We start from the raw sequence: 57671 nt of genomic DNA, 5'->3' as shown, positions 1-57671 counted from the left end.
CCATCAATGAAATTTCAGAGCAAAAAGTAAGTTCATGGAATGAATGGCGCGAATTTTTAAAAGAAATTGGCGATAAACCAAGAAAAACAATCGGAGCATTCCAGAAAAAGTCAACGGCTATTTCAAAAAAAGCAATGGCTTTAAACAATAATATTCCGGCAGAATTTAATGTACCTGCTATAAAAAGCCGAATTTCTATTTTGATTACCAAAATTAAAATGATGGATCTGTTCATTCATTTGAATCAGATTCCGGCTGATAAAGTGACTTTTTTGGTGGGAGATATCAACAAAGAATTAGTGTCTTTGCAAAGACAAATGGATAATATTTTTGTAAAAAGCAAAATTCCAAAAGAACAAGGAGAAGAGGATTTCCTCAAAATGTTAGATACAACACGTGCCATTCCGAACTCGAATCAGGTTCCGATCCAGGCACAAAATTTAGATCAAAAATTACCAAAAGTTGAGTAAAAACGCCTTATATACAATGTATGATAATCTGCCTAAAAACGAGCAGATTGCCACACAATTACTAGAACAAACTCAGATAAAAATGCATCTTAACGGATTGTTAGGATCAGCAGTTTCATTTGTTTTACGCGCTGTTTTCAAAAAAACCGAGCTGCCTTTTCTGGTTGTTTTAGACAATAAAGAAGAAGCCGCTTATTACCTGAACGATCTCGAGCAAATGATTGGCGAACAAGACGTATTGTTTTATCCTGCATCATTTCGACGCCCGTATCAGGTTGACGAAACCGACAATGCGAATGTTTTACTTCGCGCTGAGGTTCTAAACCGAATCAATTCACGCAAAAAACCAGCGATAATTGTTACCTATCCTGAGGCACTTTTCGAGAAAGTAGTTACACGTCAGCAATTAGATAAAAACACTTTAAAAGTCGCATTAAACGACAAAATTTCGATCGATTTTATCAACGAAGTTTTGTTCGAATACGAATTCAAAAGAGTCGATTTTATTACAGAACCCGGAGAATTTTCGGTTCGTGGAGGTATCGTCGATGTATTCTCTTTTTCAAACGATCATCCTTATAGAATTGAGTTTTTTGGTAATGAAGTAGACAGCATCAGAAGTTTTGATGTTGAGACACAATTATCTGTCGAAACACACAAAAAAATCACCATTATCCCGAATGTCGAAAATAAGATATTTCAGGAAAACCGCGAAAGTTTCTTAGATTATATTGCCGAAAAAACAGTTCTTGTTATTCAAAATACAGACGGACTTTTCAGTCAGTTAGACAAACAATTTGCAAGAGCCGAAGAAGCTTTTGAGAAACTTTCGAAAGAAATAAAACACGCCCAACCGGAACAATTATTCTTAAATCAAGCTTCGTTTATCAAGAGAGCTTTAGATTTTTCCGTGGTAGAATTGGCTTCAAAACCCATTTTCAAAACAACAAAAACATTCGAATTTCATATTCAGCCGCAGCCATCGTTCAACAAGCAATTTGATTTGTTACTGAATAATTTGAGCGACAATCATTTTAACGGATATAAGAATTATTTGTTCTGTTCGAATGAAACTCAGGCAAAACGTTTTCATGATATTTTTGAAACTTTAGACGAAGCTAATTCAGAGAATATTCGCAAGCAATATCATACCGTTGTGTTGCCTTTATATCAAGGTTTTATTGACGAAGAAAATCAAATTACGGCGTATACCGATCACCAGATTTTTGAACGTTATCACAAATTCAACATCAAAAATGGTTATTCTAAAAAGCAGAATATTACGCTTAAAGAACTAACCGCACTTTCAGTTGGTGATTATGTAACGCACATCGATCACGGAATTGGGAAGTTTGGCGGATTGCAGAAAATTCAGGTCGAAGGTAAAACGCAGGAAGCCATAAAATTGGTTTATGCCGATAATGATATTGTGTATGTAAGCATTCACTCGCTTCATAAAATTTCGAAATACAACGGAAAAGACGGAACGCCGCCTAAAATTTATAAGTTAGGATCGAACGCCTGGAAAATTTTAAAACAAAAAACCAAAGCGCGCGTCAAACATATTGCCTTCAACTTAATCCAGTTGTATGCAAAACGTCGTTTAGAAAAAGGTTTTCAGTTTGCGCCGGACAGTTATTTGCAAAACGAATTAGAAAGTTCGTTTATTTACGAAGACACGCCAGATCAAACTAAATCGACGCAAGAAGTAAAAGCTGACATGGAAAGCGATCGCCCAATGGATCGTTTGGTTTGTGGAGACGTAGGTTTCGGGAAAACGGAAGTTGCCATTCGTGCCGCTTTCAAAGCCGTAGACAATAGCAAACAAGTTGCTGTTTTAGTTCCTACAACTATTTTGGCGTACCAACATTACAGAACTTTTTCAGAACGATTAAAAGATATGCCGGTTTCAATTGGGTATCTAAACCGATTCAGAACCGCAAAACAAAAAGCACAAACCCTAAAAGATCTGGCCGAAGGAAAACTAGATATCGTAATTGGAACACACCAATTGGTAAACAAAAATGTAGTTTTTAAAGATTTAGGTTTGTTGATTGTCGATGAGGAACAAAAGTTTGGAGTTAACGTAAAAGATAAACTCAAAACGATTGCTGCAAATGTTGATACATTGACTTTAACCGCAACGCCAATCCCGAGAACGCTTCAGTTTTCGTTAATGGCGGCGAGAGATTTATCGGTTATCACAACGCCTCCGCCAAACCGTTATCCAATAGAAACAAATGTGGTTGGTTTTAATGAAGAAGTAATTCGTGACGCGATTTCGTATGAAATTCAGCGAAACGGACAGGTTTTCTTTATCAATAATAGAATCGAAAATATAAAAGAAGTGGCCGGAATGATTCAGCGTTTGGTTCCAAATGCAAGAGTCGGAATTGGTCACGGACAAATGGAAGGCGCCAAACTCGAGGAATTGATGTTAGGTTTCATGAACGGAGATTTCGACGTTTTGGTTGCAACCACAATTATCGAAAGCGGATTGGACGTTCCAAATGCCAACACAATTTTCATTAATAATGCCAATAATTTCGGATTATCAGATTTACATCAAATGCGTGGTCGCGTAGGTCGAAGCAACAAAAAAGCATTCTGTTATTTCATCTGTCCGCCGTATTCATCCATGACCGAAGACGCCAGAAAACGTATTCAGGCTTTGGAACAATTCAGCGAATTGGGAAGCGGTTTCAACATCGCCATGAAAGATCTTGAAATTCGTGGAGCAGGAGATTTATTAGGTGGCGAACAAAGCGGTTTCATCAATGAAATTGGTTTCGATACCTACCAAAAAATCATGAACGAAGCCATCGAAGAATTAAAAGAAAACGAATTCAAGGATTTATATCCGGCAGAGAACGATATTGAAACCAAAGAATATGTAAAAGATCTACAAATCGATACTGATTTTGAGCTTTTATTTTCTGATGAATACATCAATAATGTGACAGAACGTTTGAGTTTGTATAACGAATTAGGTTCTGTAAAAAATGAAGCCGAATTAGTCATTTTCCAAAACAAACTAATCGACCGTTTCGGTCCAATGCCGCCGCGTGCCAATGCTTTGATGAACAGTATTCGCATCAAATGGATTGCGACAGCCGTGGGTATTGAAAAACTGGTCATGAAAAAAGGCAAAATGATTGGTTATTTCGTCTCAGATCAGCAATCAGATTATTACCAATCTAAGCGTTTCCATAAAATGATAAAATTTGTACAAACTCACAGTAATCTTTGTACGATGAAAGAAAAACAAACGCCAAACGGTTTACGACTTTTACTGACTTTCGACAATGTAAAATCGACCAAACGAGCTTTGGAATTGATGGAAATGTTGGGAGAATAATTTTTTTTAGAAGCAGATAAAATCGGTTTCATAAGAAACATTGGTCCCGCTATCCCTTACAATCTTTTGTGCCGAACCCCGGCACAAAAGGATTTTCAGTACTATCGGGGCTAGGCAAGAAATTGAGTGATTTAATGAACTTTTCATCATGTTGCTAAAGTTTAAATCTTAAGTTTTATTTATCTTTTACTTAAGAAAAACCTTAGAACTAAAGAGTTTTCTTTGAAAGAAATTTTAAAGCAAACTTATATGCAATATCAATTTATTCTTCTGTTTTTACTTTTTGGCTTAACTACGATTTCAGCTCAGCAAACAAAGAAAATCGTTTTAAATGATACTCCAAAATCAGAAACAATTGACCCTTTGCGTCCCGCTAAAGCAGCATTTTACTCGGCTGTTTTTCCTGGTTTAGGACAAATTTATAATAAGAAATATTGGAAACTTCCTTTGGTTTACGGAGCAATAGGAACAAGTACTTATTTTTACATCGATAGTCAGAAAAACTATAATACTTATCGAAACGAATATAAAAATAGGCTTGCCGGAAATACCAGCGGTTCGGAATATTTAGCCAACTTAAGCGAAAGTCAGTTGGTTGCTGCTCAAAAACAATATCAACGAAATAGAGATTTGTCTGCTTTGTGTATAGTTGGTTTTTATGTTTTAAATATAATTGATGCTAATATAGATGCCGCTTTATCTCAGTTTAATGTGAGCGAAAATTTAGCCTTTAAACCCGCAATAAATAGAAATACGTTGACTTCAAAAGATGATTTTGGATTTGCTTGTACATATTCTTTTTAAGGGTTTCAGACTTATAAATTATAAATATAGAACTGCCTCAAAAAGTGAGACACTATTTGAGGCAGTTTTAAATTAAATGTTTTGAATTTCTTTATCTAAAAATTCATTAAACAATTTAGCAGAATCTTGCTGAATGAAGTGATTTGGACAAGGTATAATAACATGTTTACCTCCTGTTAATCTCGCAATCGCTTTACAACACGCATCTTGAGAAGCACTGTAACCACCAGAAATAACATATACAGGAATACCTTTGGCTTTTACAATATCGGCAGCTGCACGCATTTCTTGTGGAGTTCCTAATACGGCACTTAGAAGAGCACACCCTAAATCTGGTGCACTTTCCGGATGGGATTCCAGAGCCGCAGCCGAAGGATTTAGACCTCCATCAACAGCCTCTCCCATACATTCCGAAAAGATTTTAGCAAAATCGGCCGGACTTTCTGCGGCCATTAAAGGAGCTGAAACGACTTGTAAAGCTTCCTGAATTTCAGGTAATTTTAAACCTTCTTCATCAGTAGCCAATATTGGTTGTAAAGCAGGTTCTATTAATACTAAAGATTGAACGGCTTCAGGTCTGATCGCAGCGGCTAACAAAGCTTCGGCACCACCAAATGAATGTCCAACAAGATGAGAACCTTTTCCTAATTCTTCTGCAATCCAAACGGCATCAGCAGTTTGACTATCTACACCACGTGAAGGACTTTCTCCAAATCCGGGTCTGTTTGGCACTCTCAATTTATAACCTTTATCTGCAAGCTCACGCTGATTAATAAAATTAATCGGCCCTCCGCCTAAACCTCCTTGCACGCCTCCATGTATCATCAATACTGTAGGTCCAGAATTTCCCCATTCTGTTATATGAATTGGATGCGTTTCAGGTGTAATTTCTGTTAGGTTCTGTCTTTTATCGCACTGTTGCAGTAAAAATTCTTTTTTTTCGTCTAACGTCATAGCTGTATATTTAAATGATTGTCTGTTTTTATTTTGACCAAAATTAAGATGGATAAAATTCTTGTGCATTGACAAATGTCAAAAACTACATAAAGTTTTTCTTACTTTTAAGTTCTGTAACAATTAATTTTATCTTATATTTATAGGTCACAAAATGGCTTCAATTATTGCTCAATTATAGTTAAGCATTATTCCTCGTTATTCTTATGACTGATATATTTAAAGATTTTATAACGAAACTAGCAGAAGTTAACAAGCAGGATATGAATAGGATAATGTCTTGTATTACGAGTCATAAAGTAAAACGAAATACCATTATTTTATCTCAGGGAGAAATCTGTACTAATTTCTATTTTTTAGAAAAAGGATGTATGCGTACGTATTACATCACAAAAGAAGGCCAGGAAAAAACAAGATTAGTTTCTTTTGATAATACTCCCGTTACAGCCCTTACAAGTTTTATCAATCAAAAGCCTTCTGTTGAATATATTGATGCCTTAGAAGATTCAGAATTATTGTCTATCTCTCATGATGATTTTTTTATTCTTGTGAATGAAATCGCTAGTTGGGGATTATTTTATAGAAGAATGTTAGAATTAGCCTTTACTTTTCAAAATAATAGAATAGAAGATTTGGTTACCCTATCAGCCAAAGAGCGTTACGAAAAACTTTTGAAAGAACAGCCGCATTATATTCAACGCCTTTCCAATAGAGTTGTGGCAACTTATTTAGGAATTTCTCAGGAAACTTTAAGCCGACTCAAATCTAAATAATCCTTTTTGACATTTGTCAATGCACAGGGTTTTCTATCCGCCTAATTTTGTACTATAAATCATCAGAAAAACAATCTGATAAGATATAATAATAAAATTAAAAAGGTTTGATCATGAAAACACTATTAAGAAAACCATCCGGAAATACTTTAGAAAGTATAGCGGATAAATTCAGTATCAAAGAACTTATAGAATTTGAACGTTTTTGCAGAGACAATGCACAATGGGAGGAAATGAAAAAATGTTTTGTCGAGAATTCTACTGTTACTGTTTCCTGGTTTAATGCTACAGGTCAGGAATTTGTAGAGGCTTCGAGTAAAATGGAATCCTACGCGCCTCACAAATTATACGACACTTTAGTTTGGTTAAATAAAGATAAAGCAGTTGCAATTACCATGGCAACTATTCAGATAAGACAGGAAATTCAAGGACATTTATTAGAATTAAATTCTGATGTAAAGCTTTTATACAAAACTCAGAAAATAAATGGTTTGTGGGCTATTATCTCTATGGAAGGTATTTATGAGAAAGATTCCCTACTTCCCGTTTCTCCTACTGATGGCATTGTAATCCCAAAAGAGGAAATTGCCAAATTCAGACCTAGTTATGCTAATCTATCTTACACTTTAACTAAAACAGGCTATGCTGTAGATAGTAATCTGCCGGGAATTGACAGACCGGAAACTGTATTAAAATTGTATCAGGAATCAGAGGAGTGGTTACATTCTTAGTTTAGAAACACACCGCATTAAAATAAAAATATCATTAAAAACACAAAAGAAATGGAAAATACAAAACAACCAATAGAAGGTGTAACAACAGGAATATTAAATGTAGCTGGAGCTGAATTGTATTATGAAACAAAAGGAAATGGACCGGTTTTATTAATGATTCCGGGAGCAAACGGAGATCATTTTATCTTTACACCCATTCGCGAAATATTATCAAAAACATTTACGGTAGTAACTTATGATCGTAGAGGATTTTCAGGCTCTAAATTAGTAGGCGAACAAGATTATACACATCGTATTGATACGGATGCAAATGATGCGGCAGCTTTAATAAAACATTTGACTAAAGAACCAGCTTTTGTTTTCGCAAGTAGTTCAGGAGCTTTGGTTTCGCTTCAGTTGATGGTACTTCATTCAGATATTATTAAAGCACTTGTTCCTCATGAACCAACAGCTTTAAAATATCTTCCGGACTTTGAGAAATGGAAAGCGCAAAATCAGGCAGTTTATGATCTATATAAAAAAGAAGGCGAAGGTCCGGCCAAAGCTAAATTTGTAGATGAAATTATTCCCGGAGCTCAGGATGGTGAATTCATGAGAGGCGGAAAAGGACCCGAAACACCTAATACAACTTATTGGTTTGAACACGAAATAAGACAATATCCTCCGACTGATTTTGACACCAAAAAGTTAGAAGAAAACAAGGATAAAATTATTTTCTGCGTAGGAAGAGATTCTGTAAATACAATGCCGGCTTGGCCTGTGACCAATCTTGCCAAACAATTTGGAACCGAAGTTTTATATGTTCCCGGAGGACATTTAGGATATGCGCTTCATGCGGCTGATTTTGCCAAAGAGTTACTTGCAGGTTTGCAAAAACGAGGAAAGCTTTAAAGTTTTTGCCACAGATTAAAGGGTTAAAAAGATTTTATAATCTGTGAGAATCTTTTAATCTGTGGCTAACTTCTTTAAAATAAAAAAAGGCGTATGAGAATTTCATACGCCTTTGGTTTTTCAATTCAATAGAATTTACAGTTTTTTCAATCCCTTCAATTCTGTAGCATTTCCTTCTTTGATGCTGATTGCAACACCGCCGCCTGGCGCTAAATATTGTTTTAAAATTGTTTTTGAGGTTACAACAACTTTATTCACTGTATATTTTTGTGGATTTTCATTCCAATTTGCTTCTTTCGCATCGGCATAAATTGTGGCTATGAATTTTTTTCCGGCAGGCAAATAATCAAAAGTAATGTTTGCCGTTCTGGAATTTTCATCTGTAATTCCTCCAATATACCATTCGTTTTTTCCTTTTGCTTTACGGGCAATTGTGATGTAATCTCCCGGTTCAGCTTCAAGAATATAGCTGTTATCCCAATCTACTGCAACATCTTTAATGAACTGAAATGCATCTGGAAAACGTTCGTAATTCCCCGGAATATCTGCTGCCATTTGCAACGGACTGTACATTGTAACATAGTAAGCCAATTGTTTTACTAAAGTGGTATTGACACGTTGCGAACTTCCTGTTCCGTAGTATGAAAGATCAGTCTGGAAAATTCCCGGAGTATAATCCATTGGTCCTCCCATTAAACGGGTAAATGGTAAAATCGTGGTATGATCCGGAGCTAATCCTCCCATAGATTCAAACTCAGTTCCGCGCGCAGATTCTTGTGCAATCCAGTTTGGGAAAGTTCTGTTTAAACCCGTTGGTCGAACAGCTTCATGACTGTTGATCATGATTTTATAATCGGCTGCACGTTTGGCTACATTAATGTAATGATTTACCATCCATTGACCGTCATGATGTTCACCACGCGGAATAATTTTACCTACATAACCTGTTTTTACAGCATCATAACCGTTGTCATTCATAAACTGAAAAGCACGATCTAAACGACGCTCATAATTGGTTGCTGATCCTGAAGTTTCGTGGTGCATGATAATTTTTACACCTTTTGAAGCTGCATAAGCATGAACCGCTTTTACATCAAAATCCGGATAAGCTGTTACATAATCAAAAACATCTTCTTTCCAATTTCCAATCCAGTCTTCCCAACCAATGTTCCAACCTTCAATAAGAATCGCATCGAAACCATTTTTAGAAGCAAAATCAATGTATTCTTTTGCGCGTTCTGTAGTAGCTCCATGTTTTCCGTTTGGAGTAAGTTTGGTGAAATCATCCGTCATTTTTACATTGTTTTCTTTTCCGAAAGCCCATGTACTTTTTCCGGCTACAAAATATTCCCACCAAATTCCGATGTATTTTACAGGTTTGATCCACGAAACATCTTTATAACTTGTTGGTTCGTTGAGGTTCAGAATTAATTTTGAAGCTAAAATATCTGTTGCTTTATCGCTTACAACAATAGTTCTCCAAGGCGATTGCGCATCTGTTTGCATATAACCTTTTGCACCAACTGCATCTGGCGCTAAATGACTGAGCATTTTGTAATTTACAGCATCAACTTCAAGATACATTGCAGGATAATTAATTAAACCGGCTTCGTGAATGTTGATGTACAAACCATCATCGGATTTCATCATAGAAGGCGTTTGTACTGCCAATTCTTTGATAGGCCATTGCGAATTGATGTCGATAGTTGCTTTTTTCATCAACGAAGGAACTTCAGAAATTTTCGAAGTCGTATAAGCATATTCATTAGTATCATAATCTCCCGGAATCCAGAAAATTTTATGATTACCAGCTAGATTAAATTCAGTACGTTCTTCTTTTATTACAAAATAATTCAGATCATTTTGCTTTGGAAATTCATATCTAAAACCTAATCCGTCGTTGAATAAACGGAAACGAATGCGAATATATCGGTTGTTGTTTTTCGCTTGCGCTAAAGTGACAACCAATTCGTTGTAATTGTTGCGAATTGTTTTTTCTTCACCTAAAACCGGATTCCAATTTTCATCTACAGAAGATTGTGCCGTGTTTGTAATGGTAAATCCATCCATAAACGAAGGCAAATCCTTCAATTCTAAACCTAAAGAACTGGGTTTTATAATTGCTTTTTGTTTGTATGATAATTGATAAGATGGAATTCCGCCTTCTTTTAATTCAAATTTTAAAGAAAGATTTTTGTTTGGCGAAGTTAATTCCTGCGCCTGAATCCATAGTGAATTGGCACAAAGAAAAAGTAACAACGCGATTTTTTTGCTCAAACGAATCTGGAGCAGCATTTTTTGGAATTGAAAATTCATGTTATTTAATTTTTTGCAAATCTAATCTAATTTTAAAGTTGCGTAGGTATTAGTTTTTTAGCACTAAATATTGGTATGACGCAACTGTAATTTCAACGCCAAGAGTTACTGTATTTCCTGTAAAAGCATCTTTCCAGGTTCCTTTTAATGAACTTGCAACAAGATATTTTACATCATTATTAGTCAAGTTTGAAAGGACCAAAACTTTTTCAGCATCTTTTACCATTGTAAAAGCGCTTACAGCATCACTGCTATATCCTGTATATGTTCCTTTTTTTATAGCATTGCTTGAGTTTCTGAAAGCAATTATTTTTTTGTATTGCGCCAGCATTTCTGAATCTGCAGTTGACCAGTCGATTGGATTTTTTTCGAAATAATTGATTCTTTGTGCATAGCCAATTTCCTGTCCGTTATAAATCATCGGAACAGATTTCATGTAAGCGGCAACAACGAATGTAGCTACAGATCCTTTTTTACCTCCAAAAAGTTCAATTGGAGTTCCTTCTGCAAAGTTAACATCGTGATTGCTGGTATACCTTACGATTTTATTGTTCTCATCGTAATTTGTTGAATATTCTGCAGCATTTGCATTTTGTATTGTACTTGCAGATAAGTTTTCTTTAAATGCTTTTTGTAAAGCACTGAAAAAACCAAATCCAAAAGTATAATCAAAACCAGATCTAAACTGACTCACTTTTGTACCTTCTGCCAACATTAATATTTTCTGGTTTTTTTTAATGTTTCTTAGTTTTGAAATAGCTTCAGACCAAAAATCCTGTGGGACAAAATCAGCATAATCGCATCTGAAACCATCAATATTTGCAGTGTAAACCCAGTAAGCCATAGCATCAATCATGGCATCTTTCATTTCTCTATTGTTGAAATCTAATTGGGCAACATCAGTATAATTTGTCCCGGGAGGAATAATGATTTTCCCGTCAGCACCTTTTTGATACCAATTTGGATGTTCGGTAATCCAGGCATTGTCCCATGCGGTATGATTGGCAACCCAATCCAGAATCACAGCCATGTTTTTTTTGTGTGCTTCTTCAACCAACACCTGAAGATCTTTTAAAGTTCCAAAATCTGGATTTATTGCTTTATAGTCTTTTACAGCATAAGGTGAACCCAATCCTGACGCAGCTTTTTCTTTTCCAACCGGAAAAACGGGCATTAAATAAATCACATTTACACCCAATTCCTGAATTTGAGTCAGGCGGTCCTGAACACCTTTTAATGTTCCGTCCTGACTGAAAGAACGAATATTTACCTGATAAATGATGGCATCTTCTTTATTAGGCATTTTATCGAATGAGACACCATATTGTGGATAAACAGGAGGTGTATTTGAATCTGAATCGTTATCAGATGAACTACAGGAAACAAACGCTAACGTAAGCAGTAGTGCATAAACGATGTTTATATTTGATTTCATAATTTTAAATTTTTTAATACGTCCAGAGTTTGTTTTGAGAATGTAAACTTTTAAGATAGCCTGCCTTTCGCTCAAAAAAGGCAGGTATCAACTCAAACTAATCTAAACTGTAATTTTAAATACTGTTATAGATTATTTTTTAACTATCGTACATGTTGCAGTTGCCGGATAACCGTTTGACACAGGATCAACTTCATCTATTTTAAAAGTGATTTCATAAGTTCCTGCTTCGCTAATGCCATAAGCACCTCCATTATCAAGATTAACCGTGTTTGTTGATGAATCTGCAGGTCCGTAATTAACTGACCAATTATTATTTAATTTGAACTTTACAGCTCCAGGTAATAAATTGGCAGTAATTTTCCATGTTTTAGTTTGATGATCGTATGACATCGGAATAGCGTTATTCCATCCGTAATCTTTATCTTCAGGTGTTGGTGCATGTGTTGCATCTCCTGCAATTCCCCAGGCATACGGAGTAGAAGACCATTTCAGTGTATTTAAATTTACTTTAATCTGATATGAACCTGCGCCAGGCAGATGGAAATTAGGTTCGCTTGCATTTTTCAAATCATTGTTGGTATTTCCTGCACCATAATATTGATCCCAGTTTCTGCCAGTATTTAATTTAAAATCAGTACCATTACCAGCAGGAAGAGTTACATACCCCTGATAAATACCTTTTGAAATTGCCGTTAAGGCAGCAGCAGTTCCTACATTAAATTCTCCCTGATAAAATCCTGGCATATAAATTTCGCCAAAAACTACACTTTTTTCATAAGGAGTAACTATTAATGTGATATAATCGGAGTAAACTTTATGATCTACACTGGCTTCTATACGAACAACTAATTTTCCCGGAACATTAGGCAAAAGTCCTAAGTCTATAGCAATTTTGTTTAAATCTCTTCCTATTATAGCTTTGCTTAAAACATCTTCACCCGCTTCTATTCGTTTCGATTTTAGCCACGCCTTTGGCCCGGTGATATCCGGAATTACATCAATTTGCAATGCGTAAGTAACAGGAGTGCCAACCGGAAATTTGACAGCAGGCCATGAAATTAATTCTACAGATTCATCTTCTGTCTCTTCATTTAGCACTAATGTGGTAGATGAAGCTTCAATAGTACTCGAAAAAGGAACAGTTTTTAAGGTCGTTAATTCTGCATCATTTTCACAGGAGACACCTAACAAAAGCAAGCTGCCTAATACAAATAATTTACTTATATATTTTTTCATAGTAGTTTTCTTTTTTATTATCCTGGATAACCTGGATTTTGTTTTAAACTTCTGTTAGCATTTAAAGCAGATGTTGGAATCGGGAATAATTTTCTATAAGCAGGTGATTCCGCTCTGAATTGATTTGGCAGTAAAAATTTATTAAAGCGAATCATATCCTGTCTTCTGTGTCCTTCCCAATTTAGTTCAAGACTTCTTTCGTTGTAGACATCATCAAGAGTTGGGTTTGCAATTAATGCATCTAATCCCGCACGTACTCTAATTTGGTCTATAAAAGGTTTTGCAGCTCCTGCATTTCCTAAACGAACATTACATTCTGCCATCATTAAAATGACATCGGCATATCTGTAAATTGGAAAATCGTTAGAAGCCCCGCCTCCTGTATTCGATCCCGCTGGATAAAATTTAATATTACGAACACCAGCTTGTGGAGGTGCTCCCGGATTATCTAAAGAAGGAACATCTAATGTATAAGTAACACCACCTGCCTGTTCACCTACTAAAAATTGTTTTTTACGAATATCATTATCAGCATATCTCAGGTAAAAATCTTTAGGAACAATAGTACCATTCCAGCCGTCATATCCAAATAAAGCTTTTGCATTTAGTCCTGAAAGGCTTCTAACTGCATAAACATTACGTGATAATATATCGATAGTAGCAAAAATGGATAAAATGGTTTCGTCCTGAGGTGAAACATCCCCAAATAACTCATAGTATTTATTTCCAAGAGGGCTAGATGTATTGGCTTCACCAGAGTGTAGTGAAAATCCGCCATCACTTACCTTATTACAAGCGGCTAAACACTCGCTCCATTTTGCTTCACCAGTATAAACTTCTGCATTAAGATACACTTTCGCTAGTAATGTATATCCTGCCCATTTGTTGAAACGACCATAAAAATCGCCTCCTTTTGTACCATAAAGTAATTCTACATTTTCAGTAAGTTCTTTTACAATAAAGTTATATACTTCTTTACGGCTTGCTTGTGGAATTTTATCTACAGTAACATTGTTGTCTGTATAAAAAGGAACATCTCCAAAATCATCTATCAATAAATAATAGAAAAAAGCACGCAATACTTTAGCTTCTGCAATTTTTGCCGTTTCTGCATTTGATTTTTCTAATAATCCTACTGCTAAATTGGCATTGAAAATACCTTTGTATAACCAGTTCCAGGTATTGTTAATGATCCCTTCGGTAGGTAACCATGTGTGTTTATGCAAACGCGCATAATCTTCCTGCCAGTTACCATCTGTTCTGTGCGGAATAACTTGTTCATCTGATGACATACAGTTCAGATCATACCAACCATTGTCTGCACCTGCATAACCAACACCAGTAGCTCCATCTCTTGTAAATTCTCCTGGAATCTGTGCATAAATGCCTGCTAAAGCGCTATTGGCTCCTTCGGGAGTTGAGTAAAAGTCATCTGCAGCATATTTGTCGTATACATTTTCGTTAACGTCAGTACAGCTAAATAAGGCCAGGAAAGATACACCTGCCAACAATATATTTTTAATTTTCATTTCTTTTACTATTTAAATTTTACACTTAAACCAAATGCAATACTTCTTGTACGAGGATAAATTCCTTTATCACCTCCAAAATTGTCTTCAGATTTGCCACTTCCGCTTATGTTTAATTCCGGATCAATACCGGTATAATTGGTAATTAGTAATAAATTGCTTCCAGTAAGTGAAAGTCGGATCGAATCAACATATTTATCAGTAAAACGGAAGCTGTAACCTGCTGTAACATTTTCTAATCGTATAAAAGAACCGTCTTCTAACCATAGATCAGAAGCGTATGTTGAAGTACGAATGCCTTTATCAACACCGCTTTGTAAAATATTTGATTTACCGGTATTTTCAAGCATGCTTAGGTTTTGATTAAGCTGATTGTACACTTTATTTCCTCCCGAACCTCTCCATAACATAGAAGCATCAAAATTTTTGTATCTGTAGCTTGGATTAAAAGCAAACGTATAAGTTGGTAACGCAGTTCCTGCATAATAACGATCGGCACTTGTAACCCCTTGATCAATAGCGCCATCTCCGTTACGATCTAATACCGTTTCTACACCATTAGAATTTACACCTGTATGCTGCAGAGGATAAAAGGCACCCACAGGTTTTCCTTCAACAAGTAAAGAGTTTGGAGCTCCCCATCCCACATAATTTGTATTTAAAGGAACACCATTAATACTTCCGCTTAATTTAAGTACTTTGTTTTTCATAAACGAAGCATTACCGCTTAATGTAAGTGTACTGTTTTCTGTTCTGATAAGATCATAAGCCAAAGACAGTTCTAAACCTTTATTTGAAATACTTCCAACATTTGCTTTGATGGTATTATAAGCATAAGGAGGTTGTGATACTGTGTAATCAAGTAATAAATTATCTGTTGTAGCATCATAAACATCTACAGTTCCTCTTAATCTATTGTCTAAAAGAGCGAAGTCTAAACCAATATTGGTTTGTTTTTTGGTTTCCCATTGTAAATCAGCATTTGCATTTTGACTAATACCGAAATTGGTGATTAATGAACCTCCAAAATAAGCCAATCCCTGTCTGCCTACTAACGAAAGTGAGTTTTGAGGATAAAGACCTTGTTGGTTCCCTGTAACACCATATCCTATACGTAATTTAAGTTCGCTAAATAAATTTTGAGTTCCCATAAAAGACTCTTTGTTGATTTGCCATGCTACAGATGCAGACGGGAAATCTCCCCATTTGTTATTTACACCAAAAACAGATGAACCATCTCGTCTGAAACTTCCTGTAAATAAATAACGATTAAGCAAAGTATAATTTACACGTCCTAAAAACGATACTAATGTTCTGTCATTTTTATAGGATTCTATATCTCCAGATGCCACTTTTGATAAATCACCCAACTGCAACGCGTTGTAAGTAGTTTTGTCACTAACAAAACCTTTTGCTTGAGCATAATTACCCTGATAAGTTTGGTTTTGCCATTCGTATAGAGCCAATGCGTTGATGCTGTGAATGCCAAATGTTCTTTTATAAGTAAGACTTGCATTCATCAATTTTTCGTCTTGCTTTTCATTTTTAATGTTGGCATATCCATTTTGACTAATTGCATAGGCATTTGTTGATTGTACAGGAAGGAAATATCCAATAGAAGTGTTTGTTTTTCTCCAGCTCCCAAACCAGCTTGCTGATAATCCTTTAGCTAAATCCAGATCAGCCTTTAAGCTTCCAAATAAATTATCTTCTTGTTTTTCATTAGTAACTGTTTGTGCAGCTGCATAAGGATTTAAATATTGAAACACATTTGGATCTGTAAAATAGCTTCCATCAGGATTAAGAACAGGATCTGTTGGTCGCATTAAATAAGCATTTGTAATTAAATTTGATGAATAAGCGGCTGTTCCGATATTTGCAATACTGAGATCTGTATTATTAATTCCGTTAGTTAAATTAAATGACAATTTTAATTTATCATCAAGGGCTGTTTGTGTAGCCTGAACGCGTCCAATATATTTTTTATTACCAGTGTTTATTACTACTCCGTCTTGTAAAATAGCTGTTATAGAAGCTCTATAGCTAAATTTGTCTGTTCCTCCGCCAAATGCTAAACTGTGCGTTTGTGTTACACCGGTTTGAGTTAAAAGACCATACCAATCTGTATCTGAAGCATGATTTGCAGATGAAGGAACGCCAACGCTCTGAGCCGTTTTCCACCATTGGTCAGCACTCAACATATCGAGTTTTTTTGGAATAAAATCTAAAGAAGTAGATCCGGTATATTCTAATGTTGTTCTTCCTGCTTTATTTTTTTTAGTGGTTACGATAATTACTCCGGGAGCTCCTCTTGAACCATAAACAGCAGTTGCAGAAGCATCTTTAAGAACATCGATACTTTCTATTTCGCTTGGCGGAACCTGATTTAACAAATCCATATTTCCCTGAATTCCGTCTACGACTACCAAAGGATCATTTCCTCCAATCAAAGAGCCAATTCCTCTAATACGAACGCTTGGTCCTGAACCCGGTTCATTACCAATTTGAGTAATGTTTACACCAGCAGCTTTACCCGCAATTAATTGTAATGGGTTTACAATAGCACCCTGATTCATATCTTTGGCAGCAATTGAAGAAACGGCTCCGGTAACATCTTTTTTAACCGTTGTGCCGTAACCTACAACAACTATTTCCTGTAAATCTGTAGCATCAGGAATAAGCTGTACGTTGATAACATTTTGGCTGGCCACTACTTTTTTTTCTTTATATCCTACAAAAGACACAACAATTACAGATGCGCTGCTTTCGACAGTAAGTTTAAATTTTCCGTCAAAATCCGTCACCATTCCGTTTCTTGTTCCTTCTTCAGTAACCGAAGCTCCCGGCAAAGGCAAGCCATTTTCGTCCGTAATAATTCCGGTTACGGTTTGTTTTTGATAAGGTATGCTTTGTGTTTTGAGTTCCGGCTTTTTTAGGATAATTTGAGTATCCCGAACTTTAAATTCTGTTGAGGTTCCTTTAAAAAGCTTATCCAGAACAATATTAATAGGCTGGTCTTTTACAGAAATAGAAATTGTACGATCTAAGTCAATGTCGTTTAATTTGTAAATAAACCTGAAATCTGTTTTTTGCTCTATGGTCTCAATAACCTTTTCGATTGTTGAATTGTTTAATTCAAGAGTTACTTTTGTTTTTTGGGCATAAGTATTCCCTCTGATATTAAACATGGCGACCAAAATAAGTAGTGTAGTTAGTTTCAATTTTAGGTCATATTGGAACATTGGGTATTTAAACCCAACATTCTTTGATTTTTTTTTCATAATTTTGTTAATTGATTGTAGTTAATTCGTTATATTCAATCACTTAGTAAATCGGAAATTGTTCGCAGCTCTTTCCGATTTTTTTATTCTTGTACTTTTAGTCCTTCATGTTTTTTCATTGGTTTTAGTGGTTATTTAATTAGTATTTGATTGTTTTTTATGGTGTAATTAATGCCATGAATGTCGTTAAAATAGCTCATGACTTTTTCTATCGATTCATCGCTAAAACTTGCGTTGAATTTCTCATTCGCCAGTTTTTCATTTTTATTTATAATCGTGACATTGTAGCGTCTTTCTAATTTTGTAATAATATTTTTGAAAGTCATATTTCTAAAAGTCAGTCCGCCATTGATCCATGAAGTATAAATATCAGTAATAACAGCTTTGGTAGAAATTAAGGTATTTTCTCTGTTGAAACTTCCTTTAAAACCAGGTTTTAGAATAGTATTTTTATCAGCATCAAATTCTTCGTTTGAGCGATACATTCCAACTGAACCTTCAACCAGAACAACATCTGTTGCAGCATCTTCTGGATAATTAGAAACATTAAAATGAGTTCCTAAAACGCGCACATTCAAAGCATCGGCATTTACTATAAAAGGATGTTTTTTGTCTTTGGCAACATCAAAAAAGGCTTCTCCATCCAGAAATACCTGTCTGTTTTCTCCAGCGATAAATTTTACAGGATATCTTAAAGTTGTTCCTGCATTTAAATGCACCAAAGTTCCGTCAGACAATTGCAATCTGAATTTTTTGCCATACGGAATTTTGATGGTGTTGTAAGTTGTTTTTTCTAAAGCAGAATTATCATCGTAAACAATTTTATCTCCATCTTGATTTCCAACCACATTTCCGTCAGCGTCTCTTACTTCAACTTTATTGTTTTCAGAGATTATTTGCGTATTTCCGTTTTCTAATTGCAATACAATGTCTGTGCTTTTAAAATCGAATTTAGGTTGAGTTTTAGTTTTGAAAACATCTTTTTGATAAGCAAAACCAATTCCGAGTAAAACGACAATAGATGCAGCAATCGAAATGTATTTTTTGAAGTTTGATTTCTTAGAATTGATTTCTATTACAGACTCCTCTTCTTTTGTACTTGATAAAATAGAAGCAAAGATAGAATCGGCCGTTTGTTGACTCATTTTAGGCATTTCGCCCAAAAGATCCTGAATATCTTCTACAGTAGGAAAATCTTCTGTAAGTTTATTTTTTTTATAATAGGCAATTACCTCGTTTGTTTCTTCGGGCGTACATTGGTTTAAAACAAACTTTTGTAAAAGGCTCTTTATTTCAGAATTTGAATTCATTACGAATTGATTTTAAGTAGGGATTTTATATAATACAGTTGAAAACAAGTTGAGTACTACTCAAACGTTGTAAATTTTTTAATTTTAACATTTTAATGGAAACAAAAAACTTGTGAAGTGCTGATTTTGTTGAGGTTATTTAGATAAAAATATTTTTGTTTAAAAAAAAAAAAAAAACCGTTTTGTCATCCTGACTCAGGAAGGGTTTCCACAAAGATTGAAGAATTAAATTCGTGTAAATTCGTGGAATTTGTGGCGAAAAAGTCAAAGAAAATTCTCAGTCTTGTCATTTCGACGAAGGAGAAATCACACTAGAAAATCGACAAAGATTAGTGCTTTTAGGATCGGAATCACGAGTGTGATTCTTCCTTCGTCAGGATGACAAACTACGCGAAAACATTATTATGAAAATGATTGCCCTAGCCCCGATAGTAGAGGAAATCCTTTTGTGCCGGGGTTCGGCACAAAAGATTGAAACGGATAGCGGGATTAGCTCCTAAAAAAAGATTTGGTTTATTATAGAAATCAGGATGACAAGCTTTGCGGTTAAACTTAAATTAGGCACAAAAAAAAATCACCCGGAAAGAGTGATTTTAATGGTTAAAATGTGGTTTTTTGGTTTAGATAATTTCGTCATGAACTTGAAAAAAGACTCGCATCGATTCTAATGCTTTGCTCATTTGATTCCTGACTGTATTGATTGAGATCCCGAGTTCCTGACTGATTTCTTCGTAGCTCATGCCTTTTTTCCGGGACATCTTAAAAATTTGCTTTCGTTTTGGTGGCAATTGTTTCATGGCCTGCTTTCGAAGTTTTTTACAATCGGCTTCACGAATCAGGTAATCACCATATTCATGAGATTTCTGGCTTTCGTAAAAGATTTCTTCTTTGAGCAATATATCATTCGCTGCTTTATTCAGGCAATTAAAAGCCTGATTTCGGGCAATGGTAAAAATATAAGCCTTAAAAGATTGTTCCAGATTTAAGTTTTCGCGATGTTGCCACACTTTCATAAAAACATCCTGAACATTCTCTTCAGCAGCTTCTTTAGATTTTAAGAGACTAACGCTATATCCATAGATATCCTGATAGTATAAATCAAAAAGTTGACGAAATGCCTTTTCGTTGCCATTTTTGAGTTCACTCACCAATAATTTTTCGCTATGCTCTATCGCTTCTGACATTAATTTAATTAGTCTATATTTAAATCTAATTATATTATCATACTATCAAAATGGGTACTCTAATTTGCTGACTGGTTAGCAAATATATAAAAATATTATTCGCAACAAATTTTATTAAAAAAAACTTAATTCTATCTTTTTTAATAAAATTTATGCTGAATACCAGTAAAGCCATTGTTAAGCCCCTTTTTATCAAGTCAATAAGTTTTGTGCTTATATTTTTTAAATTAATTATTAAGACAGATATTTATTGCGAATATTCTTATTTGTAATTAAAAGGAATGACGATTTTACAATTTAAAGAGCAATAAAAAATCCTTTTACCTTTCCTGAAAAGAAAGATAAAAGGATACTATAATAAAGAACCTTTGAGGATTCTGTAATGTTTAAATTTATTAGTTTTTAAGGTCTTTAATTACCTTAAAAGCTACATCAACCTGATCTTCTCCAACTAAAATAGTGAATTCATTCGACGTAGAAATTACCTCATTAATGATGATTCCTTCCCAGGCCAAACGTTGAAAAATGAAATAATAAATACCAGGAACTACGATGTTTTCTTTTGGTAATTTTACGGTAATAGAAGCTAAATTGTCTAATTTCTGAATTAGTTTTTCGCGCATAAAATGCTTCTCTACCAAATGATTTACACTGCTGCTAACCACGATGTTAGTTTCGTTTACACCACGAGATGAGGTATAAAAGATATCAGATAAAGCATTAATATCAGAAATTAAATCAGCTTGTTTGTTCAGGACAGTTTCAGAAGCAGCAAAAGTGTAATCTGTCAATTCAGAACGAACAGTGATTTCGCCAATATTCTTGATTACTTTATTGATTTTATGGTTTAATTTAAAATCCAATTCCTCCGTGAGTCGTTTCAACGACATCACTACAGCGCCTTGTTTTACTTCCTTGCCAAATTCACTTTCTAATTCGGTCATAATGTTCCGTGAAAGCGACGTCAGGTTGATGATTCCAAGCGATAGCGCGTTTAATAAAAAAGGTTTTGTTTTGATGTAATTTTCGACGATTGAAGAAACGGTTTTCATAATTTTTTTTCTTTTTTTTTGTAACTTGATTGTGTTGGTTTAGTTAATAGGGGTGTTATAAATCTTTACAAAGATAAATAAAAAAACAATTTGTTACAAATATAACAATAAAAAATTATGTTAAAAATGATAAAATGCGTCTGTAAAATGTTCAATTGCAAATGATTCACCGTTTTTATGGATCGCTACGATGTCAAATCTAATGTTTAAATCATCACAAAAATCCTTTTCCCTATCGTTTATGTAGGCATTTACTGCTTTTATCAGAAGCTGAATTTTTTTTGGCTTCACAAAATCTTGCGGAGCACCAAAATCTAAACTCGATCTTGTTTTGACTTCAACGATGACCAAAATAGATTCTTTTTGAGCTATAATATCAATTTCGGCTTTCTGAAAAGTCCAGTTTCGATCTAAAATTTTATAACCTTCTTTTAAGAGATATTCTACCGCAAGTTCTTCCCCCTTTTTTCCCAGATCATTGTGTTCAGCCATGTTTTTTAGTTTTCACTCTCAGTCTCAGTTTTCCAGTTTGAGTTGGAGATATTGTGTTAGAAATGTAAGTGCATGCAAAAACGCAAAGTCTACAAAGCCTTATTGAAATTGCTTTGCGACTTTGCGTCTTTGCGAGATTTTTATGTGGTATTTTGGATTCTTCTTGATTTGAAGAAACGAGAAATTATTATTTTTGAAAAGAAACAGTACTTCCGGTTTCGTTTACTTCAATCGAAATGGTATTTCCCATGATCAAAGCCCTATTGTCCTGAATATGTCCTGCCGGAAAATTGAAGATTACCGGAATATTGTATTTTTTAGTAACATCATCTACAATTTCAACAGCATTTTTACCCCACGGCACTTCGTTGTCTTTCATTTTGGTCATTCCGCCAACTAGAATTCCTTTTAGGTTTTCAATACAGCCGTTGCGTCTTAAATTCATCATCATTCGATCGATATGATACAGATATTCGTCAAGATCTTCGATAAATAAAATTTTATCCTTGCAATCAATTGCCGATGGAGATCCTAATAAACTGTATAAAATAGATAAATTTCCGCCTACTAATTCACCCGTTGCCTTACCAAAACGATTCATTTTATCTGGAGCAATTGTATACGATAGTGGTTCACCAAACAAACTCGATTTCATCGAACTAATAGCTGCCGGAGTAGCGCGCGGAATCGTAACCGGCATAATACCATGAATAGATTTATAGCCCATCGTGTTCAAATGATTGTGCAAAACCGTAACATCGCTAAAACCAATAACCCATTTTGGATGTTGTTTGAATTTGGTAAAGTCCAAAAGATCAATCATTCGTACCGTTCCGTATCCGCCTCGAACACACCAAATTGCTTTAATATTAGGATTGTCTAATTGATGTTGAAAATCGGCAGCGCGTTGTTCGTCAGTTCCGGCAAGTTGATTAAAATCAAGACCAATTGAAGTTCCTACAACAGCTTCTAAACCCCAGCTGTGCAATAAATCTATGGTAGGTTTTAAGTTGTCTTCGATATTTTTTCTGGCAGTTGCTACAATTGCAACCGTATCTCCTTTTTGTAAGTAAGGTGGTGTTATCATGTTTTGTTGGGATTGACAGGTAAATGATTGTAAAGCAAAAATAAGTAATATGAATTTACAATGAAAAAAGTAATTTTTAAAGTTTTTGAGTCCGCTCATGTGCATGGTTTCTTTGCTGGTTCATTATAAAGGTAAACAAATATAGAAATTTAAAAAATTAAATTTATTTGAAAATTCTTACAAATAAATTAATTTGCTTAAATTGAACTTTTTAAAATAATAAGTTCATGAAGATTATTAGATTTCAGGTTTGTTGCATCGCGCTATTTTTTCTTCCTATTTTACACGCTCAGTCAAAAAAATATACCATTCATACCGTTGCATTTTACAATTTCGAAAACCTTTTTGATACCATAAACGATCCAACAACGCACGATGATGAATGGACACCAAACGGAGCGCAGCATTGGACCAAAGAAAAATACGAACAAAAATTAAAAAATCTCGCCAGAGTTTTATCCGAAATTGGAACTCCGGAAAACCCTAATGCACCAACCTTAATTGGCGGTTCTGAAATCGAAAACCGCGGTGTTCTCGAAGACTTAATCAAACAACCCAAATTACAGCATCTTGATTACGGAATCATACATTTTGATTCGCCGGACCAACGCGGAATCGATGTGGCATTGCTCTATCAAAAGAAATATTTTAGGCCAACATCCTATTCTAATATTCCTTTATATATCTATAAAAATAATGCAATTGAAAAAGAGGAAAAGAAAGAACAAATCGATGATGAAATCGAAATAAAAACAGCGAATAACAACCGAATTTTCACAAGAGATCAGCTTTTAATAACCGGTTTTCTAGAAGGCGAGGAGATACATATTATTGTCAATCACTGGCCATCAAGATCTGGCGGAGAAAAGAAAAGTAGCCCATTTCGGGAATTGGCAGGAAGCTTAAACCGAAGAATTATCGATTCGCTACAGCAAATAAATCCCAATGCAAAAGTCATGACAATGGGAGATTTAAACGATGGCCCATTCAATCGTAGCGTAAAAGTTGCTTTAGGAGCCAAAGCAAAAAAGGGCGAAGTTCCTGAATTGGGTACTTTTAATCCCTTCGAAGAAATGGCCAACAAAGGCATGGGAACAATTGCTTTTAGAGATTCCTGGGATATTTTTGATCAGATTATCATAACTGAATCTCTTATAAAACCAGATTTCTCGACTTTCAAGTTCTGGAAAGCCGGAATTTTCAATAAGCCGTTTCTCATTACAACTTCAGGACAATACAAAGGATATCCGCTTCGGCACAGCCTAACCGAAGTAGGTTTTAGCGATCATTTTCCTGTTTATATTTATCTGATAAAAGAGATGAAATAAATACGGTTTACAGTCTCATTTTTCAGGATATTGAGACTGAAAACTTTTCCTTAACTTAGCTAAAAACTTAGTACCACTAAAAATGTCAATAGCAAAACCCTTCAATTTAAATAAATGGATCGACGAAAACCGTCATTTATTAAAACCACCTGTAGCCAATAAAAATCTTTATGTAGATTCCGGCGATTATATTGTCATGATCGTTGCTGGCCCAAACGCCCGTAAAGACTATCATTATAACGAAACCGAAGAGCTTTTTTATCAACTCGAAGGCAGTATAAAAGTGGTAATTCAGGAAGATGGCGAACGCAAAGAAATGGAATTAAGTGCCGGAGATATGTATTTGCACCCAGCCAAGATTCCACATTCTCCAGTTCGTTCAGAGGGATCTATAGGTTTAGTAATCGAACGCAAACGCGCCGGAAAAGGCTATACTGACGGACTGCTTTGGCATTGCGACAATTGCAATCATAAACTTTACGAAGTATTTTTCGAACTTCATAATATCGAGAAAGATTTCCTGCCACATTTCGAACATTTCTATAATTCAGAAGAATTGAGAACCTGCGACAATTGCGGAACCGTAATGGAATCTGATCCGAGATTTGTAGCGAAGAAATAATATATCTTAAAATTCAAACCCGACAGGTTTTTAAAACCTGTCGGGTTTAGCAGACAATTAGAAATAAAGGTCTTTGAATTAGAATTTTCAGAATTTTATTTTTTTAAGAGCTATTTCCCGCTATCCGTTTCAATCTTTTGTTTTTTAAAGAAAAAACAAAAGGATTTCCACTTCTATCGGGGCTAGGGCATCATTATCAAAAGAACTTATTATAATTTGAGAAAGATCAAATAAAAAAAATTTTAATAAATTTAAATATGAAAGATAGTATAGTAAATAATCCCAATGAAGAAGATTTTTTGAAGCAATTAAAAGCAGGTATAGAACGAGCTAGACGTGAGTATGCCGAAGGTAATTTTATTACTCATGAGGAAATGATAGAAGAATTGAAAAGTAAAAAGATTATTTAAGCACAGTGATCAACACAATCTTGTCATTTCGACGAAGGAGAAATCACACTCGGGATTCGACAAAGATTGGCGATTTTGATTGCGGAATTTCTAGTGTGATTTCTCCTTCGTCGAAATGACAAAAAAAGAAAAAAATCACTTTAATCTGCGAAATCTGTGGCTTTAAAAAATTACAACTCAAACTTTTTCCCTTGTTCAGGATAAATAATCTTAAATCCTAAATCATTTTGCTTTTGCAATTGTTCTTTAAGTTTGATGATATTTTTGGTTGGTGGTTTCAAATGAGTAACAATAATATTGAAGCCTTTCAAAGTTCCTTTTCCGGATAAATCTTCTAAAGTATGAAGTTCTTTCATCAGATGATTCGGAGTTAAATGCCCGAACAAGAATTGATCAGGTTGTTCATTAGGGAACGAAACTTCAATAAAAATTCCTTTCAATTGTTTACTTTTTACTAAAGGGGCAATTGCTGTCCAGAGTGATTTTAGCTTATCGCTTTTTTCTACCGTGTCAGGTCCGGTATCTCCTAAATAAAGCACATAGGATTCTCCATTTTTAATTAGAAAAGCTGTACTCTCAAACGGATTCACATGGCTTAACGGAAATGCTTTTACCGTCATTGTTGTATTGGTAATTGGAGTTTCTTCTCCGATATTTAAAGTCTGAAAATGATATTTTTTTAATGGAGTTCCAGGACCTTTATCGCCAAAATTGGCCCAGGTTTGATCATTAAAATAATGATTCTCCATCATTTCCATGCATTTTTCAGTGGCGTAAACTGTTTTTGAAGAATCGGCCGGAGAGTTAATAATCAATCCTGAAACGTGATCTAAATGCGCGTGAGAAATAAAATATCCTTTAATATATTTACGTAAAACCTCGCTTGTCGAAACTTTAAAAACTTTGTTTTCAATTGCTTTTTCGATTCCGGCATTTATGGTTCCTGCATCCAAAGCGATAAAATCATTTGTATTTGCGGGCCCTACTAGATAAGCCGAAAGATTTTTTTCATCGATACCACCTTTTATTCCTAACGGAACAACCTGAAAAGAAGCTTTTTGTTCTTTTTGCGCAAAAGCATTTACAGAAATTAAAACGAAACAAATCAGAAGGCGATTGAAAACAGACATATTTAAATAATTTTGTTGCTGCAAAGTTCCTGAATTATGACGAATAAATACAGGAATATTTCTTTAATTGACTTTTATTAATCCTAAATTTACCTGATTTTAACAACTTGCTTTTGTTGAAATTCAACTCGAAATAATATCTTTACATAAAAATATAACAATTTTAACTAAAAAAGTTACAATGACAACAATAGCATCGCAATTTGGAATGAATGAGGCTCTGGAAAAATTGGGCATCAAAACGATAAATGAAGGAACATCAACCGGATTAGAAAACTTTTCTTCAGGAGAAATTTTAGAAAGTTATTCACCAGTTGACGGAAAATTAATTGCTTCGGTAAAAATGTCAACTCCTCAGGATTACGAAAAAGTAATGCAGGCAGCAACAGAGGCTTTCAAAAGTTTTCGTTTAATTCCTGCGCCACAACGTGGAGAAATTGTTCGTCAGTTTGGGCAAAAGTTACGTGAAAATAAAGAAGCTCTTGGAAAATTGGTTTCTTACGAAATGGGGAAATCATTACAGGAAGGATATGGAGAAGTTCAGGAAATGATCGATATCTGCGATTTTGCAGTTGGTTTGTCCCGTCAACTACACGGTTTGACAATGCATTCTGAAAGACCCGGACATCGTATGTACGAGCAATATCATTCGTTAGGAGTTGTCGGAATTATTTCGGCATTCAATTTTCCGGTGGCAGTCTGGTCTTGGAACACCGCTTTAGCATGGATTTCTGGAGACGTTTGTGTTTGGAAACCTTCTGAAAAAACACCTCTTTGCGGGATCGCTTGTCAAAACATCATCGCACAAGTTATTAAAGAAAACAATTTGCCGGAAGGTATTTCTTGTTTGATTAATGGCGATTATAAAATAGGAGAATTAATGACGGCTGATACGCGTATTCCGCTAGTTTCTGCTACTGGTTCGACCCGAATGGGGAAAATCGTTGCGCAAACTGTTGCGGGACGTTTAGGGAAATCATTATTAGAACTTGGAGGAAATAATGCCATCATTGTTACTCCTGATGCTGATATTAAAATGACTGTCATTGGTGCTGTTTTTGGGGCTGTAGGAACAGCAGGACAACGTTGTACTTCTACACGTCGTTTAATCATTCACGAAAGTATTTATGATAAAGTAAAAGATGCCTTGGTAGCGGCTTACAAACAATTACGAATAGGAAATCCGCTTGACGAAAACAATCACGTTGGACCACTAATTGATACGCATGCAGTCGAAATGTATAGCGCTTCTTTGAAAAAAGTTATTGATGAAGGCGGAAATGTTTTGGTTGAAGGCGGAGTACTTTCAGGAGAAGGTTATGAAAGCGGATGTTATGTAAAACCTGCAATTGCCGAGGCTAAAAATTCATACGCAATTGTACAACACGAAACATTTGCTCCAGTTTTATATTTAATTAAATATTCTGGAGATGTTGATAATGCGATCGAAATTCAGAACGGAGTAGGGCAAGGATTATCATCGGCAATTATGACGAATAATTTACGTGAAGCCGAAAGATTTTTATCTGTTGTAGGTTCTGATTGTGGAATTGCCAACGTAAACATCGGAACTTCAGGAGCTGAAATTGGTGGTGCTTTTGGTGGAGAAAAAGAAACCGGCGGCGGACGTGAATCCGGATCTGATGCCTGGAAAATCTATATGCGTCGTCAAACCAATACAATTAATTATACCACGAGTTTACCTTTGGCACAAGGAATTAAATTTGATTTGTAAAATCTACTTTTAGATCTAGTATATAAAAAAGGCTTCCATTTTAGGAAGCCTTTTGCTTTTTAATATTATAAATTTATTTCTTTAAAATAGTTTGATTAAATGAACCTTCACTAGTGTATATTTTTACTAAATAAGTACCGGCAGTTAGATTACTTACATCTATAGTTTCCAGGTTTTTATCAACTGTTTTTACCAGCATACCTGAAATATTATAAATCGCCGCTTTCTCTATATTTTGAGAAGCACTTGTAATTGATAATGAATTGGTAACTGGATTAGGGTATAAAACTGGTTTCGCAGTTTCTATCGTTTTTGCTTCTTCAAAATTTGCTTTGCGCAAAGTACTTCCCGTATATTCTGTACTGATGTAGAATAAGTTGGCAACCGATCCTTTTGTTATTGTATTCGTTCCCGCTGGTATTGTAGCAGTAACTATTCCGGCTGCTGCGGTATAAGACGTATTATTTACTTTTACCGGTCCCGTAAAGTTAGAATCAAAAACCAAAGTCAATGTCGAAGCACTTGTTGTGGTATAAGTAACTGTCGTGCTTGATTCGATTTTTAGGCGTTCAGTCAAAGTTAAACCGTTATATGTTACAGATCCCGGTGTAGAATTCATGTTTCCTGTAATAGTATAAAATGAACTTGTTTTTCCAGAAGTTGTAAAATTATGAATTTCATTAGTACTAGGATTACTGGTTGTTACAGTGATTGTACCAGCTCCTGTCGCCGCTATTCCTGTTCCTACTGTAGCAATAGAATACGAAACTGTAGCTGTTGGTGTACCTGAAATCGTAATTGTTTTTGCCGAAGTGTTTTTTACAAAGCTAATTCCGGATGCCGGTAATCCAGTTACTGTTGCGTCAGTTGCGCTTCCTCCCCAAGTAAAAACAATAGCACTTATTGCTGTTCCGCTTGCCACTGTTTGATTATTATTAGAAGTAGAAGAAAGTGTTTGACCATTTACGGCTGAAACAGTAATTGTTCCTGATCCCGTAGCGACTGTTCCTGTTCCTACTGTGGCAATAGAATAAGATAAAGTAGCTGTTGGTGTTCCTGTTATGGTAATCGTTTTATTCGTTGCATTTTTTACAAAGCTAATTCCAGATGCCGGTAATCCTGTTACTGTTGCATCAGTTGCGCTTCCTCCCCAGGTAAATACTATAGAACTAATCGCTGTTCCGGTAGTCACCGTTTGATTGTTATTAGTTGTAGAAGTTAATGTTTGTGGGTTTGCTGGTGGAGTTCCTTCTCCTTGTACAGCAACTAAAGAACCGGTGTAATTTGTAAGGGCCGATTTTAGCGCAGCAATTACCAGTGAAGATTTATCATCTACACTATTGTTAAAAGTCCATTTAAGATCACCTCCAGAAACGCGTCCTGCGTATTGCGTTACTTTTGTTTTGGCAGTAGCAGGCTGATCTATAACTAAGCTTTTAACGTATAAAGCAGCATTTGTATCAAAATTGTTATACGTATTTGCGCCTGATTTAGACTTTACATTGCTGCTTACCACTTCTCCTCTTGAAGTAGCCAGATAAGCATCAAAATCTGTTGTAGAATTGGTTTTTCCGGCAATGTTGTATAAAGGATTGGTATCGCCATAAGCTACAAAACGCATATTATTAGTGGCAATATCCGCGTCGAAAGTATTGTTGAATGCTTTAATAGAACCTCCGGCTTCACCTGAAAATGTTCCCATAGTTCCCGCATTATTTACCTGATTCGCTTCATCCCAAATATCACTTCCCTGCAAAGAGGTTAACATCGGGTATTTGCTATTTCGATAATAATTTCCTTCTACAAAAAGGGATGATCCCAGAGTTGATCCGGCGCCATATTTTGCAACACCATCATAATAATTATTGTAAATGTGTGCAGAGTAATAACGAACGCGAGGATGACGAGAATCTGAATGATCAAACCAGTTATGATGGTAGGTTATGTATAATCCTGCCGTAGTTCCTTCGCTTAAACCTAAAAGACTTGCTTTTCCGTTATCCCAAAAATGATTGTAAGAAAAAGTAACATATGTAGATCCTTTGTTATCCATTGCTCCATCACCTTTAATCTGGTCAGCATCAGAACCTGCGTTGCCATAAAATAAATCGCAATTATGTACCCAAACGTGATCGTTTTTATCTTGCAAGCCAACATTGTCGCCAGCAGTACTGTCACAATTCATGAAGCCAAGATTATTAACTTCAATATTCGATGCCGATTTAAGGCGTATACCCATTCCGTTTATAACAGCATCATTTCCAATACCTTCTATTGTTAAATAGCTGTTGGCATTGTTCGCATTTTCGATAGTAATATCTCCGCCTTCCATTACGGTCATATCTGTGATATTTCCGATAAGACGAATAATAAAAGGACGTGTATCTTTTCCTTTTTTAATGCCATATAAAATGTTTTGTAAACCAACACAAGGGTTTGTACTCGCACCCGTAATGTCCATCGATATGGTGTTTTTTGTATTTTGGGTAATGTATAAAATTACAGCTCCGGTTTTTGGCGTTCCATCAGCATTATAACCGCCGGGAACTCGTCCTCCATCAAAAGCAAAACCATTGCGATCGTGAGCTAAAACGGTGAGGTTGCTTGTTGTAGAACCTGTTCCTTCATTTCCTGAAATTACAGGCTTTATTTTTACAGTATAAGTTCCGGCTTTAAGTCCCGGAATATCTGCGCGAAAATAAGATCCGTAACTTCTAATAAGCTGATCGTCTATTTTTTTATCTACCAGACCGTTTCCGGTATAGTAAACATTATAAGTTTGAGCATTACTTACCGGCTGCCATTTTACAAAAGCAGATTCCAGCCAGCCAGAAGCTTCGTTAATTTGAACTTGTTGTGCCCATGTTTGAATACTGACAAGAAAGAATGTCAGGAATAGTAGGTTTTTTTTCATAATTGTGGTTTTTTCGTTAATAAAGTTTTTGTGGTTTTTTGGGTATCGAAACAATTAATTTAATTGTAATCGATTACACAAAAGTATTATTAATTTTTGATATTTATAAAAAAAGTTGTAAAAAATAAATTATAGTTTAAAAATTATACCATATAAATGAGTATTATGTAATAAATTGCATTAAATGCAATTTATTACATAATGACAGAAACCGTTGTGTGCCTTTATTTTTATTGAATTTTTGTAAATTAAAAAACTGGAACTTATTACTATTTGAAAGTAATTTTAATATTGAATAAGATTAAAATAACAGATCTTAAAAAGTAAGAAAAAACAGCAATAAAATAGGTGAATTTTAAATAAATTGAAGTTGAATTTCTTTTTTATGAAGGAATATTTGCGAATGATTAGTCTAAAAAAGAAGATAAAAGGAGAGTAGATTTAAAGCTAAACCAGATGATAAATTAAAAATCTTTGAACGAATTTTAAGAAATATTCGAAATAATATTTAAGCTTTTTGGAGACAATATTTTAATTTAAAACTTCAATAGAAAGCATAAAAAAAGCCTTTCTGATTTCTCAAAAAGGCTTTGTATTTATTATTAAAAGAATTAATCTTTACTTGATAATTTAGATAGTAATCTTAAGAATTCGATATATAACCAAACCAGAGTAATCATTAATCCCATAGCGCCGTACCATTCCATGAATTTTGGCATTCTTTCCTGAACTCCTCTTTCGATTTGATCAAAATCTAAGAAAAGGTTCAAAGCAGCAATGATGATCACAAAAACACTAATTCCGATACTCATCATTCCGTTTCCGTAGTGAACTGGAGTAAAATTAAAAATTAGAGAAGCAATCCACGAAATCAAATAATACGTGGCAATCGCTAAAGTAGCAGCAATAACTACTGACTTAAATTGTTCTGTAACTTTTACAATTTTAAATTTATATAAACCTAAGCAAACTAAAAACGTTACTAAAGTTGCGCTAACAGCGTTGATTACAATTCCCGGATATTTTGCTTCAAAAATAGCAGAAATTCCTCCAATAAATAATCCCTCAAATAAGGCATATCCAGGAGCTAAATAAGGAGAAAGGTGAGGTTTGAATACTGATACTAAAACCAAAATAAAACCTATTATTGCTCCACCAATTGCAGGTAGTAATGCATTCATTCCGTTAAATGCCATCCACCATGTTATCATTGCAGATCCGCATAATATTAAAAATAAAATAGCTGTTTTATTGATAGTACCTGACAAAGTCATTTCCTGATTGTAATCAATAATTTGAGCTTGGTGTACTTCTTCAGCTTTTGAAACAGCATTTGATGAAAAACGCTTGTTGCTTAAAAATGGATTTTTTGAGTTGAAGTTCATATTTCTAATACATTTAAATGAACCCAAATATATGGAGTTTTTTTGAAGCTCGTAGTGTTTAAGTTAAATTTTTAACATGAATTTCTCTTCTGAAATAGAATGTTCTTAAAATAAAAAATCCATTCGCGATAACGAATGGATTTCTTTATATTTTGAGTAAAATTTTAGTTCAATAAATCTAAAACTAAAGAAGGGAATAAACCTAAAACAATATTTAAGGTAATTGAAATTACCGCCACTGCATAAATAAGAAAAGGTTTTCCGGTACGTTCCTGGTTTGGTTCTTTAGAATACATGGCCAATATTAATTTGAAATAATATCCAACACTAATAATAGAGTTGATAACGGCAACAATTACTAAAGCGATATATCCAGCCTTGATAGTTTGATTGAATAAAAATAGTTTAGCAAAGAATCCTGAAAAAATAGGAATACCCGCCATAGATAATAATGAACCTGTCAGGATTGCCGCCAATAAAGGATTTGTTTTTCCTAAACCGTGAAAATTTGTAATATCTTCATTATCCTGATTTTTGCAAACATATAGTATAACACTAAAAGCAGCAATTCCGGCTAATGCATAAGCAGCAGTATAATATAATAAAACACCTGCTGATGTTGCAATAGTTAATAAAGTCATCAACATAAAACCTGCATGAGAAATTCCTGAGAATGCTAACATACGTTTTACGTTTACCTGACGCAATGCCATTATATTACCAACAGTCATAGAAGCAATCGAAATGATTACGACAATGTTTTCAAATGTTCCTAAAAGATCCTGATTGTCTAAAGACGGAACAAAATTTAATGCCGAAACTAATTTATAAAGTGTTGCAATAGCTACAACTTTTGCTAAAGTACTCATTAATGCAGTAGTCAAAGCTGGAGATCCTTCGTAAACATCCGGAGCCCAGAAATGAAAAGGAACTGCAGCAACTTTAAACAACATACCAATAATCATTAAAATCATTCCGATAGGAAACCAGATTGGTAATTCAGCAGATAAAGAAGTTTCATGAATTTCAGCAACATCAAAGCTTCCCATTGCTCCGTAAATCAAACAGATTCCGAACAAAATAATTCCTGATGCAAAAGATCCCATCAAAAAGTATTTCATACCTGCTTCATTACTTTTTAAATTTAGTCTTTCGCTTGCTGCCAATACATAAAGTGCAATTGATAAAATTTCGATTCCTAAGAAAAACATTGCTAAGTTTCCAAAAGAAACCATTGCTACTCCTCCAGCCAATAAAAAGATTTTTATAGCCACAAAATCAGAGATTTTTGTTGGATGATTTTCGTAAAAATTATGACTTAACGCTACTAAGAAAATAGTTAGAATAATAAATAATGATGAAAACGAAGTAGAGAACTTACTTACCGTAATCATATTATTATAGTAACTTGCTGTTGATCCAAATTCGTAATAGTTAATTGCCAAAACACCCAACAAACCAATAATGGTAATTGGAACAATGGCCTTTCTTAAATTAAGAATTTCAAACAATAGGCAGAAAATACCCAATCCTGTTATAGCTATTAATGTATTCATTTTTGTTTTTTTGATTTAGGAAATCTCAAACTAATGATGCCCTAATTTATTTTTATTAAAATATTAATTTTTATTGATAACGTTTAGAATTGTTTCTAAACTTGGCGTAATCAAGTCTGTAATTGGTTTAGGATAAAATCCGAAGAATATTAAAACCGCAATAATTACTACGAATGAAATTCCTTCATTTACAGAAACATCTGCAAAAGTTTTAGAATTCGTTTCTCCCAACATTACATTTTGAAACATTTTAAGCATATAATAAGCTCCTAAAATAATAGTTGTTCCACCTAAAACAGCAAACCAAATATTGATTTGAGAAAGACTATACAAAACAGTAAACTCTCCAACAAAGTTAAAAGTACTTGGTAAAGCTACAGAAGCTAATACCAAAATTAAAAACATAGAAGTGAATTTTGGAGACTGAGTACGAATTCCGCCCATCTCACCAATTTCTCTTGTTTCAAATCTTCTAAAGATAACTTCGGCAGCATAGAATAAACCTACTACAACAAAACCGTGTGCAATCATTTGCAATACCGCTCCGCGTAAACCATCAATAGTCAACGTATAAGTTCCGGCAGCAATTAATCCAACGTGTGCTAACGAAGAATAAGCTAATAATTTCTTTAAATCTTTTTGTCTTAAAGCAACAATCGATCCGTAGATAACGCCCGCAATTCCTAAACCAATGAAGATATTCATGTATTCTTTTGCAGCCAAAGGTGCAATTGGCAATTGCCAACGAATAACACTGTATAATCCCATTTTTAGCATAATACCAGATAAAAGCATTGTTCCAACAGTTGGTGCTTTTTGGTATACACTTGCTTGCCATGTATGGAAAGGAATAATAGGAATTTTAATTGCATAAGCTAAGAAGAAAGCTAAGAATATCCAAAGTTGTTCAGTAGCTGATAAATTTACTTTATATAAATCTTCAATTAAGAAACTGCCAGCTTTTTGGTATAAATAGATAAAAGCAATCAACATGAATAATGAACCTGCAAGTGTATAAATAAAGAATTTAATCACTGCTTTTCTGCGTTCTTCAGCATCACCGTTACCCCAAATAAGAGCAATAAAGTAAATAGGAATAAGTGCTAATTCCCAGAAAATATAATATAAAAGACCATCTGCTGCAAGGAAAGTTCCTGTCATAGCAAATGCCATAAATAAAATTAAAGCATAAAAACCTTTCGCATTTTTATATTCATTTCCAAAAGAAGAGAATATAATAATTGGCGTTAAAGCCACAGTCAGCAAAAGCATTGCAATTCCTAATCCGTCTGCTTTTAAAGCAAATGAAATGTTAGGTTTAGTAATCCAGGTGCTTATTAAACTGATGTCGTCACCAGCATAAAAATGATTTAGTAATACAATTGAACAACCTAAAGCCGCCAAACTAAAGAACAAAGCTACTTTAGATGCTAGTTTGTCACCTGCAAAATAAGTGGCAAATGCACCAATTAGAAGAATAATTAATATAAGAGAAACGTTCATAGTTGTAAAATTATTTAGCTAAAAATATATAGGAAACAATGGCGCAAAGACCTAAAACAAAGGCAAAAAGATATAATCCAATACTTCCGTTTTGTAATTTTTTACCCTGAAAAGCGATTTCATTGGTTACTTTTCCTAATCCAAAAACAAGGGCAGATAAACCAGTTTCAATATAGTCTCTGAAAAATCTTGATAATCCGTTAATAGAGCGAACAAATATTGCATCGTAAGCTTCGTCTACATAATACTTGTTGTATAAAACTTTGGTTAAACCAGTAATGTTTTCATCTGCTTCCGGAACATTATCTTGTTTGAAGTATTTAATATAAGCAATTAGAATACCTAATAATCCACCTAAAACAGCAACTCCCATCAAGGTATATTCTGTTGTGCCTAAATGATGTTCTTCGCCAGCCACTTTTGTGAAAAGAGGCGCTAAATATTCATTTAACCAACTGTTTCCAGGTAAGCTAATGATTCCGCCAAAAGTAGCCAGAATAGCTAAAATAATTAAAGGGAAAGTAATTAATCCGTCACTTTCATGTAAGTGATGTTTTTGCTCTTCAGTTCCTCTAAAATCTTTAAAGAAAGTAAGGAACATCAATCTAAACATATAAAATGCTGTCATGATAGAAGCAATAGATCCTATAGCGTAAAGCGTTTTACTATGTTCGAAAGCCGTTAATAAAATTTCATCTTTAGAGAAGAAACCTGAGAAAAATGGAACTCCTGAAATAGCCAATGATGAAATTAACATTGTCCAGAAAGTGATTGGCATTGCTTTACGCAAACCACCCATTTTACGCATATCCTGTTCTCCGTGTAAACCGTGAATTACAGAACCTGAACCTAAGAATAAACAAGCTTTAAAGAAAGCGTGTGTTATTACGTGAAAAACAGCCACTTCATAAGCGCCAAATCCTAAAGCTAAAAACATTAAACCTAACTGAGAAACAGTAGAGTAGGCCAATACTTTTTTAATATCTGTCTGAACTAAACCAATTGTTGCAGCAACTAATGAAGTTATGGCTCCAATAACAGCAATAACATTTTGAACATCATGTGCTAAATCAAAAACAAAATTTAATCTCGTGATCATAAAGATACCAGCCGTAACCATTGTTGCAGCGTGAATCAATGCAGAAACCGGAGTTGGTCCAGCCATCGCATCAGGTAACCAGGTGTATAACGGGATTTGTGCCGATTTACCACAAGCTCCAATAAATAAGCATAAAGCAGCTAATGAAAGCAACGGTAAATTTAAGTTTGTTGCTCCTGCAATAGCAGTTTTTAAAGTTGCATAATCTAATGTCGAGAACATTGAACCAAGAATAAACATCCCAATTAAAAGACCTAAATCTCCAATTCTGTTCATGATGAAAGCTTTTTTCGCAGCATCATTGTAATCCTGATTTTTATGCCAGAATCCAATTAATAAGTACGAACAAAGTCCAACACCTTCCCAACCAATAAATAGAACTAATAAGTTACTTCCAATTACAAGCGTAATCATGAAGAATACGAACAAATTCAAATACGCAAAAAACTTGTGCATATTTTCGTCATCGTGCATATAACTTATAGAGTATAAGTGTATCAATGAACCAATACCAGTTACAAAAAGCAACCAAAGCAATGATAATTGATCTAATAAAAATCCAAGATTAATTTTGATGTTACTAATTTCAATCCAGTCAAATAAAGTAACCTGAACAGCTTGTTTTGTTTGGCTTAATTGATTGAAAAAGAAAAGTGTTACGGCAAAAGAAACTACTACAGCAGCAGTCCCAATGATTCCTGAAACTGTTTTCCCTAAGCTTTTGCCAAAGAAAACATTGATTAAAAATCCTAAAAAAGGAGATAAAACTAAAAGTAAAGCTAAATTGGTATCCATTTCTATTTATCCTTTTAAATTTTTTAAATTATCGATACTAATCGAACCTAAATTTCTAAAGATCGAAACTAAAATAGCCAATCCAACTGCAACTTCTGCTGCAGCAACTGCCATCGAAAAGAATACAAAGACTTGTCCTTGCGCATCTTGATGATAAGTTGAAAAAGCAACAAATAAAAGGTTAACAGCATTCAACATGATTTCGATAGACATGAAAACGATAATAGCATTTCGTCTGTACAATACACCAAAAATACCAATACAGAAAAGTACAACACTTAAAAAGATGTAGTTTTCAATACCTATTTGATTTAATATATTACCCATTATTTATTTAATTTTTCTTTTTTAGACAATAGTACAGTTCCAATCATAGCTACTAAAAGCAAGATCGAAGCGAATTCAAACGGAACCATATATTCGTTCAATAATATTTTACCTAATACCTTAATCGATTGGAAATCTTCTCCGTTAGACGGATCGTATTCAACAATTGGCTTAGAGTTGATGAAAATTGCAATTAAAACAATGCAAATCAAACAAAAAGAAACAATAGCACCTAAACGTGTAATTCTAGGTCTGTGTACTTCTCGTTGTTCGTTCAGGTTCATCAACATGATCGTAAACAGGAATAAAATCATGATTGCTCCGGAGTAGACTATAATATGTACAATAGCCAAAAACTGAGCATTTAATAATAAATAGTGACCAGCAATCGAGAAGAAACAAATTACTAAATAGATAGCACTATGAATTGGATTTCTGCTAAAAATGGTCAAAAAAGCGGTAATCACCGTAATAAACGCTAAGAAACAAAATATAATTTGTACAGTTGTTGCGTGTGCAAAATCAGGAATATGTATCATTTAGTTAGCATTATTAAGTTGAGCATTTTTGATAGCCACATCAAGAGGCATCACTAATCTGTCTTTTCCAAAGATGAAATCTTCTCTTTCGTAGCTAGAAGGAACCAATACTTTTGAAGTCGTCAAATAAATGGCGTCTTTTGGACATGCTTCTTCGCATAAACCGCAAAAAATACAACGTAACATATTGATTTCGTAGATCGAAGCATATTTTTCTTCTCTGTACAAATGTTTTTCATCAGCTTTACGCTCAGCAGCTTTCATAGTAATTGCTTCAGCAGGACATGATAAAGCACATAATCCGCAAGCGGTACAGTTTTCACGACCTTGCTCATCACGTTTTAACTGGTGCTGACCACGATAAACCGGACTCATTTCACGCACTTGCTCAGGATAATGAATCGTGATTTTTTTTCTGAATAAGTGTTTAAGTGTGATAAACAATCCTTTCACAATCGCCACAAGATACAATCGCTCTAAAAAAGTCATCTCTTTATTAGAGACCATCTTTTTTCTACCCGATAATGATATAGTTTCTATTGACATTTTTTAATGTATGATTTACGATTTACGGTTTGTATGAAACAAGGCAAATCTGTTTTATTATTATTTTGAAGCTAATCCTGCTATCCGCTATATCTTTATTTTTTTAAAGAAAAAAAATAAAGGATGCCGCTTCTATCAGGGCTAGGCATTACAGTTCTTAGAATCCTAAAGCTGCTGCAATATCATGTCTTAAAATTACAACACCTGTAATCATGATATTAATAATCGAAAGCGGGATTAAAATTCTCCAGCCTAAGTTCATTAATTGGTCATATCTAAATCTCGGAATTGTCCAACGTACCCACATATAGAAAAATATGAAGAAACATAATTTTGCAAACAATGCAGCAATTCCTAATAGATTAGCAACGTTAACCCCTACATTTTCTACCATCCATTGCATTCCAGGATAATTGTATCCACCGAAAAACAAAACAGAAATAATAGTAGCAGAGATAAACATACTCGCATATTCAGCAAATAAATAAAATCCCATTTTCATAGATGAGTATTCTGTATGGTAACCTCCAATTAATTCGTTTTCACATTCTGCTAAGTCGAAAGGAGTTCTGTTTGTTTCTGCAAAAGAACAAATAAGGAAAATTAAGAATGATAAAGGCTGATAAAAAACGTTCCAGTTCATTCCGGCTTGTTGCTCAGAAATTGTTTTTAAGCTTAAAGTTCCGGTCATCATCAATAAAGCAATTATTGATAATCCCATAGCAACCTCATACGAAACCATTTGAGATGCTGCACGAATAGCTCCCATTAATGAGAATTTATTGTTAGAAGCCCATCCACCAATCATGATGCCGTAAACCCCTACTGATAATACTCCAAAAATGTATAATATACCAATATTAATATCAGTTGCCTGTAAAACTACATCGCGGCCAAAAACATGCAATTTATCTCCCCACGGAATAACAGCACTTGTCATTAATGCCGTACTCATTGCAATTGCAGGTCCTACAACAAATAAAAATTTGTTTGGTGTGTTTGGGAAAAACTCTTCTTTCGAGAATAATTTCATACCATCTGCAAGAGGTTGTAATAAACCACCCCATCCTGCACGGTTTGGTCCTACACGATCTTGTAGAAAAGCTGCAACTTTACGTTCAGCCCAGGTAGAATACATTGCCATAACCATGGTTATCGCAAAAACGACAACAATAACGACACTTTTTTCTATAATAAATGCACTTTCCATTTCTTAAGATTTTTTATCATTTGTAGTTAATGGAATTGCAGCCATACTAATTTTTTTACGATCAATATCTCTACCTAAAAGGATCGTTTTTTCTGTATCGATTTCTACTTTCTCTAATTTTTGAGTGTAGTTATTTTGGTTGATAACAGAGTCTTTTTCAAATTCTCTAGGTCCTTCAATTACCCAGTCGTTCACGTTTTTGTGATCAAAACGACAACTGTTGCAAATGAATTCTTCTACTTCGTGGTACTCGTCTTTACGACCAGTTACACGCTGAATTTCTCCACCAAACATCCATACAGTTGTTTTACCACAACATCCAGGAGTAGTACATTCTCTGTGAGCGTTGAAAGGTTTGTTGAACCAAACTCTTGATTTAAAACGGAAAGTTTTGTCTGTTAAAGCTCCAACCGGACAAACGTCGATCATGTTTCCAGAAAACTCATTGTCGATTGCTTTAGAAATTCCGGTTGAAATATTAGCGTGATCTCCACGATCTAATACTCCGTGAACTCTGTTGTCTGTCAATTGATCTGCAACTTGTACACATCTTTGACATAAGATACAACGGTTCATATGTAGTTGAATATTCGGACCAATATCTTCTGGTTCAAATGTTCTTTTTTCTTCAATAAAACGTGATTTTGGGTTTCCGTGCTCAAAACTTAAGTTCTGAAGATCACATTCACCAGCCTGATCACAAATAGGGCAATCTAACGGGTGATTGATCAATAAAAATTCAGTTACAGATTTACGGGCTTCAGTTACACGAGCCGATGATTTGCTGTTCACTTCCATTCCGTCCATACATCCTGTTACGCAAGATGCCATTAATTTTGGCATTGGTCTTGGGTCAGCCTCACTTCCTTTAGAAACTTCAACTAAACAACAACGACATTTTCCGCCGCTACCTTTTAATTTTGAGTAATAGCACATGGCTGGCGGAACCAAATCTCCACCAATCATACGTGCAGCCTGCAGGATCGTTGTTCCTGGCTCTACGTCTATACTTTGACCGTCTATGGTTACTTTCATCTCTTATTGATTTGAATGTTGAAAGTCGAAATATTGAAAAGAATTGCTGTCCTTTTTAACATTATGAACTTTATAACTTTCTGCTTTTTATTTTTATACGATTACTTTACCGCCTACTAAATGCTTTACTTGCGAAAAAGGCTCAGCAACAAAGTGATCTCTATTTTTGATTTTTTCAGGGAAACGAACGTGATATTCAAATTCATCTCTAAAGTGACGAATTGCAGCTGCTACTGGCCAAGAAGCTGCGTCACCAAGTGGGCAAATTGTGTTACCTTCAATTTTACTTTGAATACTCCACAATAATTCGATATCCTCCTCACGGCCTTGACCGTTTTCGATTCTCCATAATATTTTTTCTAACCATCCTGTTCCTTCACGACAAGGTGTACATTGTCCGCAAGATTCGTGGTGGTAAAAACGAGCAAAATTCCAAGTGTTTCTAACAACACAAGCAGTGTCGTTGTAAACAATAAATCCTCCTGAACCTAACATCGACCCGGTAGCAAAACCACCATCACTTAAAGATTCGTAAGTCATTAAACGATCTTCACCGTTTGCTGTTTTAAAAATTAATTCAGCTGGTAAAATTGGCACTGAAGATCCTCCCGGTACAAATGCTTTCAAAGGTCTGCTAGAAGACATTCCTCCTAAATATTCGTCAGAATTCATGAATTCATCAACGCTTAATCCTAATTCAATTTCGTAAACTCCCGGATTTTTGATGTGTCCTGAAGCGGAAATTAATTTAGTTCCTGTAGAACGACCAATACCAATTTTAGCATAATCATCTCCAGAATTGTTGATAATCCATGGCACAGTAGCGATAGTTTCAACATTGTTTACCACTGTTGGGTTAGCCCAAAGTCCTGAAACTGCAGGGAATGGTGGTTTAATACGAGGGTTTCCTCTTTTACCTTCTAATGACTCAATAAGTGCAGTTTCTTCTCCGCAAATATAAGCACCAGCTCCACAGTGAACATATAACTCTAAATCGTAACCTGTACCTAATATATTTTTTCCTAACCATCCGGCAGCTTTAGCTTCGGCGATTGCTCTTTCTAATATTTTGAAAACCCACATATATTCTCCACGAATGTAGATGTATGAAAGGTTGGCGCCTAAGGCAAAACTTGAGGTAATCATTCCTTCGATCAATAAGTGAGGAATGTATTCCATCAAATAACGATCTTTAAAAGTTCCCGGTTCAGACTCGTCGGCATTGCAAACTAAGTGTCTTGGTTTTCCAGATTTTTTATCAATAAAACTCCATTTCATTCCTGCAGGGAAACCTGCACCTCCACGACCACGAAGACCTGATTTTTTTACTTCTTCAGTAACTTCATCCGGTGTAAGGGTTTTTAGAGCTTTTTCTACAGAGGCATAACCACCATTTTGGCGATATACTTCGTAGGTTTTAATTCCTGGAATATTGATTTTATCTAATAATATTTTTTGTGACATCTTATTTATCGTGTAATATTATTTTATCATCTTTACAATCAGCGATTAACTGATCAATCTTATCTTCTGTCAATTTTTCTTTGTAGAAATCGCCTAATTGCAACATCGGAGCATATCCGCAGGCACCTAAACATTCTACGCCGGCAATGGTAAACATTCCGTCCGGAGTTGTTTCTCCCATTTTAATGCCTAATTTTTCAGAAGTATAATCCATTAAATTTTCAGCACCATTTAAACAACAACAAGAAGTCTGGCAAAACTCGAACATGTATTTTCCAATTGGCTTTTGGTTGAACATGGTATAAAAAGTAACCACTTCATACACTTCAATTGGTTTTATCTGAAGAATTTCGGCAACTTTATCTTGCAATTCAATGCTAAGCCAGTTGTTATGCGCATCTTGCACTTCATGCAAAACAGGCAACAAAGCTGATTTTTGTTTGCCTTCAGGATAATGACTGATTAATTCATTGATACGGGTGATCAATGCCTCTGTCATATTTATTTCTTGTTTGTAATGTTTACGTTCCATTTTTAATTTTAGATTTTAGATTTTAGATTTTAGATTTTTTTAATCTTTGTCTACAATCTATGATTCTTCAATCATTGTTTAAGTTTTAGATTCTTCAATCTGAATTTTTCAATTCCTAAATTATAATTTTTAAATCTAAAATCTAAAATCTGCATTTTCTAAAAAAAATCTAAAATCTATAATCTAAAATCTACAATCTGTTAGGCGTCTAATTCTCCTGCAATTACATTTAAACTTGATAGAATAACAATTGCATCAGAAAGTAATGAACCTTTAATCATTTCAGGATATGCCTGGTAATAAATAAAACAAGGTCTTCTAAAATGTAATCTATATGGAGTTCTGCTTCCGTCAGTAACTAAATAAAATCCTATTTCTCCATTTCCTCCTTCAACAGGGTGGTAAATTTCTGCAACTGGTACAGGAACTTCTCCCATTACAATTTTAAAGTGATAAATTAGAGATTCCATAGAAGTATAAACATCTTCTTTTGGAGGAAGGTAGTAATCAGGAACTTCTGCATGATATTCGTTTCCGGCTGGCATTTTATCCAATGCCTGACGAATGATGCTTAAACTTTCGCGAACTTCTGCATTACGAACACAGAAACGGTCGTAAGTATCTCCTGATTTTCCAACAGGAACAATAAAATCAAAATCTTCGTATGAAGAATAAGGCTGAGCCACACGAACGTCATAATCAACTCCGGCAGCACGTAAGTTTGGACCTGTAAATCCGTACGCCATTGCCTGCTCTGCAGTAATTGCACCTACGTTTACGGTTCTGTCAAGGAAAATTCTGTTTCTTTCGAATAAGTTTTCAAATTCTTGCCAAGCGACAGGAAATTCTTTTAAAAACACATCTAATTTGCGGAAAGCTTCTGGTGACCAATCTCTTTCGAAACCACCAATTCTTCCCATATTTGTTGTTAAACGAGCTCCACAAATTTCTTCGTAAATCTCATATACTTTTTCTCTAAATTGAAAAACATATAAGAAACCAGTATAAGCACCAGTATCAACACCTAAGATTGAGTTACATATTAAGTGATCTGTAATACGTGCCAATTCCATTACGATAACTCTTAAGTATTGAGCGCGTTTAGGCACTTCAATATTTAGTAATTTTTCTAAAGTCATCCACCATCCCATATTATTGATAGGAGAGGAGCAATAGTTCATACGGTCTGTAAGAGGTGTAATCTGGTAAAAAGGACGATTTTCAGCAATTTTCTCAAAAGCTCTGTGAATGTAACCAATGGTTGGTTCAGCTTCAAGAATTCTCTCACCGTCCATCAACAGGATATTTTGAAAAATACCGTGTGTGGCTGGGTGTGTTGGCCCTAAATTCAGTACCGAAAGCTCGCTTCCGTCTTCGTTTAGTTTATCCTTAACTATTTTAGCATATCGATGCTCTGGTGATAATAATAGTTCTGACATTTTATAATGTTGAATTATTTATTTTTAGCAATTTGTTGTTGTTCTTCCAAAGAATCTGTCGTCTTTATCAGTTCTTCCGCTGTCTTCCATTGGGAATTCTTTTCGCATTGGAAAAGACACCATTTCATCCATATTCAAAATACGTTTCAATTGCGGATGTCCGATAAAGTTGATTCCGAAGAAATCGTACGTTTCTCTTTCCATCCAGTTAGAACTTAAGAAAATATTCGAAATGGTTTTAATTTCTGGTTTTTCACCATTTAGAAAAACTGTAATTCTAATTCTTTTGTTTTCGTACCAGTTGTGTAAATGATATACTATGGCAAACTGACGATCTGTTTCGTTATCTGGATAATGAACTCCGCATAAATCAGTTAAAAAATGAAAACGTAAATCAGAATCGTTTTTCAAAAAAAGAATCAAAGCAGTTATTTTATCTGCTGTTGTTTCTAGTGAAAAAATATCTCTTTCTTGGTGAAAGTTAAAAACACTTGCATCAAATGTTTCTGTAAGTTTATCTTGTATCAGGGTATTTTCTAAAGCCATCTTATGAAATGTTATATGAAGCTAGTAATTCTTGGTATTCCGGTGAACTTCTGCGTCTAACAGATTCGCTTTTTACCAATTCCTGAAGTTTCATTACTCCATCAACAATTTGTTCTGGTCTTGGCGGACATCCCGGAACGTAAACGTCAACCGGAATTACTTTATCGATACCTTGCAAAACTGAATAAGTATCAAAAATTCCACCTGATGAAGCACAAGCTCCAACAGCAATTACCCAGCGAGGCTCAGACATTTGCTCGTAAACTTGTCTTAAAATAGGAGCCATTTTTTTAGAAATCGTTCCCATAACCAGCAACATATCTGCCTGACGAGGAGAAAAACTCACACGCTCAGAACCAAATCGTGCTAAATCGTAGTGTGAAGCCATTGTAGCCATGAATTCGATACCACAGCATGAAGTTGCAAAAGGCAATGGCCATAATGAATTGGCTCTTGCTAAACCTACAACATCATTTAGTTTTGTAGCGAAGAAACCTTCTCCTACAACCCCTTCTGGTGGTGCAACCATATTTACATTTGAATTGCTCATTTTATTTTAGATTTCTGATTTTAGATTTTAGATTTGGAAAATCGTAAAAGCTAAAATCAATTTTTTTAAATCAGTATTAAATTCAATTGAAGTTAAATTTTAAATTTTAATTCGAGATGTATAATCTAAAATCAGAAATTTAAAATCTAAATCGTAATTATTCCCAGTCTAATGCTTTTTTCTTGATGATGTAGAAAAAGCCCACTAAAAGAAGCGACATGAAAACAATCATCTTAAGCATTCCTTCAATTCCCAGTTCTTTGAAGTTTACCGCCCAAGGATAAAGGAAAATTACCTCTACGTCGAACAATACGAATAAAATGGCCACCAGAAAGTATTTTACTGAAAACGGGATACGAGCATTACCAACAGACTCGATACCGCACTCAAAGTTCTTATCTTTGGTTTCAGAGCTTCTTTTTGGTCCTAATTTTCCGGAAATAATGATAGTTCCTACCACAAAACCAACAGCTAAAATGAACTGCATTAAAATAGGAATGTAATTGTATTGATCAGATTGCATAAACTTAGGGTTTTTACTTAAAGAATAAGCCACAAAGATAACTTTCAACTCTGTAAATCACAAGCTAAAAAAGGATTTAAGTGTGTTACATAAGGGTGAATATTTGTAATTTTTATTCATTATAAATAATACCAAACTATTTTAAGATTTTTTTAAGATTTGAGCAAAAAAAAACGTCCCGAAATTTCGAGACGTTTTTAAACCATTCAGAGGCAAAAAAAATAAATTGCTATATTTTTCTTAGATTACTGCTACTTTAGCAGCAACTTTCCCTTTTCTTCCTTCTTCTTCTTCATAGCTTACACGGTCACCTTCGCGTAATTCTTCCGCGTTAATTCCTGAAGCGTGAACGAAGATATCTTTTCCTGTTTCTTCGTCTGTAATGAATCCATAACCTTTAGATTCATTGAAAAATTTTACTGTACCTGTACGCATTGTAATTGTAATAATAATTTATAATGAAGCAAATGTAATATATAAATTCATACAAAAGACAATAAGGTGTTAATTTTTTGTAAAAATTATTGATTCACAGTGTTTTCGCTATTTATATTGCATCAATTTTGATATGGAAGTATTTTATTTAAGAATCATTAATTGTAAGAATAAAAGTTAAAAAAGTAGCTTATAGTTTACAAATTTTTCTTATATTATGCACAAGCCGATCGGTAAAACTGTGTAAATGTGGCAAAATACTTGTAATTACTGATGTTCTCCCTTTATAGCATTACAAATTTTAGGTTAAAAAACGAAAAGATCAAAAAAAATGGCAGCTAAAATTAATAGCTGCCATCTGTAATTTTAAAATTCTGAGAATTTATATCGCATCAATTTTGATGTGTAATTCTTTTAATTGAGCATCATCGATTGTAGCAGGTGCATCGATCATTACATCACGTCCTGAATTATTTTTTGGGAACGCGATAAAATCTCTGATGGTTTCCTGACCTCCTAAAATAGCGACTAATCTGTCAAGACCAAATGCTAAACCTCCGTGTGGTGGTGCTCCAAACTGAAAAGCATCCATTAAGAAACCAAATTGTGCTTTTGCTTCTTCTTCGGTAAAGCCTAAATATTTAAACATTAATTGTTGAGTCGCTTTATCGTGAATACGAATCGATCCTCCGCCAATTTCATTTCCGTTTAATACCATATCGTATGCATTAGCACGAACTTTTCCAGGTTCTGTTTCTAATAATTGCATATCCTCTGGTTTTGGAGACGTAAATGGGTGGTGCATTGCATGGTAACGACCGCTTTCTTCATCAAGTTCTAACAATGGGAAATCTACAACCCAAAGTGGTGCAAATTCTTCCGGATTACGCAATCCTAAATGAGTTGCTAATTCCATACGAAGTGCAGAAAGCTGAGCACGTGTTTTGTTTGCCGGACCAGAAAGTACAAAAATCATATCTCCAGGTTTAGCACCTGTAATTTTTGCCCATTGTCCTAAATCATCCTGATCGTAAAATTTATCTACAGATGATTTAAAAGTTCCGTCGTCATTGCATTTTGCATATACCATTCCTGATGCGCCAACTTGAGGACGTTTTACCCAGTCAATTAATCCGTCAATTTCTTTACGGGTATAATTTCCTGCGCCAGGAACTGCAATACCAACCACTAATTCAGCAGCATTAAATACCGGGAAATCTTTGTGTTGTGCAAATTCGTTCAATTCGCCAAATTCCATCCCAAAACGAATGTCTGGTTTGTCATTTCCGTATGTTTTCATGGCATAATCGTAGGTAATTCTAGGGAATTTATCTACTTCGATACCTTTAATTTCTTTTAATAAATGTCTTGTAAGACCTTCAAAAACGTTCAAAATGTCTTCTTGCTCTACAAATGCCATTTCGCAATCGATTTGTGTAAATTCCGGCTGACGGTCGGCACGTAAATCCTCATCACGGAAACATTTCACAATCTGGAAATATTTATCCATTCCACCCACCATCAATAATTGTTTGAAAGTTTGAGGCGATTGTGGCAATGCATAAAATTGTCCTTCGTTCATACGGCTTGGTACAACGAAATCTCTTGCTCCTTCCGGAGTTGATTTAATCAAGTAAGGAGTTTCAACTTCGCAGAAATCTAAATCAGATAGATATTTACGAACTTCCATCGCTACTTTATGACGAAATAACAAACTGTTTTTCACAGGATTTCTACGAATATCTAGATAACGATATTTCATTCTGATATCCTCTCCACCATCAGTTTTGTCTTCGATGGTAAATGGAGGTGTAAGGGCTGCATTTAAAATTGTCATTTCAGTGACCAAAATTTCAATGTCACCAGTAGCAAGATTTTTATTTTTGGCTTCACGCTCAATAACAGTTCCTTTTACCTGAATTACAAATTCTCTACCTAAGGTTTTAGCCAGTTCAAAAACTTTTTCATTTGAACGACCTTTATCAAATAATAATTGGGTAATACCATATCGGTCACGTAAATTAACCCAATTTATAAATCCTTTATCATTAGAGTTCTGAACCCAACCCGCTAGTGTAACTTCCGTATTAATATTTGAGGCGTTTAATTCGCCACAATTATGACTTCTATACATGATCAAAATTTTAGACTGCAAAAGTAAACACAAAATTCAAGATAATATAGTAAAGTGATAAAGTTGATACGTTGAAATTTGAAATATTTTGTTAATTCTTAAATTTTGAAGCTGTAATTTCTTTAGATTTGAATCACTAAAAACAAACTTTAATTTATATGAACAAACTTTTTGTTACTGGTCTGTTGATTTTTAGCGCTTTGAATGTTATAGGTCAAACCAAAAATCAAATTAAATTTACGGCTAAAATTACCAATAGAAATAGCGATACTTTAGTGATTAGAGGAAGGGATAATTTTAAACAAGTGATTCCTATTAATAAAAAAGAGGTTTTTGCTGCCAATTTTGATGCTCCAAAAGGGTTTTATATGTTTTCTGACGGAACAGAATCTTCTAATTTATATTTAAAACCAAATTCAGACATTAATTTGACAATGAATGCCAAAGAATTTGACGAAACGATTGTATATAAAGGTAAAGGTGTTGATGAGAGCAATTTTATGGCACAGCAAGCTTTAAAGGATGAACAATTTCAAAAAGAAGCTTTTACTAAAGAACCGGCTGAATTTGCCTCACTTTTAGAAGCAAAGAAAAAGACAGATATTGAAAATGTTGAGAAAGGTAATTTTGATCCTGAATTTAAAACAGCCTTAAAAAGTAGTTTTGAAAGCTTCAACCAATATGCAGCGCAAGAATATGAAAGAGCGTCGAAAGCAAATAGATTAAACGGAAAACCGTCTCCTGATTTTGATTATGACAATCATAAAGGAGGAAAAACAAAATTGTCTGATCTTAAAGGAAAATATATCTATATCGATTTGTGGGCTACATGGTGTGCACCTTGTAGAGCAGAAATACCTTATTTACAAAAAATTGAAGAAAAATATCACGGAAAAAATATTGAGTTCGTGAGTATTTCAATTGATAAGGTAAAGGACAATGAAAAATGGAAAAAATTTGTAACGGATAAAAACTTAGGCGGAATTCAGTTATTTGCTGATAAAGATTGGGAATCTGAGTTTGTAACCGGTTATGGTGTAACCGGAATTCCGAGATTTATTATCGTTGATCCAAAAGGAAATGTTTTAAACGCTGATGCAGCAAGACCTTCATCTCCAGAGCTTCAAACGCAATTAGACTCATTATTGAAGTAATTTATTTACCAAATTTATAACGTTATAGTAAATTTATATATTTTATAAAAACCCAGTAAAACCAGTGCTTCAGCGCTGGTTTTTTTGTTTTGGGTAAATTTCCAATGTTAAGCTTTTACTCAATGTTACCAAATTGTTAAGTAAAAGTTTTTTTAATGTAAACAATTAATTATATTTGATAAAGATTTGATAACATTAAATACCTCAAGATATGAAAAAGTGTGTAATTTTAGTTGCAATATTGTTCTCTGGAATTTTAGTTGCACAAGAGATAAAACCTGAATTAGAAGTTGTTGGAAACAAAGTAAAAGCTACTTACTACCATGAAAATGGACAAGTACAACAAGAAGGTTTTTTTAAAGATGGTAAATTAGATGGTGTTTGGGTGTCTTATGATGAAAAAGGAAACAAAGTTGCCGTAGGAGAGTACACAGACGGATTGAAAACTGGAAAATGGATTTTCTTTAATGAGAAAAACCTTTGCGAGGTTTCTTATGAAAACAGCAAAGTCGCTTCAGTCAAAAATTTACAGAAAAATGCTTTAGCAAATAGAAATTAATACAATTTCGAATAATTTAGAAAACCGCTTTAATTAGCGGTTTTTTTTTGATCATATTTTGACTAATTATTTTTAACCGCAAAGGACGCAAGTTTTTGTCTTATTATTATAAACGCAAAGTTCGCAAAGGTATAATTTATAAAGCTTTGCGAACTTTGCGTTTAGATAAAATCTTATAAATAAAAAACTTTGCGTTCTTTGCGGTTAAATTTTATGCTTTTATTTTTTTACAGGATTTATTTCTTCGTCCGTACCAAATTACAAAACCGGTTGCAGGCAAAGCGGCCGCAATTAAGCTGATTATAAAAGCTATAATTTTTCCTGGCAAGTCTAATATTTGTCCGGTATGAATTCCGTAATTCATTTCGACAACTTGAAGGCCTAAACTCTTTTTATCAAAAGGCTGGCTTTGTATTAATTTACCATCACCCGGATGAAAATAATAATTGCTTTGATGATCGTATCGTAAAGTATGAGGATAAGCTCCGGTATTGATTAAATCTCCTTTTTGCAGAGGGTAAGTTATAAAAATCATTTCGGCTTTTGGCTGTAATTTCATCGTTTCGATAAAAGCACGATCGACAGCAGTAATTTTATTATTGGCAAATTTAGTCGTGTCGATTACAGGCGCTTTTGTTTCTAAAGCTTTATCTCCCCCAAAATTGAAGATTTTATAAATGCCATCTCCAACCCATTCGTAAGTAAAAGTTAAACCTGTAATGGCAATAATAGCGGCAATAATTGCAATATAGAATCCGGAAGTGTTGTGCCAGTCGTAATTTACCCTGCGCCATTTTGCCGACCATTTTACAGAGAGGCTTCTTTTGAGATCTTTCTTTTTCTTTGGCCACCATTGAATAATTCCTGAAATCAGCAAAAGAATAAAAATTATAGTGGCGCCGCCAATAATATGTTTGCCAATATAATCGGGCAATAATAAGTATAAATGAATGTATTCTACAATGATGAAAAAATCTGTTTCAGGATCTTCGGTTTTTAAGTATTTTCCGGTGTAGGGATTAAAGTAGAGATAGCGGTTTTCAGTTCCAGAATAAGTGTAAACTATTGCAGCTCTGTTTTTTCCATAAAAAGAAACCATTGATTGTTTGTATTCCGGAAGAATTTCTTTGGCTTTTTCCTGTAAAACAGAAGGAAGTACAAAAGGTTTATTTTGAGGTTCAACCAATCGCCATTCTTTTCGGGTAATGTCTTTTATTTCGTCATGAAAACAAAAAATACAACCCGTAATACTGATAATAAAAACAATAAGCCCGGAAATTAATCCGAGCCATTTATGTAGAAAACGTATTTGTTTTTTGAAACTCATGTTTTGTGTAAAGACATTCTGCGGGGCAAAAATACCATTAAAAGGTAGATTGTGCGGTAAAGTTTTTTATAAATTCGTTTTAAAATTTATAAGTAATACTTCCCATAAAAGTTCTAGGTGCTTGTACATTAACGGTTGTATAACCATTAAAATAAAGTTCGTCTGTAAGATTGTCTACTTTTAGAGAAAGTCTGTATTTGGGCTGATCGTAATACAATGTTGCATTTACGACATTATATGATGGTAAAACAAAGGCTTCAACATCGGCAGGATTTCCTGAGCCGGTTGGGTTTCTGTTGTAAACAAAAGTTTCGTCGCCATAATTTCCTCCAATACCAAATCCTAATCCTTTTAGTTTAGAAGTTTGCAAACTGTAGCTAATCCAGTAATTAATTAAATTTTCAGGTCCTGCCGTTTCAGGTCGTAATCCGTTTACATCAGCATTTGCATTGTTAAGTTTGCTGTTGTTGTAGGCGTATCCAAAAATAAAATTCAATCCTGAAATTGGGTTTGCAGTCACTTCAAGTTCAACACCTTTGCTGGTTTGGTTTCCGTCCTGTACATTCGTGTTCACAACTTGTCCTGCGCGAACGATATTTTTTACATCAATATTGTAATAGCTTAAATTGGCGCTTAATTTATTTTCGAAAGCATTTAATTTAATACCTGCTTCGAACTGATTTGCTTTTTCAGGATCAAATTGTTGCAGTTCAGGATTTCCGCCTACGTTGGCAAATAAGTAACCAATGTTTTTAAAACTATTTTGATAGTTTCCAAAAATGGCTACTTTATCTTTTATAATTTGGTATACAAGTCCCAGTTTTGGAGAAAAAGCATTTTGCGAAAAATCTCCTGATGTAATATTTGTTGCCGGATCGTAAGTTCCGTTATTTTTATAATGATCAAAACGCAATGCAGCCGAAAGAATTAGCTGATCTGTAATATTGATTACATCCGCGACATAAACACTATAGGTTGTAAGCGATGTAATGGTTCTGTATTGATAACCATTTACAAATAATGGCTCAATATTATTTGGGTTAAAATTATAATAATTAGCATTCGCAGCAGAATAATCTACAATGTCATATTCTGTTTTAAAAGGATTGTTCGGATCTCCGCCAAGATATCCCAGACTGCTGTTGGTTTCAGATCTTAAAATATCTCCACCAATAAGCAATTGATGTTTCATGCCAAAAAGTTCCGTCTTGCCATTAAAGTTTTGTTGAAACTCAACAATATTGTCTTTTCCTACCATATTCCAGGCATTTCTGGACATTTTGTTGTTGCCTAAAAGATAAAACCATGCCTGAGGCCCGTCAGATTGATTGGCGCTGGAACTAAAAATAGTTTGCGATTTCCAGTTCTCGCTGATTTCATAATGAGCCTGCGCAAAAACATTCGCCGTTTTGGTATTCATCATAAATTCGCCTCCGGTAAAAGATCTTTTCCAGTCTCTTGCAATCTGATTGGCATTATATAAATTGATACTTTTTGGAGTTTGTCCGTAAGGAATATAAGTAAATGCCGGCGATGATGAATTAACCGTAGATAATTCGGCATCAATAGAAATGGTTAATTTGTCATTTATTTTATATGAAAATGAAGGAGCAAAAAAGTAGCTTCTGTTTTTTCCGTAATCCTGAAAAGTGTTAGCGTCATTATAAGCACCATTTACTCGTAATAAAGCTGTTTTTTCTTCATTTAAAGGAACATTAATATCTGCCGCTAATCGGTTTAAGCCATAACTTCCGGATTGATAACTAATATCTCCTCTAAAAGTTTCTGTTGGTTTTTTGGTAACCCTGTTGATCAGCCCTCCGTAAGAAGTTAAAATGCTTCCAAAAAGTGTTGCCGATGGTCCTTTGATACTTTCTATTCTTTCTAAATTGGCAGCATCAACGCTGTTTGTGATTTTTCCGGCAATTCCGTCTCTTAATAAACTTTGTGTTACAAATCCGCGGGAAGCAAAATAAGAACCTCCGTCGCCCACTTTTCCGGTTGCTGCCCAAAGCTGGTATAATCCCGGTACATTTTTTAAGGCTTCGTCCTGATTAATTACCAACTGATCTCTCATTAAACTTTTGGTTACAACACTGTAAACCTGAGAATTTTCAAGGTTTTTAATCTGCATTTTAGATACAAAAGGACTTTCAGATTTATTGTATTTATTGATGTTTCCTTTTATAAAAACTTCTTCAAGTTCTTCTGTGTTTGTGTTAATGGTGAAGTTTTCTATGATTTCGGCTTCACCATTTACAGTAATTTTCTTTTCTTTTGATGAATGGCCAAGCGCAGATACTCGTATGGTGTAATTTCCTGAATTGATGTTTTTAATTTCATACAATCCCTGACTATCTGTTAGAATTCCTATTTTGGTTCCTTTTAACTGAACTGAAACATTTTCTAAAGCTTTGCCGTTTACAGAGGTAATCGTTCCTTTTATTGTTGTTTTTTGTTGCGAAAAAACCGGAGTTTGAGCCAATACTAAAAAGCAAAAACCTATAAACTCTATTGTAAATCTTATCTTCATTTTATTTAGAATAAATACTGATAAGGCAAAAATAGTGCTTATAGGTTATATAGCAAATTATTTATTACTAAATTATAGGAAAAAAACTATAATTAGACTTTGAATGTTTGTTGTAAGCTTTATACAGTCTTTTTTTGATTTAAATGATATGTCACATAAAGGGTTAGCGAAGCCAAAACAATCCAGAAAACATCAATAAAGAAAACCTGAATCTGATTGTGCATAAACGAATGCCAAAACCAGTTTCCGGTGACAATTCCGTTTGTAACAGGGATTAAAAATCCTAAAATACTTCCCGAAATTAAACAGAATTTGTTGGTAAAAGCATCGTTCTTTTTAAAGATAAAGAAGATTGCAAGAACTAGCCATCCTCCAAAATAAACCAGAAACAAATTATTCTGACTTAACGGATAGAATATTTTAGTAACAATAAAAGTAAGTGCTGTAATTGGGTACATACTTAAACATATCGCCAAATAGATACGAACAACAGCAGCGTTGAAACGTCTTTTCTTTTCAGGTAAATTATTCTTTTGTCTGGCAACTAACCAAATCATTACACCAGAAATAATAACGAAGCAGGTGATGATTCCTAAAACGAAACTTACAATTCTTAGAGCATAACCGCCATAATCGCCAAAATGAATTTTGTATAAAACATTTTTTACAACATCAAGATAGTTGTTTTGCGTAATAGGGTTTTTCTTCGCGATTTCTTTTCCGTCAGCAATTCGGTAAATTACTTTTCCTATTCCTGTAAATTTTTTGTGGCTTAACATTTCGCCTTCCACCACTACATGCATATTGGCATCGCCATAATTCTGAATAAAAACGCGCGTAATTTCAAAATCATTCCAGTTGCTTTTTGCTTTTGTCACCAGCGCATCAATATCAAAAGGTGTCGCTAGTTTTTTGTTTTCAAACTTGTAGACAGGATCGTTGTATTCTAATTCGTTATATAATTTATCCTGATCTCCATTATATAATGCCATTACAGCAGGAGCAACAATCAAAAGTTTGATCATAAAAAAAGCTCCCGTTACGGCATATACAAACTGAAAAGGCAGACCAATCATTCCTAAAGCGGTATGAGCGTCTGTCCACAATGTTTTTAATTTTTCTTTTGGACGGAAAATATAGAAGTTAGAAACGATTTTTTTCCAATGTAATAAAACACCAGTTATAATAGCAAATAAGAAAAATAAAGCAACAAATCCAGAAAGATAATAACCAACCGGATACGGAATTTGTGCTAAGAAATGTAATCGGTATAAAAATTCGCCTAACGAATACGATTGTTCGTAGGTAAATGATTTTAAGGTTTTGGTATCAAGATAAAAAAAGGAGCCTTCTTTTTGTTTGGCTGGAGCCAAAGTATCTTTGGTACCTTCCATATAAACGGCAACTCTTCTTTCGTTACTGTTTATAGAAATCGTTACATTTCTTCCGTGCAGTACTTGTTCTTTGTCTAATTGTTTTAAAGCGGTATTGTAGTCTAGTTGAATTTCTTTGGTAATTGCAGTAGATTCATTTCTTTCCCAGTTGTTAATGTCGTCTCTGAAAAAAGAAAAAGATCCTGCGAAAAAAATCACAAAAAGTACTACACTGATAACAATTCCGCTAACAGTATGAGTGTGAAAATAGATATTATAATTGCGGTTATTCATAGGTTATTTTGCTATCGGATTGTAAGTATTACCAAGATAAATAAGGAGAGAAAAAACTAAAGTAAGGAGTATGTAAATCCCCCAGATTTTTAATCCGCTTTTTGCTAAGAAAGCAATTATCATAAGCGCCACCCAAAGAATGAATCCGCTAAAAGCCATTGTCATTAAAATATTAGCACGGTTGAACCAGGATGCTAAAGCCAAATGAAAACTGACTGAAACAAAATAGCCGCCAATAATAGCAGCTGTAATTTTGGCAAATCGTTGCCATTTTGATTGGGTTAGATATTTTGGGTTTGCTGGCATATTTTGGTTAGAAATAAGTTAGTTGTAATAAAATTCTAGTAAAGCAACAATTACAAAAAGAGCAATAATGGCAAATCGGCTAATTTTTTTTAATGGAGCCAAAATAATAATCAAACTGCCAATGGTCATTAACTGAATAAAAAACATTAAAGTTCCGCAACAAAGCGATTGTGTAAAAAGCCAAAGTGAGTAGGCTAATAAAAGAAGACCTAAACCCATATATTTGGTTGGTTTAGGATTGCTTTTCATCCATTTCTCAAAACCCAGATCATAAGATAAAGTGGCTCTTTTCGAAGTGTAATAAAGCGTGTAAAAAGCTAAAAAAACGATGAGACTTGCTATTGTTATCATAATTTCATAGAATTTAAAAAACACCTTTCGGCTAAAAGCGAAAGGTGTTTTTGTTATTTGTTTTTTAGAATCTGTAAGAGAAACTTGCGATCAAAGCTCTCGCATCTTTTGGGTGGATAGTTGACCATCCGTCATATATTTCTTTGTTTGTAATGTTGTTTAATTTAAGCGTGATGGTAAATTTTTCAACATTATAAAATAAAGATGAATTTAAAGCTGTGTATGCAGGTATTGTAAATGTTCCTGCAGTATTTCTGTTCATGATCATATTGTCGCCAACATAATTTCCTCCAAAACCTAAACCAAAGCCTCTTAATAAACCGTTTGTAAATTTGTAACTAGCCCAAAGGTTTGCCAGGTTTCTTGGTCCTGCATTTTCAGATCTGTGACCTACAAAATCAGGATCTCCTTTTGTTAAAACTGCATCATTGTAGCTGTATCCTAAAATAATGTTTAATCCATTAATTGGGTTTGCAACAAATTCTGCTTCAAAACCTTTGTTTCTCTGCGCACCATCCTGATACGAAGTCTGATTGTTTGGTAATTCAGCTGTTGGATCTGCCGGATCTACATAAGGAGTTTCTACTACATACACCTGATCAGAAACCTGAATATCATAATAGCTAAAAGTAGCGTATAGTTTGTCTTTGAACAGGTTTAATTTAGTTCCAACTTCAAACTGATTTGCGCGTTCTGGATTAAATATAACTGGTGTAGTTACATTCGACACACGATTTTGTCCCGGAGCAACGTTTACGAATCCATTCATATAATTAGCAAAAATGGAAACTTTGTCTAAAATTGGCTGATACACTAATCCTAATTTTGGAGAAAAGGCAGTTTGATTGTATCCGTCATTTTTTGCATTCATAAAACGGTCAGCACGTAAACTTAACATAGCAGAAAATGCAGGTGTAAAGTTGATTACGTCAGAAACGTAAGCACTGTAAACTTCTTGTTTCGTATTGTTGTTGTTTCTTGGACTATTTGCAATAAGGGCGTCTGAACCTAAGAGTGGTCGGAAGAAATTCCGGCCACTTTATGTTTTAAATACTTTTGAAGGATCTCCGCCTGCGAAGACTATCATTATTGCAGTAATAAGTTCCCT

The 57671-nt window shown here is 34.4% G+C and carries 48 protein-coding genes (1 of these 48 running past the window's edge); 12 read left to right on the top strand and 36 right to left on the bottom strand.

Translation table 11 applies throughout. The features are described from left to right. The 3 genes from FLACOL7796_RS01605 to FLACOL7796_RS01595 all read left to right on the top strand — a co-directional run. On the top strand, window positions 1–470 hold the 3' portion of the coding sequence (locus FLACOL7796_RS01605) for a hypothetical protein (RefSeq protein WP_173969096.1). Its footprint begins 157 nt before the window's first position; 470 of the gene's 627 nt are visible here — the last part of the coding sequence; the start codon falls outside the window, past its left edge; the stop codon is at window positions 468–470. Continuing rightward, complete coding sequence (mfd, locus tag FLACOL7796_RS01600) at window positions 463–3828, top strand: transcription-repair coupling factor (protein ID WP_173969095.1); 3366 nt, start codon at window positions 463–465, stop codon at window positions 3826–3828. Before FLACOL7796_RS01605 ends, mfd begins: the two co-directional genes overlap by 8 nt. A 249-nt stretch (window positions 3829–4077) precedes the next feature. Continuing rightward, a complete protein-coding gene (locus FLACOL7796_RS01595) occupies window positions 4078–4632 on the top strand; it encodes a DUF5683 domain-containing protein (RefSeq protein WP_173969094.1) in 555 nt (184 codons plus the stop codon). Window positions 4633–4704: 72 nt separating this feature from the next. Here FLACOL7796_RS01595 and FLACOL7796_RS01590 read toward each other — a convergent pair whose 3' ends face one another. After that, window positions 4705–5586, bottom strand: coding sequence for an alpha/beta hydrolase (locus tag FLACOL7796_RS01590; RefSeq protein WP_173969093.1), 882 nt, complete (start codon window positions 5584–5586; stop codon window positions 4705–4707). Between the two features lie 263 nt (window positions 5587–5849). On the opposite strand from FLACOL7796_RS01590, the gene FLACOL7796_RS01585 reads away from it, so the two are divergent. From FLACOL7796_RS01585 to FLACOL7796_RS01575, 3 genes are all read left to right on the top strand, one after another. After that, a complete protein-coding gene (locus FLACOL7796_RS01585) occupies window positions 5850–6359 on the top strand; it encodes a Crp/Fnr family transcriptional regulator (RefSeq protein WP_173969092.1) in 510 nt (169 codons plus the stop codon). 113 nt (window positions 6360–6472) lie between these two features. Beyond that, a complete protein-coding gene (locus FLACOL7796_RS01580; RefSeq protein ID WP_197913308.1) occupies window positions 6473–7090 on the top strand; it encodes a hypothetical protein in 618 nt (205 codons plus the stop codon). Between the two features lie 51 nt (window positions 7091–7141). Continuing rightward, window positions 7142–7984, top strand: coding sequence for an alpha/beta hydrolase (locus tag FLACOL7796_RS01575; protein ID WP_173969091.1), 843 nt, complete (start codon window positions 7142–7144; stop codon window positions 7982–7984). Window positions 7985–8119: 135 nt separating this feature from the next. Here FLACOL7796_RS01575 and FLACOL7796_RS01570 read toward each other — a convergent pair whose 3' ends face one another. From FLACOL7796_RS01570 to FLACOL7796_RS01525, 10 genes are all read right to left on the bottom strand, one after another. Then, window positions 8120–10300: a glycoside hydrolase family 97 protein gene (locus FLACOL7796_RS01570; protein ID WP_173969090.1), complete on the bottom strand. Its 2181-nt coding sequence runs from the start codon at window positions 10298–10300 to the stop codon at window positions 8120–8122. 49 nt (window positions 10301–10349) lie between these two features. After that, complete coding sequence (locus FLACOL7796_RS01565) at window positions 10350–11735, bottom strand: alpha-amylase family glycosyl hydrolase (RefSeq protein ID WP_173969089.1); 1386 nt, start codon at window positions 11733–11735, stop codon at window positions 10350–10352. A gap of 132 nt (window positions 11736–11867) precedes the next feature. Beyond that, window positions 11868–12974, bottom strand: a complete 1107-nt coding sequence (locus FLACOL7796_RS01560) for a SusE domain-containing protein (protein ID WP_173969088.1) — start codon at window positions 12972–12974, stop codon at window positions 11868–11870. Window positions 12975–12991: 17 nt separating this feature from the next. Next, entirely contained in the window at window positions 12992–14503 is a 1512-nt protein-coding gene (locus FLACOL7796_RS01555; protein ID WP_173969087.1) for a RagB/SusD family nutrient uptake outer membrane protein, read from the bottom strand. Between the two features lie 8 nt (window positions 14504–14511). Next, window positions 14512–17784, bottom strand: coding sequence for a TonB-dependent receptor (locus FLACOL7796_RS01550; protein WP_173969086.1), 3273 nt, complete (start codon window positions 17782–17784; stop codon window positions 14512–14514). Between the two features lie 131 nt (window positions 17785–17915). Next, window positions 17916–19094 (bottom strand): FecR family protein, encoded by a 1179-nt coding sequence (locus FLACOL7796_RS01545; RefSeq protein WP_173969085.1) that lies wholly within the window; start codon window positions 19092–19094, stop codon window positions 17916–17918. A 620-nt stretch (window positions 19095–19714) separates the two neighbouring features. Then, complete coding sequence (locus tag FLACOL7796_RS01540) at window positions 19715–20278, bottom strand: RNA polymerase sigma factor (RefSeq protein WP_173969084.1); 564 nt, start codon at window positions 20276–20278, stop codon at window positions 19715–19717. A gap of 395 nt (window positions 20279–20673) precedes the next feature. Then, window positions 20674–21330 carry a hypothetical protein gene (locus tag FLACOL7796_RS01535; RefSeq protein ID WP_008466087.1) on the bottom strand — a complete coding sequence of 219 codons (657 nt, stop codon included), beginning with the start codon at window positions 21328–21330 and terminating at the stop codon, window positions 20674–20676. 120 nt (window positions 21331–21450) lie between these two features. Beyond that, a complete protein-coding gene (locus FLACOL7796_RS01530) occupies window positions 21451–21822 on the bottom strand; it encodes a YraN family protein (RefSeq protein ID WP_173969083.1) in 372 nt (123 codons plus the stop codon). 187 nt (window positions 21823–22009) lie between these two features. Then, complete coding sequence (locus tag FLACOL7796_RS01525; protein WP_173969082.1) at window positions 22010–22909, bottom strand: S66 peptidase family protein; 900 nt, start codon at window positions 22907–22909, stop codon at window positions 22010–22012. Between the two features lie 227 nt (window positions 22910–23136). Here FLACOL7796_RS01525 and FLACOL7796_RS01520 point away from each other — a divergent pair, with 227 nt between their 5' ends. The 3 genes from FLACOL7796_RS01520 to FLACOL7796_RS01510 all read left to right on the top strand — a co-directional run bounded on the left by FLACOL7796_RS01520 (window position 23137) and on the right by FLACOL7796_RS01510 (window position 25269). Then, window positions 23137–24237 (top strand): endonuclease/exonuclease/phosphatase family protein, encoded by a 1101-nt coding sequence (locus tag FLACOL7796_RS01520; RefSeq protein ID WP_173969081.1) that lies wholly within the window; start codon window positions 23137–23139, stop codon window positions 24235–24237. Between the two features lie 82 nt (window positions 24238–24319). Further along, window positions 24320–24859 (top strand): 3-hydroxyanthranilate 3,4-dioxygenase, encoded by a 540-nt coding sequence (locus FLACOL7796_RS01515; RefSeq protein ID WP_173969080.1) that lies wholly within the window; start codon window positions 24320–24322, stop codon window positions 24857–24859. 257 nt (window positions 24860–25116) lie between these two features. Further along, window positions 25117–25269 carry a hypothetical protein gene (locus FLACOL7796_RS01510; RefSeq protein WP_173969079.1) on the top strand — a complete coding sequence of 51 codons (153 nt, stop codon included), beginning with the start codon at window positions 25117–25119 and terminating at the stop codon, window positions 25267–25269. Window positions 25270–25439: 170 nt separating this feature from the next. On the opposite strand, the gene FLACOL7796_RS01505 is transcribed toward FLACOL7796_RS01510, so the two are convergent. Further along, entirely contained in the window at window positions 25440–26399 is a 960-nt protein-coding gene (locus FLACOL7796_RS01505) for an MBL fold metallo-hydrolase (protein ID WP_173969078.1), read from the bottom strand. 181 nt (window positions 26400–26580) lie between these two features. On the opposite strand from FLACOL7796_RS01505, the gene amaB reads away from it, so the two are divergent. Beyond that, window positions 26581–28134 carry an L-piperidine-6-carboxylate dehydrogenase gene (gene amaB / locus FLACOL7796_RS01500; RefSeq protein WP_173969077.1) on the top strand — a complete coding sequence of 518 codons (1554 nt, stop codon included), beginning with the start codon at window positions 26581–26583 and terminating at the stop codon, window positions 28132–28134. 73 nt (window positions 28135–28207) lie between these two features. Here the strand turns inward: amaB and FLACOL7796_RS01495 are convergent, their stop codons facing one another. From FLACOL7796_RS01495 to aspS, 18 genes are all read right to left on the bottom strand, one after another. Then, the gene (locus tag FLACOL7796_RS01495) at window positions 28208–31048 is read right to left on the bottom strand and encodes a pectate lyase family protein (protein ID WP_173969076.1); all 2841 of its coding nucleotides are present in this window, start codon (window positions 31046–31048) and stop codon (window positions 28208–28210) included. A 611-nt stretch (window positions 31049–31659) separates the two neighbouring features. Then, window positions 31660–32433 carry a Bax inhibitor-1/YccA family protein gene (locus FLACOL7796_RS01490; RefSeq protein ID WP_173969075.1) on the bottom strand — a complete coding sequence of 258 codons (774 nt, stop codon included), beginning with the start codon at window positions 32431–32433 and terminating at the stop codon, window positions 31660–31662. A gap of 164 nt (window positions 32434–32597) precedes the next feature. Then, window positions 32598–33989 (bottom strand): NADH-quinone oxidoreductase subunit N, encoded by a 1392-nt coding sequence (locus tag FLACOL7796_RS01485; protein ID WP_173969074.1) that lies wholly within the window; start codon window positions 33987–33989, stop codon window positions 32598–32600. A gap of 63 nt (window positions 33990–34052) precedes the next feature. Further along, window positions 34053–35492, bottom strand: coding sequence for a complex I subunit 4 family protein (locus FLACOL7796_RS01480; RefSeq protein WP_173969073.1), 1440 nt, complete (start codon window positions 35490–35492; stop codon window positions 34053–34055). Window positions 35493–35502: 10 nt separating this feature from the next. Then, a complete protein-coding gene (nuoL, locus tag FLACOL7796_RS01475) occupies window positions 35503–37386 on the bottom strand; it encodes an NADH-quinone oxidoreductase subunit L (protein ID WP_173969072.1) in 1884 nt (627 codons plus the stop codon). A 6-nt stretch (window positions 37387–37392) separates the two neighbouring features. Then, window positions 37393–37713: an NADH-quinone oxidoreductase subunit NuoK gene (gene nuoK / locus FLACOL7796_RS01470; protein WP_017494599.1), complete on the bottom strand. Its 321-nt coding sequence runs from the start codon at window positions 37711–37713 to the stop codon at window positions 37393–37395. Further along, on the bottom strand, window positions 37713–38252 hold the full coding sequence (locus FLACOL7796_RS01465) for an NADH-quinone oxidoreductase subunit J family protein (protein WP_173969071.1): 540 nt from the start codon (window positions 38250–38252) through the stop codon (window positions 37713–37715). The genes nuoK and FLACOL7796_RS01465 overlap by 1 nt, the downstream gene beginning before the upstream one ends. Further along, window positions 38253–38798 (bottom strand): NuoI/complex I 23 kDa subunit family protein, encoded by a 546-nt coding sequence (locus tag FLACOL7796_RS01460; protein ID WP_173969070.1) that lies wholly within the window; start codon window positions 38796–38798, stop codon window positions 38253–38255. It lies immediately after the preceding gene. Window positions 38799–38955: 157 nt separating this feature from the next. Further along, window positions 38956–40008 carry an NADH-quinone oxidoreductase subunit NuoH gene (nuoH, locus tag FLACOL7796_RS01455; RefSeq protein ID WP_173969069.1) on the bottom strand — a complete coding sequence of 351 codons (1053 nt, stop codon included), beginning with the start codon at window positions 40006–40008 and terminating at the stop codon, window positions 38956–38958. A gap of 3 nt (window positions 40009–40011) precedes the next feature. After that, the gene (locus FLACOL7796_RS01450; RefSeq protein ID WP_173969068.1) at window positions 40012–41043 is read right to left on the bottom strand and encodes a 2Fe-2S iron-sulfur cluster-binding protein; all 1032 of its coding nucleotides are present in this window, start codon (window positions 41041–41043) and stop codon (window positions 40012–40014) included. A 93-nt stretch (window positions 41044–41136) separates the two neighbouring features. After that, window positions 41137–42507, bottom strand: a complete 1371-nt coding sequence (gene nuoF / locus FLACOL7796_RS01445) for an NADH-quinone oxidoreductase subunit NuoF (protein ID WP_173969067.1) — start codon at window positions 42505–42507, stop codon at window positions 41137–41139. A 1-nt stretch (window position 42508) separates the two neighbouring features. Next, on the bottom strand, window positions 42509–43039 hold the full coding sequence (locus FLACOL7796_RS01440; protein WP_173969066.1) for a complex I 24 kDa subunit family protein: 531 nt from the start codon (window positions 43037–43039) through the stop codon (window positions 42509–42511). Between the two features lie 200 nt (window positions 43040–43239). Further along, window positions 43240–44478, bottom strand: coding sequence for an NADH-quinone oxidoreductase subunit D (locus tag FLACOL7796_RS01435; RefSeq protein WP_173969065.1), 1239 nt, complete (start codon window positions 44476–44478; stop codon window positions 43240–43242). Window positions 44479–44502: 24 nt separating this feature from the next. Next, on the bottom strand, window positions 44503–45024 hold the full coding sequence (locus FLACOL7796_RS01430) for an NADH-quinone oxidoreductase subunit C (RefSeq protein ID WP_173969064.1): 522 nt from the start codon (window positions 45022–45024) through the stop codon (window positions 44503–44505). A 1-nt stretch (window position 45025) separates the two neighbouring features. Continuing rightward, complete coding sequence (locus FLACOL7796_RS01425; RefSeq protein ID WP_173969063.1) at window positions 45026–45574, bottom strand: NADH-quinone oxidoreductase subunit B; 549 nt, start codon at window positions 45572–45574, stop codon at window positions 45026–45028. A 157-nt stretch (window positions 45575–45731) separates the two neighbouring features. After that, entirely contained in the window at window positions 45732–46097 is a 366-nt protein-coding gene (locus FLACOL7796_RS01420; protein ID WP_173969062.1) for an NADH-quinone oxidoreductase subunit A, read from the bottom strand. A 240-nt stretch (window positions 46098–46337) separates the two neighbouring features. Further along, the gene (locus FLACOL7796_RS01415) at window positions 46338–46532 is read right to left on the bottom strand and encodes a cold-shock protein (RefSeq protein ID WP_007137066.1); all 195 of its coding nucleotides are present in this window, start codon (window positions 46530–46532) and stop codon (window positions 46338–46340) included. A gap of 382 nt (window positions 46533–46914) precedes the next feature. Beyond that, on the bottom strand, window positions 46915–48666 hold the full coding sequence (gene aspS, locus FLACOL7796_RS01410) for an aspartate--tRNA ligase (protein ID WP_173969060.1): 1752 nt from the start codon (window positions 48664–48666) through the stop codon (window positions 46915–46917). 158 nt (window positions 48667–48824) lie between these two features. Between aspS and FLACOL7796_RS01405 the strand changes: the two genes are divergently transcribed. Beyond that, window positions 48825–49820 (top strand): TlpA family protein disulfide reductase, encoded by a 996-nt coding sequence (locus FLACOL7796_RS01405; protein WP_173969058.1) that lies wholly within the window; start codon window positions 48825–48827, stop codon window positions 49818–49820. 211 nt (window positions 49821–50031) lie between these two features. Continuing rightward, window positions 50032–50379 carry a toxin-antitoxin system YwqK family antitoxin gene (locus FLACOL7796_RS01400; RefSeq protein WP_173969056.1) on the top strand — a complete coding sequence of 116 codons (348 nt, stop codon included), beginning with the start codon at window positions 50032–50034 and terminating at the stop codon, window positions 50377–50379. A gap of 211 nt (window positions 50380–50590) precedes the next feature. Here FLACOL7796_RS01400 and FLACOL7796_RS01395 read toward each other — a convergent pair whose 3' ends face one another. The 6 genes from FLACOL7796_RS01395 to FLACOL7796_RS01370 form a co-directional block, all read right to left on the bottom strand. Further along, a complete protein-coding gene (locus FLACOL7796_RS01395; protein WP_173969055.1) occupies window positions 50591–51706 on the bottom strand; it encodes a PepSY-associated TM helix domain-containing protein in 1116 nt (371 codons plus the stop codon). A gap of 79 nt (window positions 51707–51785) precedes the next feature. Continuing rightward, complete coding sequence (locus tag FLACOL7796_RS01390; RefSeq protein ID WP_173969053.1) at window positions 51786–54239, bottom strand: TonB-dependent receptor; 2454 nt, start codon at window positions 54237–54239, stop codon at window positions 51786–51788. A 119-nt stretch (window positions 54240–54358) separates the two neighbouring features. Further along, window positions 54359–55906, bottom strand: a complete 1548-nt coding sequence (locus tag FLACOL7796_RS01385) for a PepSY-associated TM helix domain-containing protein (protein ID WP_173969051.1) — start codon at window positions 55904–55906, stop codon at window positions 54359–54361. A gap of 3 nt (window positions 55907–55909) precedes the next feature. Next, window positions 55910–56212, bottom strand: coding sequence for a hypothetical protein (locus FLACOL7796_RS01380; RefSeq protein WP_173969049.1), 303 nt, complete (start codon window positions 56210–56212; stop codon window positions 55910–55912). An 18-nt stretch (window positions 56213–56230) separates the two neighbouring features. Beyond that, on the bottom strand, window positions 56231–56563 hold the full coding sequence (locus FLACOL7796_RS01375) for a hypothetical protein (protein ID WP_173969047.1): 333 nt from the start codon (window positions 56561–56563) through the stop codon (window positions 56231–56233). A gap of 64 nt (window positions 56564–56627) precedes the next feature. Next, window positions 56628–57557 carry a TonB-dependent siderophore receptor gene (locus tag FLACOL7796_RS01370; protein ID WP_173969098.1) on the bottom strand — a complete coding sequence of 310 codons (930 nt, stop codon included), beginning with the start codon at window positions 57555–57557 and terminating at the stop codon, window positions 56628–56630. Window positions 57558–57671: the final 114 nt, after the last annotated feature.

Origin of the sequence: Flavobacterium bizetiae (genome assembly GCF_902804475.1) — a bacterium.
In the GTDB taxonomy this organism is placed as follows: Bacteria; Bacteroidota; Bacteroidia; order Flavobacteriales; family Flavobacteriaceae; genus Flavobacterium; species Flavobacterium bizetiae.
Note: the sequence above shows the minus strand (reverse complement) of the source record. Positions and strands in the feature narration are given on the sequence as shown.

Bases quoted from the DNA above. Each gene is read 5' to 3' on its own strand.
- amaB (WP_173969077.1), top strand. From the start codon at position 26,581: ATGACAACAATAGCATCGCAATTTGGAATGAATGAGGCTCTGGAAAAA.
- FLACOL7796_RS01575 (WP_173969091.1), top strand. From the start codon at position 7,142: ATGGAAAATACAAAACAACCAATAGAAGGTGTAACAACAGGAATATTA.
- FLACOL7796_RS01590 (WP_173969093.1), bottom strand. From the start codon at position 5,586: ATGACGTTAGACGAAAAAAAAGAATTTTTACTGCAACAGTGCGATAAA.
- FLACOL7796_RS01425 (WP_173969063.1), bottom strand. From the start codon at position 45,574: ATGAGCAATTCAAATGTAAATATGGTTGCACCACCAGAAGGGGTTGTA.
- FLACOL7796_RS01580 (WP_197913308.1), top strand. From the start codon at position 6,473: ATGAAAACACTATTAAGAAAACCATCCGGAAATACTTTAGAAAGTATA.
- FLACOL7796_RS01460 (WP_173969070.1), bottom strand. From the start codon at position 38,798: ATGTCAATAGAAACTATATCATTATCGGGTAGAAAAAAGATGGTCTCT.
- FLACOL7796_RS01480 (WP_173969073.1), bottom strand. From the start codon at position 35,492: ATGAACGTTTCTCTTATATTAATTATTCTTCTAATTGGTGCATTTGCC.
- FLACOL7796_RS01525 (WP_173969082.1), bottom strand. From the start codon at position 22,909: ATGATAACACCACCTTACTTACAAAAAGGAGATACGGTTGCAATTGTA.
- FLACOL7796_RS01420 (WP_173969062.1), bottom strand. From the start codon at position 46,097: ATGCAATCTGATCAATACAATTACATTCCTATTTTAATGCAGTTCATT.
- FLACOL7796_RS01495 (WP_173969076.1), bottom strand. From the start codon at position 31,048: ATGAAAAAAAACCTACTATTCCTGACATTCTTTCTTGTCAGTATTCAA.
- FLACOL7796_RS01435 (WP_173969065.1), bottom strand. From the start codon at position 44,478: ATGTCAGAACTATTATTATCACCAGAGCATCGATATGCTAAAATAGTT.
- FLACOL7796_RS01380 (WP_173969049.1), bottom strand. From the start codon at position 56,212: ATGCCAGCAAACCCAAAATATCTAACCCAATCAAAATGGCAACGATTT.
- FLACOL7796_RS01450 (WP_173969068.1), bottom strand. From the start codon at position 41,043: ATGAAAGTAACCATAGACGGTCAAAGTATAGACGTAGAGCCAGGAACA.
- FLACOL7796_RS01510 (WP_173969079.1), top strand. From the start codon at position 25,117: ATGAAAGATAGTATAGTAAATAATCCCAATGAAGAAGATTTTTTGAAG.
- FLACOL7796_RS01405 (WP_173969058.1), top strand. From the start codon at position 48,825: ATGAACAAACTTTTTGTTACTGGTCTGTTGATTTTTAGCGCTTTGAAT.
- FLACOL7796_RS01390 (WP_173969053.1), bottom strand. From the start codon at position 54,239: ATGAAGATAAGATTTACAATAGAGTTTATAGGTTTTTGCTTTTTAGTA.
- FLACOL7796_RS01400 (WP_173969056.1), top strand. From the start codon at position 50,032: ATGAAAAAGTGTGTAATTTTAGTTGCAATATTGTTCTCTGGAATTTTA.
- FLACOL7796_RS01595 (WP_173969094.1), top strand. From the start codon at position 4,078: ATGCAATATCAATTTATTCTTCTGTTTTTACTTTTTGGCTTAACTACG.
- FLACOL7796_RS01375 (WP_173969047.1), bottom strand. From the start codon at position 56,563: ATGATAACAATAGCAAGTCTCATCGTTTTTTTAGCTTTTTACACGCTT.
- FLACOL7796_RS01385 (WP_173969051.1), bottom strand. From the start codon at position 55,906: ATGAATAACCGCAATTATAATATCTATTTTCACACTCATACTGTTAGC.
- nuoK (WP_017494599.1), bottom strand. From the start codon at position 37,713: ATGGGTAATATATTAAATCAAATAGGTATTGAAAACTACATCTTTTTA.
- FLACOL7796_RS01430 (WP_173969064.1), bottom strand. From the start codon at position 45,024: ATGGCTTTAGAAAATACCCTGATACAAGATAAACTTACAGAAACATTT.
- FLACOL7796_RS01550 (WP_173969086.1), bottom strand. From the start codon at position 17,784: ATGAAAAAAAAATCAAAGAATGTTGGGTTTAAATACCCAATGTTCCAA.
- FLACOL7796_RS01415 (WP_007137066.1), bottom strand. From the start codon at position 46,532: ATGCGTACAGGTACAGTAAAATTTTTCAATGAATCTAAAGGTTATGGA.
- FLACOL7796_RS01570 (WP_173969090.1), bottom strand. From the start codon at position 10,300: ATGAATTTTCAATTCCAAAAAATGCTGCTCCAGATTCGTTTGAGCAAA.
- nuoH (WP_173969069.1), bottom strand. From the start codon at position 40,008: ATGGAAAGTGCATTTATTATAGAAAAAAGTGTCGTTATTGTTGTCGTT.
- FLACOL7796_RS01540 (WP_173969084.1), bottom strand. From the start codon at position 20,278: ATGTCAGAAGCGATAGAGCATAGCGAAAAATTATTGGTGAGTGAACTC.
- FLACOL7796_RS01585 (WP_173969092.1), top strand. From the start codon at position 5,850: ATGAATAGGATAATGTCTTGTATTACGAGTCATAAAGTAAAACGAAAT.
- FLACOL7796_RS01545 (WP_173969085.1), bottom strand. From the start codon at position 19,094: ATGAATTCAAATTCTGAAATAAAGAGCCTTTTACAAAAGTTTGTTTTA.
- aspS (WP_173969060.1), bottom strand. From the start codon at position 48,666: ATGTATAGAAGTCATAATTGTGGCGAATTAAACGCCTCAAATATTAAT.
- FLACOL7796_RS01440 (WP_173969066.1), bottom strand. From the start codon at position 43,039: ATGGAACGTAAACATTACAAACAAGAAATAAATATGACAGAGGCATTG.
- FLACOL7796_RS01505 (WP_173969078.1), bottom strand. From the start codon at position 26,399: ATGTCTGTTTTCAATCGCCTTCTGATTTGTTTCGTTTTAATTTCTGTA.
- FLACOL7796_RS01490 (WP_173969075.1), bottom strand. From the start codon at position 32,433: ATGAACTTCAACTCAAAAAATCCATTTTTAAGCAACAAGCGTTTTTCA.
- FLACOL7796_RS01515 (WP_173969080.1), top strand. From the start codon at position 24,320: ATGTCAATAGCAAAACCCTTCAATTTAAATAAATGGATCGACGAAAAC.
- FLACOL7796_RS01565 (WP_173969089.1), bottom strand. From the start codon at position 11,735: ATGAAATCAAATATAAACATCGTTTATGCACTACTGCTTACGTTAGCG.
- FLACOL7796_RS01465 (WP_173969071.1), bottom strand. From the start codon at position 38,252: ATGATACATATTCCTGATTTTGCACACGCAACAACTGTACAAATTATA.
- FLACOL7796_RS01530 (WP_173969083.1), bottom strand. From the start codon at position 21,822: ATGGCTGAACACAATGATCTGGGAAAAAAGGGGGAAGAACTTGCGGTA.
- FLACOL7796_RS01560 (WP_173969088.1), bottom strand. From the start codon at position 12,974: ATGAAAAAATATATAAGTAAATTATTTGTATTAGGCAGCTTGCTTTTG.
- FLACOL7796_RS01485 (WP_173969074.1), bottom strand. From the start codon at position 33,989: ATGAATACATTAATAGCTATAACAGGATTGGGTATTTTCTGCCTATTG.
- FLACOL7796_RS01535 (WP_008466087.1), bottom strand. From the start codon at position 21,330: ATGAAAACCGTTTCTTCAATCGTCGAAAATTACATCAAAACAAAACCT.
- FLACOL7796_RS01520 (WP_173969081.1), top strand. From the start codon at position 23,137: ATGAAGATTATTAGATTTCAGGTTTGTTGCATCGCGCTATTTTTTCTT.
- nuoL (WP_173969072.1), bottom strand. From the start codon at position 37,386: ATGGATACCAATTTAGCTTTACTTTTAGTTTTATCTCCTTTTTTAGGA.
- FLACOL7796_RS01395 (WP_173969055.1), bottom strand. From the start codon at position 51,706: ATGAGTTTCAAAAAACAAATACGTTTTCTACATAAATGGCTCGGATTA.
- FLACOL7796_RS01555 (WP_173969087.1), bottom strand. From the start codon at position 14,503: ATGAAAATTAAAAATATATTGTTGGCAGGTGTATCTTTCCTGGCCTTA.
- nuoF (WP_173969067.1), bottom strand. From the start codon at position 42,507: ATGTCACAAAAAATATTATTAGATAAAATCAATATTCCAGGAATTAAA.